Annotated in this window: 51 protein-coding genes and 2 pseudogenes (1 of these 53 cut by a window edge); 29 read left to right on the forward strand and 24 right to left on the reverse strand. The window is 59.5% G+C overall.

Translation table 11 applies throughout. From position 1 onward, the window contains the following. Positions 1–183: pseudogene (locus CFII64_RS30145) on the forward strand (hypothetical protein); the annotation flags it as partial. Between the two features lie 157 nt (positions 184–340). On the opposite strand, the gene CFII64_RS12230 reads toward CFII64_RS30145, so the two are convergent. Next, positions 341–946 (reverse strand): helix-turn-helix domain-containing protein, encoded by a 606-nt coding sequence (locus CFII64_RS12230; protein ID WP_020291089.1) that lies wholly within the window; start codon positions 944–946, stop codon positions 341–343. 292 nt (positions 947–1,238) lie between these two features. On the opposite strand from CFII64_RS12230, the gene glnT reads away from it, so the two are divergent. The 5 genes from glnT to CFII64_RS12255 all read left to right on the forward strand — a co-directional run bounded on the left by glnT (position 1,239) and on the right by CFII64_RS12255 (position 7,438). Further along, positions 1,239–2,573 carry a type III glutamate--ammonia ligase gene (gene glnT / locus CFII64_RS12235; protein ID WP_020291090.1) on the forward strand — a complete coding sequence of 445 codons (1,335 nt, stop codon included), beginning with the start codon at positions 1,239–1,241 and terminating at the stop codon, positions 2,571–2,573. 132 nt (positions 2,574–2,705) lie between these two features. After that, on the forward strand, positions 2,706–3,611 hold the full coding sequence (locus CFII64_RS12240; protein ID WP_020291091.1) for a glutamine amidotransferase family protein: 906 nt from the start codon (positions 2,706–2,708) through the stop codon (positions 3,609–3,611). Between the two features lie 11 nt (positions 3,612–3,622). Next, positions 3,623–4,306 (forward strand): glutamate synthase subunit alpha, encoded by a 684-nt coding sequence (locus tag CFII64_RS12245; RefSeq protein WP_020291092.1) that lies wholly within the window; start codon positions 3,623–3,625, stop codon positions 4,304–4,306. A 15-nt stretch (positions 4,307–4,321) separates the two neighbouring features. Continuing rightward, entirely contained in the window at positions 4,322–5,665 is a 1,344-nt protein-coding gene (locus tag CFII64_RS12250) for an FMN-binding glutamate synthase family protein (RefSeq protein WP_020291093.1), read from the forward strand. Between the two features lie 447 nt (positions 5,666–6,112). Next, positions 6,113–7,438: an ammonium transporter gene (locus CFII64_RS12255; protein ID WP_020291094.1), complete on the forward strand. Its 1,326-nt coding sequence runs from the start codon at positions 6,113–6,115 to the stop codon at positions 7,436–7,438. Between the two features lie 74 nt (positions 7,439–7,512). Here the strand turns inward: CFII64_RS12255 and CFII64_RS12260 are convergent, their stop codons facing one another. The 9 genes from CFII64_RS12260 to CFII64_RS12300 all read right to left on the reverse strand — a co-directional run bounded on the left by CFII64_RS12260 (position 7,513) and on the right by CFII64_RS12300 (position 18,577). Next, positions 7,513–8,424, reverse strand: coding sequence for a bifunctional 5,10-methylenetetrahydrofolate dehydrogenase/5,10-methenyltetrahydrofolate cyclohydrolase (locus CFII64_RS12260; protein ID WP_020291095.1), 912 nt, complete (start codon positions 8,422–8,424; stop codon positions 7,513–7,515). Positions 8,425–8,509: 85 nt separating this feature from the next. After that, positions 8,510–10,186, reverse strand: a complete 1,677-nt coding sequence (locus CFII64_RS12265) for an APC family permease (protein ID WP_020291096.1) — start codon at positions 10,184–10,186, stop codon at positions 8,510–8,512. Positions 10,187–10,259: 73 nt separating this feature from the next. Continuing rightward, positions 10,260–12,602 carry a DUF1989 domain-containing protein gene (locus CFII64_RS12270; RefSeq protein WP_020291097.1) on the reverse strand — a complete coding sequence of 781 codons (2,343 nt, stop codon included), beginning with the start codon at positions 12,600–12,602 and terminating at the stop codon, positions 10,260–10,262. Positions 12,603–12,616: 14 nt separating this feature from the next. Next, positions 12,617–13,984, reverse strand: a complete 1,368-nt coding sequence (locus tag CFII64_RS12275; protein ID WP_020291098.1) for an NAD(P)-binding domain-containing protein — start codon at positions 13,982–13,984, stop codon at positions 12,617–12,619. A 31-nt stretch (positions 13,985–14,015) separates the two neighbouring features. Then, positions 14,016–14,882, reverse strand: coding sequence for a formyltetrahydrofolate deformylase (gene purU / locus CFII64_RS12280; protein WP_020291099.1), 867 nt, complete (start codon positions 14,880–14,882; stop codon positions 14,016–14,018). A gap of 32 nt (positions 14,883–14,914) precedes the next feature. After that, entirely contained in the window at positions 14,915–16,045 is a 1,131-nt protein-coding gene (locus tag CFII64_RS12285) for an aminomethyltransferase family protein (RefSeq protein ID WP_020291100.1), read from the reverse strand. A gap of 36 nt (positions 16,046–16,081) precedes the next feature. Continuing rightward, positions 16,082–17,098: a DUF3445 domain-containing protein gene (locus tag CFII64_RS12290; RefSeq protein ID WP_020291101.1), complete on the reverse strand. Its 1,017-nt coding sequence runs from the start codon at positions 17,096–17,098 to the stop codon at positions 16,082–16,084. 28 nt (positions 17,099–17,126) lie between these two features. After that, positions 17,127–18,062, reverse strand: a complete 936-nt coding sequence (locus CFII64_RS12295; protein WP_020291102.1) for a PDR/VanB family oxidoreductase — start codon at positions 18,060–18,062, stop codon at positions 17,127–17,129. Next, positions 18,059–18,577: a dimethylamine monooxygenase subunit DmmA family protein gene (locus tag CFII64_RS12300; RefSeq protein ID WP_020291103.1), complete on the reverse strand. Its 519-nt coding sequence runs from the start codon at positions 18,575–18,577 to the stop codon at positions 18,059–18,061. The genes CFII64_RS12295 and CFII64_RS12300 overlap by 4 nt, the downstream gene beginning before the upstream one ends. 225 nt (positions 18,578–18,802) lie before the next feature. Between CFII64_RS12300 and CFII64_RS12305 the strand changes: the two genes are divergently transcribed. The 3 genes from CFII64_RS12305 to CFII64_RS12315 are packed head-to-tail and all read left to right on the forward strand — an operon-like array spanning position 18,803 to position 21,371. Next, on the forward strand, positions 18,803–19,948 hold the full coding sequence (locus CFII64_RS12305; RefSeq protein ID WP_020291104.1) for a sensor histidine kinase: 1,146 nt from the start codon (positions 18,803–18,805) through the stop codon (positions 19,946–19,948). Continuing rightward, positions 19,917–20,576 carry a response regulator gene (locus CFII64_RS12310; protein WP_020291105.1) on the forward strand — a complete coding sequence of 220 codons (660 nt, stop codon included), beginning with the start codon at positions 19,917–19,919 and terminating at the stop codon, positions 20,574–20,576. Before CFII64_RS12305 ends, CFII64_RS12310 begins: the two co-directional genes overlap by 32 nt. Then, positions 20,577–21,371 (forward strand): PAS domain-containing protein, encoded by a 795-nt coding sequence (locus CFII64_RS12315; RefSeq protein ID WP_020291106.1) that lies wholly within the window; start codon positions 20,577–20,579, stop codon positions 21,369–21,371. 968 nt (positions 21,372–22,339) lie between these two features. On the opposite strand, the gene CFII64_RS12325 is transcribed toward CFII64_RS12315, so the two are convergent. The 4 genes from CFII64_RS12325 to CFII64_RS12340 form a co-directional block, all read right to left on the reverse strand. Then, positions 22,340–22,735 carry a putative zinc-binding protein gene (locus tag CFII64_RS12325; RefSeq protein ID WP_020291107.1) on the reverse strand — a complete coding sequence of 132 codons (396 nt, stop codon included), beginning with the start codon at positions 22,733–22,735 and terminating at the stop codon, positions 22,340–22,342. 74 nt (positions 22,736–22,809) lie between these two features. Beyond that, on the reverse strand, positions 22,810–23,487 hold the full coding sequence (locus CFII64_RS12330; protein ID WP_020291108.1) for a Crp/Fnr family transcriptional regulator: 678 nt from the start codon (positions 23,485–23,487) through the stop codon (positions 22,810–22,812). Between the two features lie 86 nt (positions 23,488–23,573). Then, entirely contained in the window at positions 23,574–24,221 is a 648-nt protein-coding gene (gene narL, locus CFII64_RS12335; RefSeq protein ID WP_020291109.1) for a two-component system response regulator NarL, read from the reverse strand. Next, positions 24,218–26,020, reverse strand: coding sequence for a HAMP domain-containing protein (locus CFII64_RS12340; protein ID WP_020291110.1), 1,803 nt, complete (start codon positions 26,018–26,020; stop codon positions 24,218–24,220). The genes narL and CFII64_RS12340 overlap by 4 nt, the downstream gene beginning before the upstream one ends. A gap of 304 nt (positions 26,021–26,324) precedes the next feature. Between CFII64_RS12340 and CFII64_RS12345 the strand changes: the two genes are divergently transcribed. From CFII64_RS12345 to CFII64_RS30510, 13 genes and pseudogenes are all read left to right on the forward strand, one after another. Continuing rightward, complete coding sequence (locus CFII64_RS12345) at positions 26,325–27,629, forward strand: nitrate/nitrite transporter (RefSeq protein ID WP_020291111.1); 1,305 nt, start codon at positions 26,325–26,327, stop codon at positions 27,627–27,629. Next, complete coding sequence (locus tag CFII64_RS12350; RefSeq protein WP_020291112.1) at positions 27,607–29,004, forward strand: NarK family nitrate/nitrite MFS transporter; 1,398 nt, start codon at positions 27,607–27,609, stop codon at positions 29,002–29,004. The genes CFII64_RS12345 and CFII64_RS12350 overlap by 23 nt, the downstream gene beginning before the upstream one ends. Before the next feature lie 70 nt (positions 29,005–29,074). Continuing rightward, positions 29,075–32,848 carry a nitrate reductase subunit alpha gene (locus CFII64_RS12355; RefSeq protein WP_020291113.1) on the forward strand — a complete coding sequence of 1,258 codons (3,774 nt, stop codon included), beginning with the start codon at positions 29,075–29,077 and terminating at the stop codon, positions 32,846–32,848. Between the two features lies 1 nt (position 32,849). Beyond that, positions 32,850–34,388, forward strand: coding sequence for a nitrate reductase subunit beta (gene narH, locus CFII64_RS12360; RefSeq protein ID WP_020291114.1), 1,539 nt, complete (start codon positions 32,850–32,852; stop codon positions 34,386–34,388). Between the two features lie 2 nt (positions 34,389–34,390). Further along, complete coding sequence (narJ, locus tag CFII64_RS12365; protein WP_020291115.1) at positions 34,391–35,146, forward strand: nitrate reductase molybdenum cofactor assembly chaperone; 756 nt, start codon at positions 34,391–34,393, stop codon at positions 35,144–35,146. After that, on the forward strand, positions 35,139–35,819 hold the full coding sequence (gene narI / locus CFII64_RS12370) for a respiratory nitrate reductase subunit gamma (protein ID WP_020291116.1): 681 nt from the start codon (positions 35,139–35,141) through the stop codon (positions 35,817–35,819). The genes narJ and narI overlap by 8 nt, the downstream gene beginning before the upstream one ends. Positions 35,820–35,829: 10 nt before the next feature. Next, entirely contained in the window at positions 35,830–36,789 is a 960-nt protein-coding gene (locus tag CFII64_RS12375; protein ID WP_044901324.1) for a peptidylprolyl isomerase, read from the forward strand. Between the two features lie 25 nt (positions 36,790–36,814). After that, positions 36,815–37,807 (forward strand): GTP 3',8-cyclase MoaA, encoded by a 993-nt coding sequence (gene moaA, locus CFII64_RS12380; RefSeq protein ID WP_020291118.1) that lies wholly within the window; start codon positions 36,815–36,817, stop codon positions 37,805–37,807. Positions 37,808–38,232: 425 nt separating this feature from the next. Continuing rightward, positions 38,233–40,248 carry a ribonucleoside triphosphate reductase gene (locus tag CFII64_RS12385; RefSeq protein WP_020291119.1) on the forward strand — a complete coding sequence of 672 codons (2,016 nt, stop codon included), beginning with the start codon at positions 38,233–38,235 and terminating at the stop codon, positions 40,246–40,248. Positions 40,249–40,280: 32 nt separating this feature from the next. Next, positions 40,281–40,448, forward strand: coding sequence for an anaerobic ribonucleoside-triphosphate reductase (nrdD, locus tag CFII64_RS12390; protein ID WP_017338867.1), 168 nt, complete (start codon positions 40,281–40,283; stop codon positions 40,446–40,448). Then, on the forward strand, positions 40,445–41,140 hold the full coding sequence (locus CFII64_RS12395) for an anaerobic ribonucleoside-triphosphate reductase activating protein (protein WP_229635520.1): 696 nt from the start codon (positions 40,445–40,447) through the stop codon (positions 41,138–41,140). The genes nrdD and CFII64_RS12395 overlap by 4 nt, the downstream gene beginning before the upstream one ends. A 92-nt stretch (positions 41,141–41,232) precedes the next feature. Continuing rightward, positions 41,233–41,718: pseudogene (locus CFII64_RS30505) on the forward strand (MCP four helix bundle domain-containing protein); the annotation flags it as partial. 429 nt (positions 41,719–42,147) lie between these two features. Further along, on the forward strand, positions 42,148–42,852 hold the full coding sequence (locus CFII64_RS30510) for a methyl-accepting chemotaxis protein (protein WP_371106435.1): 705 nt from the start codon (positions 42,148–42,150) through the stop codon (positions 42,850–42,852). Between the two features lie 50 nt (positions 42,853–42,902). Here CFII64_RS30510 and CFII64_RS12405 read toward each other — a convergent pair whose 3' ends face one another. The 5 genes from CFII64_RS12405 to CFII64_RS12425 form a co-directional block, all read right to left on the reverse strand. Continuing rightward, positions 42,903–44,282 carry a 4Fe-4S binding protein gene (locus CFII64_RS12405; RefSeq protein WP_020291122.1) on the reverse strand — a complete coding sequence of 460 codons (1,380 nt, stop codon included), beginning with the start codon at positions 44,280–44,282 and terminating at the stop codon, positions 42,903–42,905. Continuing rightward, positions 44,270–45,124, reverse strand: a complete 855-nt coding sequence (locus CFII64_RS12410; RefSeq protein WP_020291123.1) for an FTR1 family protein — start codon at positions 45,122–45,124, stop codon at positions 44,270–44,272. The genes CFII64_RS12405 and CFII64_RS12410 overlap by 13 nt, the downstream gene beginning before the upstream one ends. A gap of 22 nt (positions 45,125–45,146) precedes the next feature. After that, the gene (locus CFII64_RS12415; RefSeq protein ID WP_020291124.1) at positions 45,147–45,479 is read right to left on the reverse strand and encodes a cupredoxin domain-containing protein; all 333 of its coding nucleotides are present in this window, start codon (positions 45,477–45,479) and stop codon (positions 45,147–45,149) included. Beyond that, entirely contained in the window at positions 45,480–46,004 is a 525-nt protein-coding gene (locus tag CFII64_RS12420) for an iron transporter (RefSeq protein ID WP_020291125.1), read from the reverse strand. An 87-nt stretch (positions 46,005–46,091) separates the two neighbouring features. Continuing rightward, the gene (locus CFII64_RS12425; RefSeq protein ID WP_020291126.1) at positions 46,092–46,451 is read right to left on the reverse strand and encodes a hypothetical protein; all 360 of its coding nucleotides are present in this window, start codon (positions 46,449–46,451) and stop codon (positions 46,092–46,094) included. A gap of 160 nt (positions 46,452–46,611) precedes the next feature. Here CFII64_RS12425 and CFII64_RS12430 point away from each other — a divergent pair, with 160 nt between their 5' ends. After that, positions 46,612–46,824, forward strand: coding sequence for a DUF3079 domain-containing protein (locus CFII64_RS12430; protein WP_020291127.1), 213 nt, complete (start codon positions 46,612–46,614; stop codon positions 46,822–46,824). A gap of 53 nt (positions 46,825–46,877) precedes the next feature. Here CFII64_RS12430 and CFII64_RS12435 read toward each other — a convergent pair whose 3' ends face one another. After that, a complete protein-coding gene (locus CFII64_RS12435; protein WP_020291128.1) occupies positions 46,878–48,713 on the reverse strand; it encodes a CocE/NonD family hydrolase in 1,836 nt (611 codons plus the stop codon). Positions 48,714–48,818: 105 nt separating this feature from the next. Then, positions 48,819–49,736 carry a LysR family transcriptional regulator gene (locus CFII64_RS12440; protein ID WP_020291129.1) on the reverse strand — a complete coding sequence of 306 codons (918 nt, stop codon included), beginning with the start codon at positions 49,734–49,736 and terminating at the stop codon, positions 48,819–48,821. Positions 49,737–50,113: 377 nt separating this feature from the next. Between CFII64_RS12440 and CFII64_RS12445 the strand changes: the two genes are divergently transcribed. The 5 genes from CFII64_RS12445 to CFII64_RS12465 are packed head-to-tail and all read left to right on the forward strand — an operon-like array spanning position 50,114 to position 54,451. Continuing rightward, entirely contained in the window at positions 50,114–50,974 is an 861-nt protein-coding gene (locus CFII64_RS12445) for an ABC transporter permease (RefSeq protein WP_020291130.1), read from the forward strand. Positions 50,975–50,978: 4 nt separating this feature from the next. Continuing rightward, positions 50,979–52,028 carry an ABC transporter ATP-binding protein gene (locus tag CFII64_RS12450; RefSeq protein WP_020291131.1) on the forward strand — a complete coding sequence of 350 codons (1,050 nt, stop codon included), beginning with the start codon at positions 50,979–50,981 and terminating at the stop codon, positions 52,026–52,028. Between the two features lie 10 nt (positions 52,029–52,038). Then, positions 52,039–52,902, forward strand: coding sequence for an ABC transporter permease (locus CFII64_RS12455; RefSeq protein WP_020291132.1), 864 nt, complete (start codon positions 52,039–52,041; stop codon positions 52,900–52,902). A 3-nt stretch (positions 52,903–52,905) separates the two neighbouring features. Then, entirely contained in the window at positions 52,906–53,376 is a 471-nt protein-coding gene (locus tag CFII64_RS12460; protein WP_020291133.1) for a GAF domain-containing protein, read from the forward strand. A gap of 37 nt (positions 53,377–53,413) precedes the next feature. Further along, on the forward strand, positions 53,414–54,451 hold the full coding sequence (locus CFII64_RS12465; protein WP_020291134.1) for a PotD/PotF family extracellular solute-binding protein: 1,038 nt from the start codon (positions 53,414–53,416) through the stop codon (positions 54,449–54,451). 70 nt (positions 54,452–54,521) lie between these two features. On the opposite strand, the gene CFII64_RS12470 is transcribed toward CFII64_RS12465, so the two are convergent. The 3 genes from CFII64_RS12470 to CFII64_RS12480 all read right to left on the reverse strand — a co-directional run bounded on the left by CFII64_RS12470 (position 54,522) and on the right by CFII64_RS12480 (position 56,944). Next, positions 54,522–54,731, reverse strand: a complete 210-nt coding sequence (locus CFII64_RS12470) for a hypothetical protein (RefSeq protein WP_020291135.1) — start codon at positions 54,729–54,731, stop codon at positions 54,522–54,524. A 251-nt stretch (positions 54,732–54,982) separates the two neighbouring features. Beyond that, positions 54,983–56,020, reverse strand: a complete 1,038-nt coding sequence (locus CFII64_RS12475; RefSeq protein WP_020291136.1) for an AraC family transcriptional regulator — start codon at positions 56,018–56,020, stop codon at positions 54,983–54,985. A 9-nt stretch (positions 56,021–56,029) separates the two neighbouring features. Beyond that, positions 56,030–56,944, reverse strand: a complete 915-nt coding sequence (locus tag CFII64_RS12480) for a GGDEF domain-containing protein (protein ID WP_020291137.1) — start codon at positions 56,942–56,944, stop codon at positions 56,030–56,032. A gap of 357 nt (positions 56,945–57,301) precedes the next feature. Here CFII64_RS12480 and CFII64_RS12485 point away from each other — a divergent pair, with 357 nt between their 5' ends. Then, a protein-coding gene (locus CFII64_RS12485) for a TonB-dependent receptor (protein WP_020291138.1) crosses the window boundary here: on the forward strand, positions 57,302–57,553 show its 5' portion. The gene runs 2,292 nt beyond the window's last position; 252 of the gene's 2,544 nt are visible here — the first part of the coding sequence; its start codon is at positions 57,302–57,304; the stop codon falls past the right edge of the window.

Consider the following 57,553-nt stretch of genomic DNA (forward strand, 5'->3'; position numbering starts at 1 on the left):
ATGTTGAGTTGCAGGGTAAACCGGCAGGACGTCGGTTTAGCCGCACTGGCCAGGGATGGCCCTTTGCGGCGGCCCTGCAAATCAATGTCGAATTACGGGTATGCCGAGCCCAAGCGAGGCACCAAGTGGTGGGGCATGAGCCTTTTGCTTACTTTTGGGCTGTTCAAAAGTGAGGCGCTGTAAAAGCGCAACCCTAAGTGGCCGTTACCGCGATAACGGATATGTACGCATCCCCCCTGTAGGACCGGATTTATCCGGGAAGAGGTCCACGCTAACGCCGTAAATCTGTGTCGCCACCACGAACGGCTCGCGAATAAATTCGCTACAGCGCGGACTGGCCTTACTCCCCCTGCGCCCCGTAATTCATGATCGACAACAAACGAATCGGTACTTTGACCAACTCTTCGGGACCATGGGGAATATCGCCGTCGAAGGTCAGGCTGTCGCCCGCCTGCATGCGGTACAGCTGATTACCATGCCGATACACCAGTTCGCCCTCCAGCAGGTGCAGGAACTCGGTGCCGGGATGGGAGAAGGTCGGGAACTCTTCGCTGGCGTCGTCCATGGTCACCATGTACGCCTCGAAACTCTTCTTCGGCCCACGCGTGTGGTTGAGCAAGTGATAGGTGTGACCCTTCTCGGTCCCGCGCCGGACCACTTCCAGTCCTTCATCGGCCTTGACCAGCAAGGCGCTGCTGCCTTTCTGATCGTACTGGGCGAACAGCTTCGACATGGGCATGCCCAGCACATCGCACAGACGGCTCAGGTTATCCAGGCTGGTGGACACCTGTGCGTTTTCGATCTTGCTCAGCATGCCCTGGCTGATGCCGGCGATCCGCGCCACATCGGCCAGTTTCAATTCCTGCGCCTGACGCTGGCGCTTGATCTGAATGCCCAGGTACTGCTCGAGTTTCAACTTGGGTTCGGGTTCGTTCGGCATGTTCATCAGGTCTGCACACTTTCCGTTCATTAATCTTTATTTCGCACCAGGAATGTGCGAGTTGCCCGGCTGGTCAATGCTCGAGCGTCTGGTTATTCCCACGGGGAAAACAAGTTTCCCATATATACAGCAGAAATTCCTGCACTCACTCCATTTGTCTCTTGGCGTACCAAAGTGGCAAGGGCTTTGCATTCCTCTAGGGAAACTAACTTTCCTTCTCGGAATATGCTGTCGAGAGAAGGCGGTTGGAAAGCGATCCTTATCTACAACGCTTGCCATTCGCGAGGAGTGAATTCGCATGTTGCCACCAGAAACACAGCGCTTGATCGAGGAACACGGGATCAAATACGTGCTGGCGCAATTCGTCGATATCCATGGTGCCGCGAAAACCAAGTCGGTGCCGATCTGCGGTCTTGAAGCCGTGGCGGAAGCCGGTGCGGGTTTCGCCGGTTTCGCCATTTGCGGCATGGGCATGGAGCCGCATGGTCCGGACTTCATGGCCAAGGGCGATCTGTCGACCCTGACGCCGGTGCCGTGGCAACCGGGCTATGGCCGGGTGGTGTGCATCGGTCATGTGGATGGCAAGCCGCATCCGTATGACAGCCGATATGTGTTGCAGCAGCAGGTTCAGCGCCTCAAAGACAAGGGCTGGACGCTGAATACTGGCCTGGAGCCTGAATTCAACCTGATGCGCCGGGATGAAGCCGGCAAGCTGCAACTGGTAGACGCCAGCGATAACCTCGACAAGCCGTGCTACGACTACAAAGGCCTGTCCCGGTCCCGTGCGTTTCTTGAGCGTCTGACCGAAGCCCTGCAACCGGTGGGTTTCGAGATCTATCAAATTGATCACGAAGACGCCAACGGCCAGTTCGAGATCAATTACACCTACAGCGATGCCATGGAGTCGGCGGACCGTTTCACCTTCTTCCGCATGGCGGCCGGTGAGATCGCCAATGACATGGGCATGATTTGCTCGTTCATGCCCAAGCCGGACCCGAAACGTGCAGGCAACGGCATGCACTTTCACCTGTCCATCGCCAGTGCCGAAAGCAAGAATCTGTTCTTCGATGCCAGCGACAAGAACGGCATGGGCCTGTCGAAAATGGCCTATCACTTTGCCGCCGGTCTGCTCGCCCATGGCCCGGCGCTGTGTGCCTTCGCTGCGCCGACCGTGAATTCCTACAAACGTCTGGTAGTCGGCAACTCGTTGTCCGGCGCGACCTGGGCGCCAGCGTTTATTGCCTTCGGCGCCAACAACCGTTCGGCCATGGTCCGCGTGCCGTACGGCCGCCTGGAATTTCGTTTGCCGGACGCCGGTTGCAATCCGTATCTGGTCAGCGCCGCGATCATCGCCGCCGGGCTGGACGGCATCGACCGTCAACTGGAACCCGACCAGATCTGCAATGAAAATCTCTACAGCCTGAGCCTGGAAGAAATCGCCGCACGCGGCATCGGCACCTTGCCGCAATCGCTGAAAGAAGCCTGCGATGCGCTGGAAGCCGACCCGCTGTTCGCCGAAGTCATGGGCCAGGAAATCGTCGGTGAATTCATCAAGCTCAAGCGCATGGAATGGGTGGAATACAGCCGCCATGTGAGTGATTGGGAGATCAAGCGTTATACCGAATTTTTCTAGCTACGAGCTTCAAGCCACAAGCCACAAGCTGCAAGCAGAAGCGGTCTGCGGCGAATACGAAAACTTATTTATAAACACGGTCGGCTTGCAGCTCAACGCTTGCAGCTAACCGCTCCCGAACAAGGTGAGGCTATGTGCGGAATCGTTGGCTTATATCTGAAAAACCCCAAGCTGGAATCCCAGCTCGGCAAGTTGTTTGAACCGATGCTCGAAGCCATGACTGATCGTGGCCCGGACAGCGCCGGTTTTGCCATTTATGGCGATGAAGTGGGTGATGGCTGGATCAAGTTGACCTTGCAGGCCACCACCGATGACTACGATTTCCAGGCACTGGTTGGCGAACTGGAAGGCCGTCTCGGCGCGTCTCTGGACTGGTTTCAGAACGCCAGCGCCATCGTGCTGAAGATCAAGGCTGAAGAAGCTGTGGTGCGCGCCGCATTGGCCGAGCTGGCGCCGAGCGTACGCATCATGAGCGCTGGCAAGAGCATTGAAATCCTCAAGGGCATGGGTTTGCCTCGGGAAATCTCCGAGCGGTTCGGCCTGGGGAACATGAAGGGCAGCCACATCATCGGCCATACCCGCATGGCCACCGAAAGCGCCGTGACCATGGAAGGCAGTCACCCGTTTTCCACCGGTTCCGATCTGTGCCTGGTGCATAACGGTTCGCTGTCCAATCACTTCCGTCTGCGTCAGGAACTGCGTCGCGAAGGTATCAATTTCGATACCGAAAATGACACCGAAGTCGCCGCCGGTTACCTGGCCTGGCGCCTGCAACAGGGCGACTCGCTGAAGACCGCGCTGGACAGCTCGCTGGAAGCGCTGGACGGCTTCTTCACCTTCGCCATCGGCACGCGCAATGGCTTCGCGGTGATTCGCGATCCGATTGCCTGTAAACCGGCCATCCTCGCCGAAACCGACGATTACGTGGCCATGGCCTCGGAATATCAGGCGCTGTCGAGCCTGCCGGGCATCGAAAACGCCAAAGTCTGGGAACCGGCTCCGGCCACCATGTACATCTGGGAACGCGAGTCGGCTTAAGGAGCGCACACATGAAAACTATCGATCTTTCCACGTCCACCGTGCGTGAGCTGAATCAGGCGCTGCACGATCAAGTCAACAATGTTCAGGATCGCGAATGGGTCGTCACCCATTCCAACGGCGCGCACAACCTCGCGGTTGGCGTCAACGAAGCGGTGTCCATCGATATCCAGGGCCACGCCGGTTACTACTGCGCGGGCATGAATCAGAAGGCGTCGATCACTGTGCACGGCAACGTCGGCGTCGGTTGCGCCGAAAATATGATGTCCGGATACGTACGCGTTAAAGGCAGCGCTTCCCAGGCTGCCGGTGCCACGGCCCACGGCGGCTTGCTGGTTATCGAAGGTGACGCCGGGGCGCGCTGCGGCATTTCCATGAAAGGTATCGACATTGTGGTCGGCGGCAGCATCGGTCACATGAGCTGCTTCATGGGCCAGGCCGGGCGACTGGTGGTCTGCGGCGACGCCGGCGATGCGCTGGGCGACTCGCTGTACGAAACCCACATCTACGTGAAGGGCGCAGTGGAATCCCTGGGCTCGGACTGCATCGAGAAAGAAATGCGTGCCGAGCATCTGGAAGAGCTGCAAGCGCTGCTCAACCGCGCGGGTTTCGAGCATCAGGCGGCTGATTTCAAGCGCTACGGTTCGGCCCGCCAGTTGTACAACTTCAAAGTCGATAACGCCTCCGCGTACTGATCCAGGAGAACCACCATGTCCGAGCCTACAACTCCAAAAGCAGCACCTCCGGTTCTACGCGAGTCGGCCACGTTCGACCGCCTGACCATTCAGGAAATCCAGCGTGCCGCCGAAACCGGCATCTACGACATTCGCGGCGGCGGTACCAAGCGCAAGCTGCCGCATTTCGATGACTTATTGCTGCTCGGCGCCAGCGTTTCCCGCTATCCGCTGGAAGGCTACCGCGAGAAGTGCGGCACCGATGTGATCCTCGGCAACCGTTTCGCCAAGAAGCCGCTGCACTTGAAGATCCCGGTGACCATCGCCGGCATGAGCTTCGGCGCGCTGTCGGCCAACGCCAAGGAAGCTTTGGGCCGTGGCGCGACCATCGCCGGCACCAGCACCACCACCGGCGACGGCGGCATGACCCCGGAAGAGCGCGGCCAGTCGCAGCATCTGGTCTACCAATACCTGCCGTCGCGCTACGGCATGAACCCGGACGACTTGCGCAAGGCCGATGCCATTGAAATTGTCCTGGGGCAGGGCGCCAAGCCGGGCGGCGGCGGTATGTTGCTGGGCATGAAAGTCACCGAGCGTGTGGCCGGTATGCGAACGTTGCCGATTGGTGTCGATCAGCGTTCGGCCTGCCGCCACCCGGACTGGACCGGCCCGGACGATCTGGCAATCAAGATTGCCGAGATCCGCGAAATCACTGATTGGGAAAAGCCTATCTACGTGAAAATCGGCGCCAGCCGCCCGTATTACGACGTCAAGCTCGCGGTCAAAGCCGGTGCTGACGTGATCGTGCTCGATGGCATGCAAGGCGGCACGGCAGCGACTCAGGAAGTCTTCATCGAACACGTCGGCCTGCCAATTCTGTGCTCCATCCCGCAAGCGGTTCAGGCGTTGCAAGAGATGGGCATGCACCGCAAGGTTCAGCTGATCGTTTCCGGCGGCATTCGTAACGGTGCTGACGTGGCCAAGGCCATGGCGCTGGGTGCCGATGCGGTTGCAATTGGCACGGCGGCCTTGATCGCGCTGGGCGACAACCATCCACGCCTGGATGAAGAACTGAAAAAAATCGGCTCGGCCGCGGGTTTCTATGACGACTGGCAAAACGGCCGCGACCCGGCGGGCATCACCACCCAGGACCCGGAACTGTCCAAACGCCTTGATCCGGTAGAAGGCGGACGTCGTCTGGCCAATTACCTGCGGGTATTGGTGCTGGAAGCGCAAACCATGGCCCGCGCCTGCGGCAAGTCGCACCTGCACAACCTCGATCCGGAGGATCTGGTAGCGCTGACGGTCGAATCGGCAGCCATGGCGCGAGTGCCACTGGCCGGTACATCTTGGATTCCGGGGGCGGTTACCGGTTACTGATCGCTCAAGAACCGTAGATACCGTCTTGATTCTCATCACACACCCCGTAGGACCGGCTTTAGCCGGGAGGAGTCCGGTACATTCGCAGCGGTTGCGTCGTCAGACATTCCGCCCTCCCGGCTAAAACCGGTCCTACGCAGACTGTGTGAAAACGTCACGAGCGAAGGCAAGACAAGGCAAAAACAGGCGGAAAAGCGGAGTCTAGGTGTTCTAAATGAGCATTTTCCGCCTGTTTTTAACGCAGTATTGCCGAGCGCAGTAGTTTTCACACAGTCTGTACGGATCCTGCGTGCCGGCCGACACCGTGCAATCCACTGTTGGTCTCGCGTCGGATTTGGATCCGTAGGAGCGAGTTTGCGTTGAATTAAAAGAGGCCGAAAAGGCCGACGCCGCACTTCACTTTGCTCACTGCCAGACACTTTCCATTCATTTGCAGGAGCTTCGAAAATGGTTAACCGTCTACCTGGCAAATCCCTTCTCGCTTTACTGGCTGTGAGTCTCATCAGTCCGTTGGCCCATGCGGCCGACGCACCAACCCTCAATACCGGCAGCACCGCCTGGATGATCACCGCCGCTGTGCTGGTGTTGTTCATGTGTCTGCCGGGCCTTGCGCTGTTTTATGGCGGTCTGGTGCGAGCCAAGAACATGCTGTCATTGTTCACTCAGTGTTTCGGCGTGGCCGGTCTGGTGGGCGTGTTGTGGGTGATCTATGGCTACAGCATGGTCGTGGACACCACCAACATGGTGGAAGGTGAAGTGAGCTTCAACAGTTTTGTCGGCGGGCTGAGCCGGGCGTTCTTGTCCGGGATGACTGCCGAGAGTCTGGTGGGCGATATTCCGGAAGGTGTGTTCGTGACCTTCCAGATGACCTTCGCGATCATTACTCCGGCGCTGATTGCCGGTGCCTTCGCCGAGCGCATGAAATTCTCCGCCGCGCTGCTGTTCATGGCCTTGTGGTTCACCCTGGTCTACGCACCGGTTGCGCACATGGTCTGGGGAGGCGCGGGCGCCTTGATGCACAACTGGGGCGTACTGGATTTCGCCGGCGGCACGGCGGTACATATCAACGCAGGCGTTGCGGCATTGGCCGCCTGTTTGATCCTCGGCAAACGCAAAGGCTATCAAAACACGCCGATGCCAGCGCACAACCTGAGCCTGACCATGGTTGGCGCAGCGATGCTCTGGGTCGGCTGGTTCGGTTTCAATATCGGCTCGGGCGGCGGTCTGAGTGGCTTGTCAGGAATTGTCATGCTCAACACGCAACTGGGCGCCTGTGCCGGGATTCTGGGCTGGATGTTCACCGAGTGGTTCAAGGTCGGCAAGCCGAGTGCATTGGGCCTGGCCAGTGGCGCGTTGGCCGGATTGGTGGGGATTACGCCAGCATGCGCTTACGTCGGAGTCGGCGGCGCACTGGCGATTGGTCTGCTCTGCGGGGTGTTCTGCTACCTGAGCGTGACCGTCCTCAAACAGCGTTTCGGTTATGACGACAGCCTCGACGTGTTCGGCCTGCACGGCATCGGCGGCATGATCGGCGCGGTGCTGACCGGCGTGTTCTGTGTACCGGCGTTGGGTGGGCTGGTCGAAGGCGTGACCATGGGCAGCCAGGTCGTGGCGCAAATCAAAGGCGTGCTGATGACGACGGTGTATTGCTTCGTGGTCAGCTGGATCATCCTGAAAGTGGTCAACGTGATCGTCGGCCTGCGCGCCCATGAGTCGGTGGAGGAGATGGGGCTGGATCTGGCCGAGCATAACGAGCGGGCTTATAACCACTAAGGTCGGCTGCCTAGCGCGCGGGTTCATGATTGAACCCGCGTTGTCGTGTCTATCTGACAGAAGCTTATGCTGCGTTACGCAAACTGCAGGTCTGGCGCGCTGGTTGTGGAGGCTTCCAGCTGCAACCGGGTCGCGACGACGGTGTTCTTCAGCAAGTAGGCGATGGTCATCGGTCCGACACCGCCGGGCACCGGCGTAATCGCGCTGGCCACGGTGCGCGCGCTGGCATAGTCCACATCCCCTACCAGACGGCTGCCCGTCTGCGTCTCGATACGATTGATCCCCACATCAATGACCACCGCGCCAGCCTTGAGCCAACTGGCATCGATCATTTGCGGACGGCCGACGGCCACCACCACGATGTCGGCCATCCGGCACAAGGCCGCTGCGTCGACGCTACGTGAGTGCACCACGCTGACCGAGCAATTGGCCTGCAGCAGCAGGGTTGCCATGGGTTTGCCGACAATGTTGGAGCGACCGATCACCACGGCATGCAGGCCGCTCAAGTCGCCGTATGTGTCGTACAACAGGCGCATGCAACCGCTGGGCGTGCAGGGCGTCAGCACCGTCGCCCCCTGCACCAGCCCGCCGACGTTTTGCCGATGAAAGCCGTCCACATCCTTGATGGGGTCTATGGCCTGGATCACGATGTGTTCCTGAATCTGCGAAGGCAACGGCAGTTGCACCAGAATACCGTTGACCGCTGGATCGGCGTTCAATTGCGCGATCAGTGCCAGCACCTGTGCTTGCGTGGTGCTGGCTGGCAGGCGGTATTCCAGTGAACGGATACCCACTTCTTCAGCCCTGAGCAGTTTATTGCGCACGTAAACCTGGCTGGCGGCGTCGTCGCCGATCAGCAGCACCGCCAGCGCGGGATGGATCTGCTGTCGGGCCAATGCGCCGACTTCATCTTTGACTTCGCTGAGGACCTGGGCCGCGATGGCTTTGCCGTCGATGTCCCGGGCGAATGCAGGGGAAACGCTCATGGGGTGAGTCACCTTGGTATTGATGGCGGGGGAAGCGATGGACACCGGGCCGCAGTGTTCCATCGCGAGGAGTTGCAAGGGGGCGTCAGGCTACCAGTCGGTGGCAGAAGAACACCACCAGTGCACCTGCAATCAGCGTGACATAAGGCAGTACGCCTGCGCGTTTGACGCCTGCGTCGGCCTGCAGATGCAGGTCGGTCAGCATCGCTTGGGGAAACGTCCCTTTATCCTGCAGATAGTGGCGGAAACAGAAGACGGGAATGATCAGCACCGCGAGGATCAGCCCGGTCACCAGTGTACCGGCGCCCCAGATGTCGGCGCCCAGGCCCATGCAGGCCAGATTGACGAAACTCAGCACGCCACCGGCCGCCAGTAGCAGCGTCGGTGCCTTGTAGGGGCGAACCCAGTCCGGGCGGTCCAGGCGATGAATCCAGCCGGCGTTGAGGTTCAAAAAGTTGAAGATGATGTAACTGACGTTGGAGGCGGCCAACACGAACACGTAGTCAGACATCAGCAGCAACAGCAGGTTGAACGACAAGTCAGTCCACATGGCGGCCGTGGGTGCGCCGTGCTCATTGGTGCGGCCCAGGTATTTGGGCAGCCAGCCGTCCACTGAAGCCTGATACAGGGTGCGCGATGAACCGGACATCGACGTCATGATCGCCAGCAGCGTGGCGAGAATCAGCATGATCAGCACGATATTGGCCACGACTTTGCCGCCGCCGATGCTGTCCGCCATCGCCTGGCCGACACCCATGCCGCTGTAGATGCCGGGGGAGAGCAGGCCGCTGTAGACCGCCGGGGTCACGATTGCACCGGTGGCGTCGAGCACTGCGGGTGTGACCAGCTCACCCAGACCGAGACTGCCCTGGAAGGCCAGCGGGACGAGGGTAAACACGACAATGCAGAGCAGACCGGAATAAAAAATCGCCTTGAACGTGTCACGCTTGGGGTCTTTGAATTCCCGGGTGTAGCACACCGCGGTTTCGAAGCCGTAAGTCGACCACGCGGCAATGAACAGGCCTCCGGCCATCAACGACCAGCCGGAGATATCCCAGGTGCCGTCGATGACTTGTCCGGCCGCGTCGCGAGCCAGGGGATAAAGTGGCAGGAAGTTGGCCTGGGTGGCATCCCCGGTCAGCAGCGGCACCACACCGACCAATAACAGCGGGATCAGTGAGGTGATGCCCAGCACCAGAGTCAGCCGCGCCGAGCGCAGAATGCCGCCGTGCTGGACCGCGAACACGCCCAGCAGGATCAGCAGGCCAATGGCGAAGGTTGCGTTGATTCGCAGTGACAGCCCGCTCTTGATCCAGCCCAGATCCAGCAGCGTCAATTGCCAGGTGTTGATCAATGCGTCGGCGGGGAACAGTGCGGTGAGGATATAACCGGCTGCCAGTCCGGAGCCAATGGATAACACCGGGGACCAGGCCAGCCAGTTGCACCACACCGAAACCGGAGCGATCAACTTGCTGTAACGCACCCACGCGATGGCGCCATACACCGATGCACCTCCGGATTTGTGTGGAAACAGACCGGCGATCTCGGCGTAAGTGAAGGCCTGTATAAAACCGAACAGGATTGAAACGATCCAGACGATCCACGCGGGTTTGCCGACCGTGGCGGCAATCGCACCGATGGAAAACAGCACCAGTGCAGGCACGCCACTGGCCACCCAGAAAGCCCCACGCCAATCGATCTTGCGGTGCAGGCCGACCGAAGGCGCGGCCTGCGGTACGGTCTCGAACGTAGTCGCTTGCATCTTTGTATTCCCATGTCTGAGTAGAGTTATCGTGGGGCAGTCAAAGTGTTTGGCGCACTTGCTCGTTTGCCGATCAGCTCCGTACCCGGCCCTTGTCCGGGTCGTAGAAAATCGGTGCCGTGACCCTGGCGCTGATGCGCTTCTGCAGGCCATCGATTTTGCCAACTTCAAGTTCTGTGCCGATCTCGGCGCAGGCCACGTCGATGCGACACAGCGCGATATTGCTGGCCAGCAAGGGCGAGCGGCAGGCACTGGTCACGACACCGACCCGGGCTCGACCGCTGTACACCGTGTCACCATGCTGAGCCCCTTCGTTTCCGCTCAATTGCAGCCCCACCAGCTTGTGAGCCGGATGGGTGCTGCGCCGGATCAGCGCGTCGCGGCCAATGAAGTCGTCAGTCTTGCTCTTGAGGGGCACGCTGAAACCGATGCCCGCCTCGAATGGATCGGTCTGGTCGGTGAACTCATAGCCCGCGAAGATCAGTCCGGCTTCGATTCGCAGCATATCCAGCGCTTCCAGACCCAACGGGACGATGCCCAGGGGCTGGCCCAGTTGCCAGATGCGATCCCAGACCTGTCCGGCATCCTGTGGCTGGCACCAGACTTCATAACCCAGCTCGCCGGTGTAGCCCGTGCGGGAGATCATCAGCGGGCAGCCGTCGTAACCGTCCAGGCGACCCACCAGAAAGCGAAACCAGCCCAGTGTGTCCACGCCGGGTTGAGTGGACGGCGTCCAGATCATCTGGCTGAGCAGTTCGCGGCTGAGTGGGCCTTGTACCGACAGGTTGTGAATCTGATCGCTGGCCGACTTGATCCACACTTTCATGCCCAGCTTTTGTGCCTGTTCGCGCAACCAGACACCGGCGTAATCCTCACCGCAGATCCAGCGGAAGTTATCCGGCCCCAGACGCAGCAGGGTGCCGTCATCAAGCATGCCGCCATGCTCATGGCACATGGCCGAATACACCACTTGACCGATTGCCAGACGCCGGATATCCCGCGTCAGGCAATACTGCAACAGGGCTTCGGCGTCCGGACCCAGGATTTCGAATTTGCGCAGGGCAGTCAGGTCCATGACCGCCACCCGTTCCCGGCAACCGATGTATTCGTCGATGGCGCCGAATCCGTCATAGCGCAACGGTAACCACCAGTTGCGGTAATCGACGAAGCTGCCCGTCAGGGCCTTGGTGCGCGAGTGAAATCCCGATTCCCGAGTGAGAACCGGATCGGCGTCGGCAGTGGTTCGAGTGCTCATGGCGATGGAAAAGTGCTCCTTTTCGCTGTAGATGCGGATATGGATATCGGTCGGGTTCCAGCCATTGGCCGGATCAATGTCATCCGGGCAGGAAGAACTGCCGCAGACCAGATCGTTCATGGCGCGCAGCAACACATAGTCGCCGGGGCGCGACCACGGCTCGTCCAGGGTCATGTGCTGGTGCGCGTCAATGCCGGTATTGAAGAAAAAATTGATGGCTGGCCAGCCAGTGCGTGGCTGTATGCCAAAAGGCGTCAGGGTCCGGCTCAGGTTGTCACTGCAGTTGGCGTGCCCGAAGTAGCCATGGGTTTCGTAGTAGCGCGCGGCGCAGGCCAGCGCGAAGGAATCATGTCGGCCAACGGTATCGCGCACCACTTCCAGCATCGGCTGCATCCGACGGTCGAAGAATTTTCCGAACAGGCCCGGTGCCGGATAAGCGCTGCCATTCAGGGTGCGGGTTACGGTCTGGTCCAGATCCAGCTCCAGGCCCCGGTCCAGTGCACGTCGATCAAAAGCAACAAAGTCCGAGCACTGGCGACCGGCAACGTCCAGCACCTGGATATATTGGCCTTTGGCAACGCTGTAGCCCTTGGCTGTTCCGGCCTCAATAGTGAACTCGTCGATCAGCTCGCCCAGCGGTTCCGGCAAGGCCGGCAGCAGAATAGGTGATGCAGCGGCGCGTTCAACCAGCAGACGCAGTTCGCTGGGGCGGTATTGCTGATCCACGGGGGTCGGCCCGTCTTGTGCGCCTACGATGATCAGCAGAGGCTCATCGGCGACAAAGTCACGATGGTGCCCGGCGGGCGCTTCATCGCCCCACAACAAGGTCGCGCCCGGCAACTGGCGCCAGTCCAGGCCGCGCTTGTGCAAGGCCTGGTCGATGCGCCGCGCTTGCAATGTTCCGCTCGCCAGACGTTCATTGATAAAGCGGCAGGCCGGTGACTGGCTCAAACCCCAGGCGCCCAGCGCGTTGCGTCCGCTGGCCTGAATGACCAGCATCTGGCAGGTTTGCCGCCCTTCGATATCGATCACCTGCAGGCGGTCGCCAGGGTAAAGCTCGATCAGTGTCAGCCCGCCCACAGCGACGCGATAACGTTCGGTTCGCGGCGCGCGGGCAAACAGACCGGGTTCCCGGGGGCGGGAAACGCGAGGAGCATTCATGTTCACGCTCCGCGTCAACCGACCGACTTGATAGAGGAAGCCGGCTCACCCAGATACGCCGCCATGGAGTCGTCCAAGGCTTGCAGCCAGGGCGTGTGATGGGGCGGTGACTGAGTGCCGGTCATCAATGAACGGTAGGACTTGTCGCGGTAGCCCATGATGTCTGCGGCCTTGTCATGCTTCCAGTGCAGAAAGGTCTCGTTGACGGCCGGGATATCGAAGTCGGGGTAGTCCGTGGCATTGACCAGCTGCTGGATGTACGCGCCCTGGTATTCAAACATCTGCTGGTTGGTTTCCAGCAGCTGTTCCTGCTCATACCATTGCTGGCTGTCCGCCAACATGTCGGCGTGGGAAGGCAGTGCAATACGCCCCAGGATCACATCACGGGCATACCAGGCCTGGGCGTCGAACATATTGAACGAGTACCACTGGTCCTGCATGCCGAGGTAGATCAGGCGCGGGTTCGCTTCCCAGAACACGCCCTTGTACAGATTCCGTGGCCAAAGACGGTTATCGGTCTTGAGGTTCAATTCGTCAGGCAGGAACGGGAAGTGATGCTTGTAGCCGGTGCACAGGATAACGGCATCAATGTGCTTGCTGGTGCCGTCGATAAACCAGGCACGGTTGTTTTCCAGGCGGTGCAGCAGCGGTTTTTCTTCCCAGTTGCTCGGCCATTGGTAGCCCATGGGCGCACTGCGGTAGCAACTGGTGATACTGCGCGCACCATATTTGTAGCACTGGGAGCCGATGTCCTCGGCCGAATAGCTGCTACCGACAATCAACAGGTCCTTGTCCTTGAACTCCAGCGCCTCTCGAAAATCATGGGCGTGGAGAATCCGTCCGGCGAATTGCTCGAAGCCCTGAAAGTGAGGGACTTTCGGCGTCGAGAAATGCCCACAGGCATTGATGACGAAATCGAACTCCTCACTGCTGGTGATATCACGGGTGTAGTCATGGGCGCTGACGGTGAAACGTTGTGTGTCTTCGTCGAAGCTGACCTGACGCACGACGTGATTGAAGCGGATGTAGTCGCGTACACCGGCTTTCTCCACGCGCCCCTTGATGTAATCCCACAGCACTTCCCGAGGTGGGTAAGAGCCGATGGGCCGGCCGAAGTGCTCTTCAAAGGTGTAGTCGGCGAACTCCAGGCACTCTTTCGGGCCGTTGGACCACAGGTAGCGGTACATGCTGCCGTGCACCGGCTCGCCGTTTTCATCCAGGCCGGTGCGCCAGGTGTAATTCCACATGCCGCCCCAGTCCTGCTGCTTTTCGTAGCAGACCAGTTCCGGGATCACCACGCCCTTGTCACGGGCTGATTGAAACGCTCGAAGTTGTGCCATGCCGCAAGGGCCGGCGCCGATGATTGCCACGCGTAGGGTCATGGTCGTGCCTCGTAATGTTCGAAGGGAGCGCTTAGCGGAAGATCACTGTCTTGTCCCGGTTGATGAAAACCCGGTGTTCCAGGTGATATTTCAGCGCCTTGGAAAGCGCCACGGTTTCGGTGTCCCGGCCGATGGCCACCAGCGAATCCGGCAGATGGGTATGGTCGACTCGCTGGATTTCCTGCTCGATGATCGGACCTTCGTCCAGGTCGCTGGTGACGTAGTGGGCGGTGGCACCGATCAGCTTCACGCCGCGGTCATAGGCCTGGTGATAGGGCTTGGCGCCTTTGAAGCCGGGAAGGAACGAGTGATGGATATTGATGGCACGCCCTGACAGCTGTTTGCACAGATCGTCGGACAGAATCTGCATGTAGCGCGCCAGCACCACCAGATCGGTCTGGGTGTCCTGAACGATGCGCATCAGTTCCGCTTCCTGGCTGGTCTTGGTGTCTTTGGTCACTGGCAGATAAATGAAGCGGATGCCCTCACGCTCGGCCATGGCTCGCAAATCAAGGTGGTTGGAGACCACCGCCGTAATCTGCATATCCATTTCGCCTTTGCGGTGGCGATACAGCAGGTCGGTGAGGCAATGGTCGAACTTGCTGACCATCAACAGCACGCGAGTGGGCTGGCGGGTGCAGAACAACTTCCATTGCATATCGAAGCCGCCGGCCAGGCTGCTTAATTGCCGTTTCAGCGCGTCGATGTCGGCGACCGCCTGCTTGTTGAACCGAAACACCGCACGCATGAAAAACTGCCCGGTGAATTCATCGTCGAACTGCGCCAGCTCGCTGATGTAGCACTCCTGGTCGGCCAGGCACGAGGTGATCGCCGCGACGATCCCGGAGGCGGCCGGACAATTGATCTTGAGGATGTAATGTTCGTCTGGGGTACTCATGGAGCTGCTCCTGTGCAAATCGGCGGACCTGATCAGCCTTTGGCCGTGCGTTTGGTTTTCTGCGGGTCGTCAAAGGGCAGGGCGTGGGTCAGCGCACCGGTCTGCTGGCTGCCGCGCAGTTCCAGGGCGACGCCGGGGACGGAACAGGCAACGCTCATCCGGGCAATCGCCATGGAGCGTTTGGTCAAGCGCGAGTACATGCCGCAGGTCACCACGCCGACCTGTTTGCCCTCATGCCAGAGGGTGTCGCCCGCTTCGGCGGCCCGCACGCCGTCGAGCAATACGCCGGCGATCCTGAATCGCTCCTTGCCACGCAGTCGCCGGTGTTCTTCGGCGCCGCGAAATTCGAGCTTTTCTGGGGAGACGGTGAAGTCCAGGCCCATTTCCCACAGCGTGTCGCCCGCTTTCTGGTCGGCAAAGGGGTACATCTGGGAGTTGTCGTAAGGGAAGAACATCAGCGAGCTTTCAACGCGCAGCCAGTCAAGGGCCGTGAACGCGCAAGCAATGATGCCCATGCCTGTCCCTTCTTGAAGAATCCGGTCCCAGATGGCCGGAGCATCGGCGGCCTTGCAGAAAATTTCGTAACCGCGTTCGCCGGTGTAGCCGGTTCGGGAGATCATCACTGGCCGGTCAAAGAGCCGGGTCTGCATGTGGTGGAAATAGGGCAGCTGGCGAATGCCGGGTACGTGCTCGGCCAGAAAGTCCACGGCCAGCGGACCTTGCAGTGACAAGTCGTGCAGGTCATCGTCGAACAGGATCGCTACCTGACGGCCCTGGGCCGAGCGCACCAGCATCTCGTGCCCGGTGCCTGCGCCGTGAACCACCATGAAGGCATTGGGGCCAGTGCGATAAACGATGCAGTCATCGACGAACTTGCCTTCCTCGTCGAGCATCGAGGCATATACGGATTTGCCGGGGTACAGCTTGCTGATGTCCCGGGTGGTCGCCCATTGCAACAGGCTTTCGGCGTGGGGGCCGACGTAGTGGACTTTTTTGAGGCCCGAAACATCCATCAGCCCGGCGCGGGTGCGAATCGCTTCATGGTGGTCGGCCAGGTCAGAGTCGTACGTCCAGGCGGTGCCCATGCCGTTCCAGTCTTCAAGGTTGGAGCCCAGTGCGCGATGCCGGTCAGCGAGTGCAGAAATGCGCCATGAATTGGCCATAAATATGTCCTTGTCGAGAAAACAGGGGTTGTTAAATCAGGCTTGGGGATCAAAGCGGCTCAGCCACTGGACCAGCGTCTGTCGGTAACGGGTCATGCCTTTGTAGTCCGCGATGGGATCGGGCAGATCACGCAGGACGCGATGCAGTCGGCAACCCCAGCCCGGTTGCGTGACCAGTTCGTCCATGCTGATCAAATAGGTACGAATGCTGAACATCAGGCCGTTGCTGCGCGGCAGGCGCGCCATGAACTGCAATTCGACCCGCAGATGCACCCGCTGCCCGACGTTATCCGGCGTCACGGTGCCGCGATCAGAGCCCCATTCGTGAAAGGTTTCCGGGGATGAATCCAGGCGTGGATTGATGGTCAGTGTCCAGTTCAGTCGCCGCACAGGCTGGCCTGTCTGCATGGCGAGCAAATACTTCAAGGCTCGGTCGAAGACGCCCATCTGATTGGCCATGGGCACGGGCGTGTGCCATTGCTTGAAACTCATGCCCGCATCGAACGCCAGGGACCAGTCGGCGGGGCTGGTCACCATGCCGGCATCCATGAACAAGTCGTTATCGCGCTGATCCAGCAGGGCGAAATCCCCCTGGACCTGCCGGGTGATGAACTCCAGCGGCTCGCAAGGCAACGTCGAGGCATCGCCGAAAATGAAGCGTTGATCGATGTTCAACGCCTTGTTGCGCCAATGCCAGTGTTGACCGTTCTGATCCAGCTCGAACCACTGGGGGTAATCCCGGGAAAGGTTCTCCATCAGCATTTGCAGGGCGTCCCACGCGGCGGGCTGCATGTGCGGCATGACCAGATATCGGCCCGGGTCCTTGTCCAGCACCAACGCTCGTTCGGCCATTTCCGAGAGGTAATGTTCGTCGATGTCGAACCAGTGTTCGTAAATGGAGCCGGGGTCTTTCGAGTTGGCCGGCTCGATATTCACGGAATACAGGTAGCTGTCTTCGTTGAACGGGAAAGGGAAGCGCTGGATAGCCTTGGGACTGTTGCGAAAGCTGAAGTTTTCGCGGTAGGTCTCTTTAGGGCTGAACTGAATGGACATGATGTTGACTCCTGAAAGATCCGGAAAACTAAAGATCCAGCGCAACGCAAGGCCCGTAGCCTCGGGAAACACAAGGCATGAGGAATTCGGCCTGTTCGGCGGCATTGAGAAAATTGTCCCGATGTTCGATTTCGCCGCCTAGATGGCGGGTTACGCAGTGGCCGCAGACACCGCCGCGACACAGGTTCGGCACCGGCACACCAGCGTCTTCAAGGGCTTCGAGCAGGCTTTGATCGGCACCGACCTGGAGGCGCCTGCCGCTGCGAGTCAGTTCCAGTTCCAGTGGCTGGCCGGGTTGTGGAGCGCTGAAGGCTTCGCAATGCAGGCGACTGGCCGGCCAGCCCTGCGCCCTGGCCTGCTCCTGGACAGCGTTGAGCAGCGATTGCGGGCCACAGGTGTAGACATGGCTGCCCAGGGAACGATTGCTGAAAATCGCCTTCGGATCGAAATCCTTGCTGGTTTCGTAGCCGTGCAACCGTGAGCCAAGACGGGTTCGCAGTTGATCGAGATAAGCGTCGGTCAGGCCTGGGCGATACAGGTAATGCAGCTCGAAGTTCGCCTGACGTTGCTCCAGAGTCTGGATGTACGCCATGAACGGCGTAATACCGATGCCCCCGGCAATCAGAATGTGCAACTGGCCGGTGGAGTGCAGGGCGAACAGGTTGGCGGGCGCAGAAATGGTCAGGGTGTCGCCCACTTTTACCCTGTCGTGCAGATAACGGGAACCGCCTCGGGAGCGCTCCTGCAAGCGCACGGCGATCCGATAGTGATCGTTGTTGGCCGGATCGCTCGTCAGCGAATAGGCATTGCGCAGGTTTCGCTCGCCGATGGGCAAATGCACCTGCACGTGGCTGCCGGGCGAGAATCCGGGCAGGTTTCCCCCGCAGGGAGCCAGGGTGAATTCGCGCACGATGGGCGTGAGCATCCGTGCTGCACTGACCTGCACTTGCAGACCGACGCTCATGACCGCGACTTCCCGTAGGGGGCATCGGCATCCATGCAGACACCCAGATAAGCGCCCAGGCGTCGTGAAAAATGCTCACGTATTTCCAGCAGAACATCGCAGCCCCGACATTGCAGCGAAGCGGCGGCATCACCAGGCTGAGTCAGCCCGCAATGCACGCAGTAGACGGAGCGAGCGCCAGACACCGAGCACAGCGTCATTTCGATCTCGTCGTCTTGCAGCCCGGCATCCCGCGCCTGACTGTGGACATGCCAGATAAATGCTTCGTCGCCCATGATGTACAGATGACTGCCGACCCTGGCGGCGGCGAGCCACTGGCGCAGATCCTCCGGGAAACCGTCGCCCTGAGCATAAAGAATGCGCCACTGCCCCAACCGGCTGACAAAGGGCGCGCAAGCTTCGGCCGATTGAGTGACCGCCAGACAATATGTCACCGCTGCCAATGGCTGCGGTTCGCCGTAGCGGGGAAGGCTGTTATGAAGCCGGTGGTCGTCGATGCACTGTCTGTCGAGCATGGGTTTTCATCCTTGCTGAGCGTATGGCGGCGGGCAGGCATGAATGACTGAGCCTGGCGGTCCGCAATGTTTTCTGACAGGCAAGATAGTTTCCCAGAAGGAATGTCCAATCAATCTGGAAAAAGGGCTATCTCTTTGGGGGTAGTCCTATGAAACCGGGCAGTTGGGGCATGAAACTTGCTGTTTCGAAACAGATGCCCGGCCAATAAAAAAAGGATCTCTGGTTTGCAAAACCGACTGCACGGGTTGGCACGCTGGTTTCAGTGGGTCGAGCCACAGCAAGTGAGCCATGCACGCAAGCTGCTGGCTGAGCTGCCGTTGGGCGTGGTGCACGCTGACGGTGCCCTGCCGCTGTTTCTGGACCGTTTCGACGCGTTGCTGCCCGGCTGCAAACTGAATTTGATTCTCGGTGACATGGACTTCGGGCCGACACGCAAAATCCTGATCAGCGAGTGCCACACTGACGCCGCCTGTCCCTGGCGGGCTGTCAAGGCGGGACCAATGCCTCTGGCCTGCACCACATGCCGCAAGCGTGGCGTGAAGCGGCTGGTCTGTGTCCTGCCGGACGAAGGCGACCAAGGCAAAGGGTTTGTGCTGCTCGATACAACCGGGGTGGCTGGCAGGTATTTGCGCTTGCTGCTGCAAGACGCAGCGCATTCGCTGGGTGTCGCGGTGCAGTTGCTGCGGCACCAACGTGAGTCGCAACGTAAACAGGCCACGTTTCAACATGGCGCACTGGCCCGTGAACTTCACGATTCGGTGGCCCAGCAGTTGGGGTATCTGTCGTTTCAGGCGCGCTTGATCCAGAGCCAAATGTCGGAACCTGAAGTGGCTGCCGCCTCACTTGCAGAGCTCAGTACAGGCCTGAGCCAATTGCAGCGGCAGGTGCGCGAATTGATTACCAGCGCAAGGCTGACCATGGACGGACGGTCGCTGCGCCAGGCCCTGGCGGATTCGGTCGCCGAATTTTCCCGGCGCTGCATCATCGTCTTCGAATTGGACAACCGCCTGGCCGACGATGCCTTGAGTCCTGCAACCGAGCTGCAAGTCCTGCAGATCATTCGCGAGGCCTTGACCAACGCGGTGCGCCACTCCCATGCCCGGCACGTGCGCATCGAATTACGCCAGGACCAGGAGGGTGATGCATCGATTTCGGTCGAAGATGACGGCATCGGCCTGAGTCCTGCCTCAGAAGCAGAAAATCACTTTGGCCTGGCGATCATCCGCGAGCGCGCTTCAGCGATTGGCGCGCGGCTGTCCATTGAGCCAATCCGGCCCCACGGCGTTCGCGTGCACCTGGGGCTATCTGCTTTTCACGCCGACACATCAGGGAGTTTCGATGTCAGCCACGACCTTGTTACTGATCGATGACCACCCGCTGTTTCGCAAAGGCCTGGCGCAATTGTTTGCTGCCTGCGACGACTTTGAAGTGGTCGGGCAGGCGGCCAGCGGCAGAGAAGGGATCAACCTGGCAGTCAGTCTGGCACCGCAACAGGTGTTGCTGGATTTGCATATGCCTGGCCTGAGTGGTCTGCAGGTTCTGGATGAACTCCGTCAACTGAGCCTGGGGTGTCAAATCGTGGTGCTGACCGCCTCCATGGATCGTGGTGAATTGCTGACGGCGTTGCGTCTTGGGGCCAACGGTTATGTGCTCAAGGAAACCGAGCCCGATGCGCTCCTGGCCTACATGCGCAACTGCAACAAAGGCGCCATTGTTCTGGACGATTGCCTGGTGTCATTACTTGCTGGACAGCTTGAGCCCGAGCGAAGTCCTGCGATGGCCGATACCTGTGGCCTGACCGAGCGCGAGGGGCAAACCCTGACCCTGATCGCTGCCGGCATGAGCAACAAACAGATCGCTCGGGAGCTGGGCATCAGCGATGGCACGGTGAAGATCTACGTCAGGAATCTGTTGCAGAAGCTGAACCTGCATTCACGCCTGGAGTTGGCATCCTGGGTGCACAACGCTGCTTCAGCCAGAAAACAGGAGCGCCACTGAATGACCCTGCAAAGTGTCGCAGCGGACTTGTTACGCGATGAGCAGTCGCTGGCGGTGCTGGATCGTTTTCCAGTTGCGTTGCTGGAGTTGCGTGAAGATGGCCGGATCGCGCGTTGTAATCGGGCCTGGATTGAACTGATGGAAAAGCCCGACGCGCAATGCGACATCATGGATTACGTCCACCAGGAAGATCGCTCGCTCTGGCTTCAGGCATTACGGGAACTGCGACGGCATCCGGATACTTCCTTCAAACAACGGCTTCGGTTCGTGCACCCGTCGGGGGAGCTGCGCTGGTTCGAGGTCAGCCTGAAAGCCGCAGGCGCGGGTTACAGCCTGGTCGTTGGCGATATAACTGCACATAAACGTCGGGAGATTGCCCTTCAGGCCAGTCAACGCAGTGCGGTCAGCCTGCTCGACAGCATGCCGGGGCTTATTTACCGGGGTCGCAACAACCGGGACTGGACCATGGAGTTCGTCAGTGCAGGTTGCCTGCAACTGACGGGCTATCCGCCGGAACGGCTGGTGGACAATCACGATTTTACCTACAACAGCCTGATTCTTCCCGAAGACGCCGACTACGTCTGGCGCGAAGTTCAATATGCCTTGTCCCGCCAGGAACCGTTCAAGCTCAGTTACCGGATTCGTTGCGCAGACAATTCAATCAAACAGGTCTATGAAACCGGCGTCGGCATCTATTCGGATAATCGGGAGGTGTTGGGTATCGAAGGGGCAATTTTCGAACGGGGAGCGACCGATGCCCGGGCCCGCAGTTTCAACACAAAAAAAACGGTATAAGGCGCTCGCTCGGCCCCCCTGGGGGCAGATCGAAAGTCAAAGCCGCTGGAACCTGTGGGAGCGAGCTTGCTCGCGAAAAACGTGTGGACACCGGGTTTATCCAGACAGCACGCGTTATCGTTGAAGTCCTTCGCGAGAAAGCTCGCTCCCACAACGGGAATGCGTACATATCCGTCGCTGCGGTAACGGCCGCTTAGGGTTCCGCCCTGACGGCGGGTTACTTGGAGAAGCGCCAAGTAACCAATCGCTCTCGCCCCTGACGTCCGGTGCCTCGCCTGGGCTCGACATACCCTCGCTCCGGTTCTGCTCCGTGGGCCCGCCGCCATCGGCCATCCCTGGCCAAGGGCGGCTAACCCGGCATCCATGCCGGGTTGCCCACTGCGCAAAACCTGCGCTCGGCCTTCTGACGGGGCAGGTCAAAATCAAAAGCCAGAGCCAGAGCCAAAGCCGCTTGAACCTGTGGGAGCGAGCGTGCTCGCGAAACGTGTGGACACCGGGTTTATCCAGACAGCACGCGTTATCGTTGACGTCCTTCGCGAGCAAGCTGGCTCCCACGAACGCCTCGCGAATAAATTCGCTCCTACAGTTCAGATACGGGCCACACCGATTCAAAGCCGCTCTGGCTCTGGCTCTGGCTCTGGCTCTGTTTTTGATCTTGATCTTAAGCGCCCCGTCTAACCACGCTGGCCGAAATTCGATGTTGATTTGGAGGGTAAACCGGCAGGACGCCGGTTTAGCCGCACTGGGCCAGGGATGGCCCTTTGCGGCGGCCCACGATAGCGTTCGACCCACTTATAGCCAGTCTTTCGGCGCAATAGCCTTTTGCTTACTTTTGGGCTTCAAAAGTGAGGCGCCGTAAGGGTGCAACCCTAAGTGGCCGTTACCGCAGCAATGGATATGTACTCAATCACCAAACCCTATGCCGCCTTCGCGAGCAAGCTCGCTCCCGCACTCGACCTGCATTGCTTTCAAGCCACACTTTCAGAGGCTTCATGCTGCCGAGCATCACTGGCAATCAACCGCTTGATCCCCTCAAACAACTCATCCCCTTGCGCCTGCGTACAGTCTTCACCATAACGTTTGCGCAATCCGGAATGACTGAGAATCAGATGCACATCCGCATGCAGTCCATGCTGTTTCAAACAGTTCTCGACGCATTGCAACGGGCAGCCATCCAGCGCGAAGATCCGTCGCCCCGAGCGCGCTTTGTTGACCAGCGCCGGCACATGGCCGCCAACACCTGCGATGCAGGACATTTCCGCAAGGCCGCTGCGATCCAGGCGCACGGCCAGGTTATTGGCCAATTGAGCAACGTTGGAGCAGCCGGAGCAGGAGTAAACCAAAGGCAGGGTTGAAGGGGGCATTGACGCTCTCCGTTGTTGGGCTCTGCCAGTGTGCAAGGCCAGTGACATTGCGCATTGATTGCCGTCAATTCCGGTTACTGAAACGCCGCCAGCTCCTGTTCCTCGGCAAGGATGCTGATATTGCGGCGTTCCATCGCGATCAGGCCGCACTCCACCAGGCGGTGCAAGATCCGCGAAAAGGTTTCCGGTTGAATGCCCAGCTTCGACGCCACCAGGCGTTTGGAGACCTGCAAGACAATCTGGCCGGTGACCGGGTGACGCTCCTGAAGCAGGTAATTGATGACCCGCCGGCTCGCACTGGTCATGGTCAGCGTGTCGATATCCCGCAGGCGTAAGTGCAGGTGAACGCTCATGCTCGCCAGGATGGCCAGGCAGACTTTCGGCTGATCCTCCAGAGCGTTGCGATAGTGGTGACCATCGATGCTGACCAGCACGCTGTCCTTCAACGCCGTGGCGCTGACCGGGTAAAGCCGGGCCTGGCTGAACAGCAAGGCTTCGGCAAAGGTCTGGCCGGGCTGGATGATTTCCACCAGGTTCTCCTGACCTTCGCCAGTGAGCCGATACAGCTTGATCTGACCGCTGACCAGCAGGAAGAAACGCTTGGCCGGATCGCCCTGGCGCATGAGTGTGCTGTGACAACTCAGACGCTTGAGCATCGCCAGGCTGCAGACTTCCTCGAAGACCTTGTCCGGCAATTGGCTGAACAAGTGGTGACGGCGCAACGTTGAAACGATGGAAGGGTGGGTCAGCATGGGATACCTCCGCTGACAGTCATAGTAGAGGCCGCAGGCGGGTTGACCTATGCCTCTGCAGGCCTACCTCCAAGGAGGGATGTGCGTCAGCTGGCGCTGCGCAGATGCTCCATGGCCCACACCGCCGCCTCGACCCGCGAGCGCAAGCCGAGTTTGTGCAGCAGGTTCTTGACGTGAACCTTGACCGTCCCTTCGGTGATGCCCAGCTTGTGCCCGATGACCTTGTTGCTGAAACCGCTGGCGATGGTTTTCAACACCTGCCGCTCACGTTCGGTCAGTTCCACCACGGCCTGGCGTGGCGGCGAACGCAGCGCCTGGGCCATGACCTGGGTCAGGCCCGGGCTGATGACCAGTGCGCCGTTCAGGGCATCGCGGATGTACGGGATCAGCAGTTCCGGTTCCATGTCCTTGAGCAGATAGCCGTCGGCATCCAGGCGCAGGGCGTCGCGAATATCGTCTTCGGCGTCCGACACCGTGAACAGCAACACCTTGCCGGTGTAGGGCATGGCCCGTAACCGGCGCAGGGTTTCGATGCCATTCATCTGCGGCATGTTGTTGTCGAGCAGGACCAGATCCGGTTGCAGCGGCTCGATCAGGCTGAGCGCCTCTTCACCGTTGCCGGCCTCACCGACAATCTTGAAATCATCTTCGAGTTCGAGCATCTGGCGGATGCCGTGACGCATCATCGGATGATCGTCCACCAGCAGGATGGTGTGTTGCCGGGATGTGGTCATGTGACGCTACCTTCTGTGTGCTGTCCGAGAAACTCCGGGTGGAATTCCAGCTGGACGCAGGTGCCTTGCGGCGTCCTGGAAAATATCTGCAGTTGGCCGCGCAGGCTGCGCGCCCGTTCATCCATGATGTTCAGGCCGTGATGTTCGCGCTGGTCAACGTTGCCGCTGAAGCCTCGCCCGTCGTCTTCGATGCAGAGCCGGACGGTTTCGCCGACCTGGCGCAGTTGCAGCCAGGCGCTTTGTGCATGGGCGTGGCGCAGGCAGTTTGAAAGCGCCTCGCGGGTGATCTGCAAGATGTGGATCTGTTCGCTGGCCGAGAGCTGGAAGGCCAGTGCATCGACGTGCAGATGCACCTGAAACTCCCCGCGCCGGGAGAACTCTTCGGCGGTGTCCTTGAGTTCTTGCACCAGCCCGGCATCGTTGATCTGCAAGCGGAAGGTGGTCAGCAGTTCGCGTAGCTGACGGTAGGCATTGTTCAGGCCCTCGCGCAATTCGGCAGTGACGGTTGCCAGGGTTTCGACTGGTTCGCCACGGCGTATCAAGGTCTGCATGCGGCTGACTTGCAGCTTCATGTAGGACAGCGCCTGGGCCAGTGAATCGTGCAGCTCGCGGGCAATGATTGTGCGTTCGTCGAGCAACAGCAGACGATGATCCTGTTCCCGTTGGCGTTTGAGCGAGAGCGAGGTGCCGATGAGATTGGCCAGGGCCTGGATCAGTTGGGTTTCCCAGGCCTGCGTCGGATGCCCGTCGACAAAGTGGGCCTTGAGCTCCCCCAGTTCACTGCCCTGATTGCTGATGCTGAAGGTTTGCGGCTTCGCTTCGTGGTGTTTCTGGCAGGTGGCGCAATCGGTGCTGGCGCAGACTTCGCGGATATTCGCGCCGTGCAGGGCGAGCAGTTGCTTGGCAGGTGCCTGCGACTGGCCTTGCAGGCACAACGACAGGCGCAAGCCGGGCAGCCGTTGCTGGAAGCGGCGGATCAGATCATCCAGTCCTTCGGCGTTGGCCAGGCGGGTGGCCAGGTTGCGGCTGCTTTGATACAGCAGCTCCAGGGCGGCATTGGCCTGTTGCAGGTTCACGGTCTTTTGCTGGACCTGGCTCTCCAGAGTGCGATGGGATTCTTCGATGGTCTCGGCCATGGCATTGAAACTCATGGCCAACTGGCCCAGCTCGTCCTGGGACTGATGGTTGACCCGCACCTGAAAATCCCCGCGACGAAAGCGCTGGGTGGCATCCACCAGTTCTTTAAGCGGGGTGACTACGCCGTACTGCAACTCATATAGCCCGAGCAGCAGGACAATCATGGTGGTGAATAGAGCCAGACCCTGGATGACCTGTTGCCAGCTTTGCTTTTCTTCGCTTTGCCGTTGCAACAGGCTGACAAACTGGTTCAGTTGTTCCACGAACGGCGGGGCGATCGCTTGAAAGACGCTTGCGTCGCCACGTTCAAGGGCCGGGCGCAGTTCGTCGTTCCAGCGTTGCTGGATTTGCCCGTAGCTGATTTGCAGATCGCTGCTCGGGCCATCTTCCAGCACCGCCTTGAGGGACTGGCTGTTGAGGCGGGTTTGCAGGCTGTCGGTGATGGCAGCGATTTCCGCAGGGGTTACACCCTTGGCCAGTTTCCAGCTCAGGTGATAAGTCTCCATGCGCACCGAGCCTGCGGTGTTGATCGCCGCCGCATCGCCCTGACTGAACCAGGCGATCAGGCCAGCGCTCAACGAACTGGCGAGGGCCAGCACGGCGATCAGGATCACCGCCAGGCCGGCGCGAGCGGGCAGGGAACTGCGCAACCAGCGCATCATCAGTGCTGATCCGGTAAACAATCAGGAAAACAGAGCATGTGCAGCACCAGAGTGGGGTTTTGCCGCCGATCCCGGGCGCGCTACCTCTAAAGAGTTGTCGACTGATCCTTGTCTGCAAAAACCGTGGAAGAACCCCCTGAAACGCTGATAAACCACCGTTTTCAGGGTTCTTCTGATCTACCTCCTTAGAGGTAGACCGCGCAAGCATAGGCCCAAGCCGCCTATGGCTTCGTTGACATGGATCAAGTTTTTGCGGGGTTGCTCTCTCTAGTCTGCCGCCATGGCTAACTGACTGGAGAGCATTGTGAACCAACCGCGTGTAAGACAAGGCTTGGTGCTGGGCATGAGCACACTGGCCTTCACTGTGTGTTTCATGGTCTGGATGATGTTCGCCGTGCTCGGGGTGCCGATCAAGGATCTTCTCCAGCTCAACGAAACCCAATTCGGCCTGCTGGCCGCGACCCCGGTGCTGACCGGCTCCCTGGTGCGTCTGCCACTGGGTCTGCTGACCGACCGCTTTGGCGGGCGCAGCGTGTTCTTCCTGCTGATGCTGTCCTGCGTCGCGCCGTTGTACCTGATCAGCTACGCCACCGCCTACTGGCAGTTCCTGGTGCTGGGCTTGTTCGTCGGCCTGGCCGGTGGGTCGTTTTCGGTGGGCATTGCCTACGTCGCCAAATGGTTCGACAAAGAGAATCAGGGGTTCGCCATGGGAATCTTCGGTGCAGGCAACGCCGGCGCTGCGGTGACCAAGTTTCTCGCCCCGGCGCTGATTGCCGCCGGCAGCTGGCAACTGGTGCCGAAAGTCTTCAGCGCGATCCTGTTCATTACCGCGCTGCTGTTCTGGTTTCTCAGCGCGGAAAACAAGGACCACCGCAGTGCCTCCGGCGCCAGCTTGCGCGAGCAGTTGAGTTCGCTGAAAGATCCGGCGGTGTGGCGCTACTGCCAGTACTACTCGATCGTCTTCGGCGGCTACGTGGCCCTCGCGTTGTGGATGACCAAGTATTACGTGCAGGAATACGGTTTCAGCCTGCAAAGCGCCGCGCTGCTGGCGGCCTGTTTCTCCCTGCCCGGTGGTGTGTTGCGCGCCGTTGGCGGTTGGATGTCGGATCGCTGGGGCGCGCAAAGCGTGACCTGGTGGGTGTTGTGGGTCAGCTGGATCTGCCTGTTCCTGCTGTCGTATCCGCAGACCCAATTGCAAGTGCAGACCCTCAACGGCCCGATGGATTTCCACATCGGCCTCACTCCGGCGCTGTTTACCGTGCTGCTGTTTGTCATGGGCATCGCCTTCGCGTTCGGCAAGGCCTCGGTCTTCAAATACATCGCCAACGACTACCCGAAAAACATGGGCGCCGTGTCCGGCATCGTCGGTCTCGCGGGCGGTCTGGGCGGCTTCGTCCTGCCGATCCTGTTCGGCGCCCTGGTGGACCTCACCGGCGTGCGCTCTTCCTGCTTCATGTTGATGTACGGCGTGGTCTGGGTCTCCCTCACCTGGATGTACTTCAGCGAAATACGCAAGCGTCCGCTGCTGGGCAAACAGCCGCCAGCGACCTCGTCCCCGTTTTCCAGCATTGCCCAAGGAGAAGAACATGTCCGTTCTGCAAAAGCCTGACAAAGGCCCGGTCATTCATGACTGGCGCCCCGAGGACCCTGCGTTCTGGGGAAGTAGCGGCAAACAGACTGCTACCCGCAACCTGTGGATTTCCATTCCTGCGCTGTTGCTGGCGTTTGCGGTGTGGATGGTCTGGAGCACGGTGATCGTGCGCTTGAACGCCATCGGCTTCAGCTTCACCACCGATCAACTGTTCTGGCTCGCGGCGTTGCCGGGCTTGTCCGGCGCGACCTTGCGCGTCTTCTATTCGTTCATGGTGCCGATCTTCGGTGGTCGGCGCTGGACGGCCGTGAGCACTGCGTCGCTGCTGTTGCCGTCGATCTGGATGGGCTTCGCGGTGCAGGACCCGGGCACCCCGTACAGCGTGTTCGTCCTGATTGCCTTGCTCTGCGGTTTTGGCGGCGGCAATTTCGCTTCGAGCATGTCCAACATCAGCTTCTTCTATCCCAAGTCCCAACAGGGCACCGCACTTGGCCTCAACGCCGGGCTGGGCAACCTGGGTGTCTCGGTGATGCAGTTCTGTGTACCGCTGGTGATTACCTTCGGCGTGTTCGGCTTCATGGGCGGCAATGCGCAAGTGCTGCCGGACGGCAGCCAGTTGTGGCTGCAGAACGCCGGATTCATCTGGGTGCCGTTCATTGTTCTGGTGACCGTGCTGGCCTGGTTCGGCATGAATGACCTGTCCAGTGCCCGCGCTTCGTTCAGCGAGCAGGCGGTGATCTTCAAGCGCAAGCACAACTGGCTGATGTGCTGGCTGTACCTGGCGACCTTCGGCTCGTTCATCGGCTTTTCCGCAGCGTTTCCATTGCTGATCAAGACCTCGTTCCCGGATGTCATTGCCTTGAAATTCGCCTTCCTCGGGCCACTGGTAGGCGCGCTGGTGCGTCCATTGGGCGGCTGGCTGGCGGACAAGCTCGGCGGCGCGAAAGTGACCTTGTGGAACTTCGTCGCGATGATCGTGATGGTCTTCGCCGTCATGCACTTCCTGCCGCAGAACGGTTCGGGCGGCAGCTTCTACGGCTTCCTCGGCATGTTCATGCTGCTGTTCATCACCACCGGCATCGGCAACGGCTCCACCTTCCGCATGATCCCGGTGATCTTCCGCACCCAGCATGAAAAAGCCGCTGCCGGAAAATCCCCCGCCGTGCGCGAACAGGCGCTCAAGGATGCCGGCAAAGAGTCAGCTGCGGTCCTGGGCTTCAGTTCGGCCATGGGCGCCTTCGGTGCGTTCTTCATCCCCAAATCCTTTGGCACCTCCATGGCCCAGACCGGCGGCCCGGAGATGGCCTTCTACATGTTTGTCGGCTTCTACCTGAGCTGCATCGTCGTGACCTGGTGGTGGTACGCCCGCAAAGGCGCGGCGACACCCTGCTGAGACGACCCGAAATCCAACCATTGCGTGGGCGGGGCACAGAACCCCGCAGCAAGCCTGAGAGGACTACACCGTGAGTCATTTACTGGATCAACTGCGGTTTTTCAATCGCAAGCAAAACGAATTTTCCGACGGTCACGGAGAGACCCGCAAAGAGTCTCGTGACTGGGAGAACGTCTACCGTTCCCGCTGGCAGTACGACAAGATCGTGCGTTCCACCCACGGGGTGAACTGCACCGGCTCCTGCTCGTGGAAAATCTACGTCAAGAACGGCCTGATCACCTGGGAAACCCAGCAGACCGACTACCCGCGCACCCGCAACGATCTGCCCAACCATGAACCCCGTGGCTGCCCGCGTGGCGCCAGTTACAGCTGGTACATCTATAGCGCCAACCGCCTCAAGTACCCGAAAATCCGCAAGCCGTTGCTCAAACTGTGGCGCGACGCTCGCCAGACCATGGCGCCGGTGGAAGCCTGGGCCAGCATCGTCGAGGACAAGGTCAAGGCCGACTCCTATAAAAGCAAGCGCGGCATGGGTGGTTTCATTCGCTCCAACTGGGATGAAGTCAACGAGATCATTGCCGCCGCCAACGTCTACACCATCAAGCAATACGGCCCGGACCGGATCGTCGGTTTCTCGCCGATCCCGGCCATGTCGATGGTCAGCTACGCGGCGGGTTCGCGTTACCTGTCGCTGATCGGCGGCGCCTGCCTGAGCTTCTATGACTGGTACTGCGACTTGCCACCGGCCTCGCCGATGGTCTGGGGCGAGCAGACCGACGTGCCGGAATCGGCCGACTGGTACAACTCCAACTACATCATCGCCTGGGGCTCCAACGTCCCGCAGACCCGTACCCCGGATGCGCACTTCTTTACCGAAGTCCGCTACAAGGGCACCAAGACTGTGGCGATCACACCGGACTATTCGGAAGTCGCCAAGCTCACCGACCTGTGGCTGAACCCTAAGCAAGGCACCGATGCGGCGCTGGCCCAGGCGTTCAACCATGTGATCTTCAAAGAATTTCACCTGGACAAACCGAGCGCCTATTTCACTGACTACGCCAAGCGCTTCACCGATTTGCCAGTGCTGGTGCTGCTCAAGCAGATGGTTGACAAGGCGCCGGGCGCCGGTTATCAGCCGGACCGCTTCCTGCGCGCCAGTGACCTGACCGACAACCTTGGCCAGGAAAACAACCCGGAATGGAAAACCATCGCCCTGGATGTCAGCGGTGAACTGGTTTCTCCTCAAGGTTCCATCGGTTATCGCTGGGGCGAGAAGGGCAAGTGGAACATTCTCCCTCGTGAAGGCGGCGAAGGTCGTGAAATTGATCTGAAGCTGAGCCTGATCGGCGATGACGTTGCCGAAGTGGCATTCCCGTACTTCGCCGGCGAGTCCCACGAGCATTTCCAGCACGTGGCTGGCGATGCCGTGCAATACCGCCGCGTGCCGGTGCACAACGTAGTGCTGGCCGGTGGCAGCGTGGCCAAGGTCGCCACGGTGTTTGACTTGTCAGCCGCCAACCTGGCGATTGATCGTGGCCTGGGCGGCGACAACGTTGCCAAGGACTACAACGACGCCTCGGTGCCTGGCACCCCGGCGTGGCAGGAACAGATCACTGGCGTGAGCCGTGAGAAAGCCATCCAGATTGCCCGTGAGTTCGCCGACAACGCCGACAAGACCAAGGGTCGCTCGATGATCATCGTCGGCGCGGCGATGAATCACTGGTACCACATGGACATGAACTACCGCGGGCTGATCAACATGCTCATGCTCTGCGGGTGTGTCGGTCAGACCGGTGGCGGTTGGGCGCACTACGTCGGTCAGGAAAAACTCCGTCCGCAGTGCGGCTGGCTGCCTTTGGCCTTCGGCCTGGACTGGAACCGTCCGCCGCGCCAGATGAACGGCACCAGCTTCTTCTACGCCCACAGTTCGCAATGGCGCCACGAGAAGATGAGCATGCACGACGTGCTCTCGCCGCTGGCCGATAAATCCCAGTTCCCTGAACATGCCCTGGACTACAACATCCGCGCCGAACGCGCCGGCTGGTTGCCCAGCGCGCCGCAGCTCAACACCAACCCACTGAACATCTGCCGCGATGCCGCCGCAGCTGGCATGGACCCGAAAGACTACGTGGTCAAGTCGCTGCAGGATGGTTCGCTGCGCTTCGCCTGCGAACAGCCGGACAGCCCGGTGAACTTCCCGCGCAACATGTTCATCTGGCGTTCCAACCTGCTGGGCTCCTCGGGCAAGGGCCACGAGTACATGCTCAAGTACCTGCTCGGCACCAAGAACGGGGTAATGAACGAAGACATCGGCCAGGTCGGCGATTGCAAGCCCGAAGAAGCGGAATGGGTGGACGAGGGCGCCATCGGCAAGCTTGATCTGGTCACCACGCTGGACTTCCGCATGTCCTCGACCTGCGTCTATTCCGACATCGTGTTGCCGACCGCGACCTGGTACGAAAAAGACGACATGAACACCTCGGACATGCACCCGTTCATTCACCCGTTGTCGGCCGCCATCGACCCGGCATGGGAATCGCGTTCCGACTGGGAAATCTACAAAGGCATCGCCAAGGCGTTTTCCAGCATGTCCGAAGGGCATCTGGGCGTTGAAAAGGACCTGGTGACCATTCCGTTGATGCACGACAGCGTCGGCGAACTGGCCCAACCCTTTGGCGGCACCGATTGGAAAAGTGCCGGTGTGGCACCGGAGCCGGGCAAGAACGCGCCGAACCTGCACGTGGTCGAGCGTGATTATCCAAACATTTACAAACAGTTCACCTCCCTGGGCCCGATGCTGGAAAAACACGGCAACGGCGGCAAGGGCATCAACTGGAACACCGAGGATGAAGTGAAATTCCTCGGTGAGCTCAATCACCACGAAGGCGATGCCGGGATCAGCCACGGTCGGCCGAAAATCGACACGGCCATCGATGCGGCGGAAGTGATTCTGTCCCTGGCCCCGGAAACCAACGGCCAGGTTGCCGTCAAGGCCTGGGCTGCGCTCTCGGAATTCACCGGTATCGACCACAGCCACCTGGCGCTGTCCAAGGCCCACGAGGCAATTCGTTTCCGCGATATTCAGGCTCAGCCGCGCAAGATCATCTCCAGCCCGACCTGGTCGGGGCTCGAAGACGATCACGTCAGCTACAACGCCGGTTACACCAACGTTCACGAAGGAATCCCGTGGCGCACCATCACCGGTCGCCAGCAGTTCTACCAGGATCACCCGTGGATGCAGGCGTTTGGCGAGCAATTGATGAGTTATCGCCCGCCCGTCAACACCCGCACCATCGAAGGGGTGAAAGGCAAGCGCAGCAACGGCCACAAGGAAATCGTCCTGAACTGGATCACTCCGCACCAGAAGTGGGGCATCCACAGCACCTACAGCGACAACCTGCTGATGCTGACCCTCAGCCGTGGCGGGCCGATTGTCTGGCTCTCGGAGAATGACGCGAAAAGCGCCGGCATCGAGGACAACGACTGGATCGAGTGCTTCAACATCAACGGTGCACTGACCGCCCGGGCGGTGGTCAGCCAGCGGGTCAAGGACGGCATGGTGATGATGTATCACGCCCAGGAACGGATCGTGAACGTGCCCGGCTCGGAAACCACCAAGACCCGTGGCGGCCACCACAACTCGGTTACCCGAGTGGTGCTCAAGCCGACGCACATGATCGGCGGCTACGCCCAGCAAGCCTACGGTTTCAACTATTACGGCACGGTCGGTTGCAACCGCGATGAATTCGTCGTGGTGCGCAAGATGGCCAAAGTCGACTGGCTCGATGGTTCAAGTGGCGATGACTTGCCACGTCCCCTGCCGACCGATATCGAGGAGAACTGAGATGAAAATTCGCTCACAGATCGGCATGGTTCTGAACCTGGACAAATGCATCGGTTGCCACACCTGTTCAATCACCTGCAAAAACGTCTGGACCAGCCGTGAAGGCATGGAATACGCCTGGTTCAACAACGTCGAATCGAAACCGGGCATCGGCTACCCGAAAGAATGGGAAAACCAGGACAAGTGGAAGGGCGGCTGGATCCGCAACGCCAACGGCACGATCAACCCGCGCATCGGCGGCAAATTCCGGGTGTTGGCGAACATTTTTGCCAACCCTGACCTGCCGAGCCTGGACGATTACTACGAGCCGTTCGACTTCGATTATCAGCACCTGCACACCGCGCCGCTGGGCGAGCACCAGCCAACGGCCCGTCCACGTTCGCTGATCTCCGGCAAGCGCATGGAGAAAATCGAGTGGGGCCCGAACTGGGAAGAAATCCTCGGTACCGAATTCGCCAAGCGTCGCAAGGACAAGAACTTCGACAAGATCCAGGCGGACATTTACGGAGAGTACGAAAACACCTTCATGATGTATCTGCCGCGCCTGTGCGAGCACTGCCTCAACCCGACGTGCGCCGCGTCGTGCCCGAGCGGCGCGATCTACAAGCGAGAAGAAGACGGCATTGTCCTGATTGACCAGGAAAAATGCCGTGGCTGGCGCATGTGCATCAGCGGCTGCCCGTACAAGAAGATCTATTTCAACTGGAAAAGCGGCAAGTCCGAGAAATGCATCTTCTGCTACCCGCGTATCGAAGCCGGGATGCCGACGGTCTGCGCCGAAACCTGTGTCGGCCGGATCCGTTACCTCGGTGTGCTGCTGTATGACGCCGATCGCATCAGCGAAGTGGCGAGCACCGCCAATGAGCAGGATCTGTACGAGAAACAACTGGAAATCTTCCTCGACCCGAACGACCCGGCGGTGATCCGTCAGGCCCTGGCCGACGGCGTGCCGCAGTCGGTGATCGACTCGGCGCAACGCTCGCCGGTCTACAAAATGGCCGTGGACTGGAAGCTCGCACTGCCGCTGCACCCGGAATACCGCACCTTGCCGATGGTCTGGTATGTGCCACCGCTGTCGCCGATTCAAAATGCGGCCACTGCCGGCACTGTGGGCATGAACGGGGTGATTCCGGATGTCGACAGCCTGCGTATTCCTCTCAAATACCTGGCCAACCTGCTGACGGCGGGCGATGAAAAACCGGTCAAACGTGCGCTTAAACGCTTGCTGGCGATGCGCGCCTACAAACGTTCCCAGCAAGTGGACGGCGTGCAGGACCTGCAAGTGCTGGCGGATGTGGGCCTGAGCGTGGAACAGGTCGAGGAAATGTACCGCTACCTGGCGATTGCCAACTATGAAGATCGCTTTGTGGTCCCGAGCGCGCACCGTGAAGACGCCATGAGTGACGCCTTTGCCGAGCGTTCCGGTTGCGGCTTCAGTTTCGGCAGCGGCTGCAGCGGCAGTTCCGACACCAACATGTTCGGCGCCAAGAAGGCCAACCGTCGCGACATCCTGAAAACCGTCCAGTTGTGGGAGGAATGAGCATGCAAATTCTCAAAGTGATTTCGCTGTTGCTCGACTATCCGACCGAGACGCTGATAGGCGGTCGCGATGAACTGGAACAGGCGATTATCCAGTCCCGGGAAATCAGCCCCAAGCAGCGCGGCGCATTGTTCGACTTGCTGGAGCTGATTTGTGGCAATGACCTTATGGACGGCCAGGAGCATTACGGTGCGCTGTTCGGTCGGGGCCGTTCGCTGTCGCTGCTGTTGTTCGAACACGTGCACGGCGAATCCCGCGACCGTGGCCAGGCCATGGTCGACATGATGGCGCAATACGAAGCCGCCGGTTTTGCCATCGGCGTCAAAGAGCTTCCCGACTATATCCCGCTGTATCTGGAGTTTCTCTCCACCCGCGAAGACATCGAGGCCCGTGAGGGCCTGGCGGATGTCTCGCACTTGCTGGCCTTGCTCGCGGCGCGTCTGGAAGAGCGTGAAAGCGCTTACGCCAGCTGCTTCCGGGCGTTGCTGCAAATTGCCGGCGCCGAGCCTCATCAAGCGGTGGCCGACCTGCGCGCGCAAGTAGCGGCGGAGCCGCGCGACGACTCCCTCGAAGCCCTCGACAAGATCTGGGAAGAGGAGGCCGTGGACTTTCTCCAGGCCGAACAGCAGGACCGTTGCAGTTCGCTGCCAAGCGCTCCGGGCAAGGCCCGCGAAGAAAGCGCGGTGCCGCTGCACTGGGTGGATTTTCAGCATGATGGGCTGGCCGCCGCGCCAGCCAAGGAGGTGGGCAATGTCTAAATGGGATCTGTTGTTGTTCGGGGTTTACCCCTATGTGGCCCTCGCGATTTGCCTGATTGGCAGCTGGGCACGCTTCGACCTGTCGCAGTACACCTGGCGAGCGGGCTCCAGCCAGATGCTCAACCAGAGTGGCATGCGCGTGGCGAGCAACCTGTTCCACGTGGGTGTGTTGTTTGTGCTGGCCGGACACTTCGTCGGCCTGCTGACCCCGGCGTCGGTTTATCACCATCTGATCAGCACAGAGAACAAGCAGTTGCTGGCGATGGTGTCCGGCGGGTTCTTCGGCCTGCTGTGCCTGATCGGTCTGCTGATGCTGGTCAAACGCCGCTTGAGCGATCCTCGAGTGCGCGCTACTTCCAGCCCTTCGGACATCCTGATTCTGCTGGTGCTGCTGGCGCAATTGGTTCTCGGCCTGCTGACGATCGTCGCCTCCACGGCGCATATGGACGGTTCGGTCATGGTGATGCTCGCCGATTGGGCGCAGAACACCGTGCTGTTGCGGCCGATGGAAGCGGCGACATCCATTGCGCCGGTGGGGCTTACCTACAAGCTGCATGTGTTTCTCGGTTTGACCTTGTTCGTGCTGTTCCCCTTCACCCGTCTCGTACACATGATCAGTGCACCGATCTGGTACCTGGGACGTCGTTATCAAATCGTTCGGCAGAAGATCTGAGGAGACAATCATGTCAGGTGGATGTGGATGTGGCGGCGGTAATGGGGGCAGCGGTGGCTGCGGTTCTTCCAGACAAGCGCAACCCGAAGTGGCCGAGCTGGCGCCAGCCGTAGCGGAGCAGTTTGCAGCCCTGCCGCTTGAGCCGGCGGCCGACGACGCCCCGGCGCAGTTGATCGCCAGCAGTGAGCAGGAGTGGCCGATCATCAGCGTCAACGAGGTGCCGATCACTCCGGAAGCGATGGCCCAGGAGCTGCAATATCACCCGGCGGAAAGCCGCGAGGAGGCGGTTTATCACGCCGCCAGGGCTTTGGTGATTCGTGAGCTGTTGCAGCAACGCATTGCCGAGCTCGGCGTGTCGATGGAGATCGGCGCGGGTGAGAACGAAGAAGAGGCGGCCACGCGCTTGTTGCTTGAGCGTGAGGTGCATGTGCCGCAGTGTGACGAGGAGACCAGTCTTCGCTATTACGAAAACAATCGCGGGCGGTTTCACAGCGCGCCGTTGCTGGCGGTGCGGCACATCCTGCTTGAGTGCGCGCCGGACGATGCCGAGGCCCGCGCCCTGGCCCATGATCAAGCCGAAGCGCTGCTGCAGCGGCTGGACGAGTTTCCCGGCAGTTTCGCCGAGCTGGCCATGAGCTATTCGGCTTGCCCGTCCAAAGCTCAAGGCGGTTCGTTGGGGCAGATCAGCAAAGGCCAGACTGTGCCGGAGCTGGAGCGGCAGTTGTTCACCCTGGCGCCGGGGCTGGCGAGTAAACCACTGGAAAGCCGCTACGGCTGGCATGTGATCAGTATCGACCAGCGAATCGAAGGCATGCCATTGCCTTACGAAGTGGTGTCGACGGCGATTCGCACCCAGTTGCAGCAAGGCGTCTGGCAAAAAGCCCTGGTGCAATACCTGCAAACCCTGATTGGCGCGGCGGATATTCGTGGCATCCATTTGCAGGGTGCCGATTCACCGCTGGTGCAGTGAGCATCGAGGCAAACCGGGAGATGTGATGAACGCTGTCATGCAGGATGGTTTTGGACGCCAGATCGACTATCTGCGAATGTCGGTGACGGACCGTTGTGATTTTCGCTGTGTGTATTGCATGGCGAAAAACATGACCTTCCTGCCACGTCAGCAGGTGCTGACGCTGGAAGAGTTGCAGCGCCTCGCCACGCTGTTCGTCGGCCTTGGGGTACGCAAAATCCGCCTCACGGGCGGCGAACCGCTGATTCGTCCCGGCATTGTCGACCTGTGTCGCAACATCGCGGCCTTGCCCGGTTTGCGCGAACTGGTGATGACCAGCAACGGCTCGCAACTGGGCCGTCTGGCGCGACCGCTGGTGGAGGCTGGGGTCAAGCGCATGAACATCAGCCTCGATAGCCTGGACGGGCAGAAGTTTCGTGCGATCACCCGTAATGGCGATCTCGATCAGGTGCTCAGCGGCATCGAAGCGGCGCGCAGCGCGGGGTTCGAACGAATCAAACTCAACTGCGTGGTGATGAAAGGGCGCAACTTCGATGAAGTCCTGGGCTTGGTGCAATACGCCATCGATCAACACATCGACATCAGTTTCATCGAAGAAATGCCCTTGGGCGACGTGGGTCGTTCCCGGGGCGAGTCGTTCTGTTCCAGCGATGAAGTACGGGCGCTGATCGGCAGCCGGCATCGCTTGCTCGACAGCACCGAAAACAGCGGCGGCCCGGCGCGCTACGTGCGTCTGGAGCGCCATCGCGATACCCGGATCGGTTTCATATCGCCCAACAGCCACAACTTTTGTGGCAGCTGCAACCGGGTGCGGATGACCGTTGAGGGCAAACTGTTGCTGTGTCTGGGCCAGGACGATGCCCTGGACTTGCGCGGCCTGCTGCGGCGTTATCCGCTGGATGATCAACCGCTGATCGACGCGGTACACAAAGCCCTGCGTGGCAAGCCGTTGCGTCACGATTTCAGCCCCGAAGGGGAGGTGCAGATTGTGCGGTTCATGAATATGAGCGGGGGGTGAACGGTCGCTAAAGTCTTTTGTGGGAGAGGACTTGTCCTCGAAGCCAGCCCGGACGACCCTAATCCGCCTGACCCACATGCAGTGCTGCAATGACAGCCATCGAGGACAAGTCCTCTCCCACTTCTAAATGGCTTGACCATGGATTGTGCCGTCACATTGATCATTGGGCGACTTCAAGTTCAGCCATACAAGCGAGCTTGCTCGCGATAGCGGTCTATCAGCCAACTTTGCTGTTGAATGTGATGGCCTCTTCGCGCGCAAGCTCGCTCCCACAATGAATCATTTTCTCAGGCCGCCTTCGGGTGGTTTTTTTTGCCGGAAAATCTTGATATCGATCAATGGCAGAAGCGCAGTTTGTCCGTAGTCTCCACTGCATATTGTGTTTTAAAGTTTATAAATATCTATATGTTGTGTTTGGAGGACGAATGCAGAGCACGCTGATCTCACTGGGATCCAACCGTTTGCACAAGCGCGATGGCAATCTGGTCGCCTTCGATGCAGACAAAATCCGTCAGGCGTTGATCGCCGCTGGCAAGGCAACCGGGGAGTTTGCCGAGCTTGAAGCCGAAGGCTTGCTCCATGCTGTATTGGCCCGGCTGGAAGGCTTGCCCAGGCTGCATGTGGAACAAATCCAGGATCGCGTGGAAAGGGTCTTGATGGACGCCGGGTTTTTCCTCGCCATGCGGGCCTACATCGTCTATCGCGAACAGCACGGACGACTGCGGCGTGATCGCCGGACCCTGGTCGAAGTCGCGACCTCCATGAACGAATACCTGGATCGCGAAGACTGGCGGGTCCAGGCCAACGCCAATCAGGGCTACTCCCTGGGCGGGCTGGTGCTGAACGTGTCAGGCAAGGTCACCGCCAATTACTGGCTCGACGAGGTGTACAGCGAGGCCATTGGCCAGGCGCACCGCGAGGCGGATCTGCATGTGCACGATCTGGACATGCTCGCCGGTTATTGCGCGGGCTGGTCACTGCGAACCCTGCTGCATGAAGGGCTCAACGGTGTACCGGGACGGGTCGAAGCCTGTCCGCCGAAGCACTTGAGCAGCGCCCTGGGGCAGATGGTGAATTTCCTCGGCACATTGCAAAACGAATGGGCTGGCGCTCAGGCTTTCAGCTCGTTCGACACCTATCTGGCGCCCTATGTACGCAAGGATCAGCTGAGTTATCCAGAGGTGCGTCAGGCGATCCAGGAGTTCATCTACAACCTGAACGTGCCATCGCGCTGGGGCACGCAGACGCCTTTCACCAACCTGACGTTCGACTGGGTTTGCCCGCAGGATCTGCGCGAACAGATCCCCATCATCGGCGGTGAGGAAATGCCGTTTGCCTATGGCGACCTGCAAATCGAGATGGATGTGCTTAACCGCGCCTATATCGAGGTGATGCAGGCCGGTGATGCGAAAGGGCGAGTGTTCACCTTTCCGATCCCGACCTACAACATCACCCATGACTTCCCCTGGGACAGCGAAAACGCTGACCGCCTGTTCGAGATGACGGCGCGTTACGGCTTGCCGTATTTCCAGAACTTCCTCAATTCTGATCTGCAACCTAATCAGGTGCGCTCGATGTGCTGCCGGTTGCAGCTGGATGTGCGCGAGCTGCTCAAGCGCGGCGGCGGTTTGTTCGGCTCGGCGGAACAGACCGGCTCGCTCGGCGTGGTGACCATCAACTGTGCGCGTCTGGGCTACGTGTTCAAAGGCGATACCAGCGGGTTGCTCAAACGTCTGGACACGCTGATGGAGCTGGCGATGGAGAGCCTGGAGGTCAAGCGCAAGGTAATCCAGCACCACATGGACGCCGGTTTGTATCCGTACACGAAGCGGTATCTGGGTACCTTGCGCAACCATTTTTCCACCATCGGGCTCAATGGCCTGCATGAAATGCTGCGCAATTTCACCGGCGACGAGGAGGGCATGCACACCGAGCATGGCCGCAAATTCGCCCTGAATCTGCTGGACCATGTGCGCGCCACGTTGCTGCGCTTCCAGGAAGAAACCGGCCACATGTACAACCTGGAAGCCACGCCCGCCGAGGGCACGACCTACCGTTTCGCCAAGGAAGACCTCAAGCGCTACCCCGACATTCTTCAGGCCGGGAGCCTCGCGGCGCCGTATTACACCAACTCCTCGCAACTGCCGGTGGGTTACACCGACGACCCCTTCGAAGCCCTGGAGCTTCAGGACGAACTGCAATGCAAATACACCGGCGGCACAGTCCTGCATCTGTATATGGCCGAGCGGATTTCCTCGACCCAGGCCTGTAAGCAACTGGTGCGCAAAGCCCTTGGGCGCTTCCGTCTGCCTTACCTGACCGTGACCCCGACATTCTCGATCTGCCCGGTGCACGGCTACCTCGATGGCGAGCATGAGTTCTGCCCTAAATGCGACGAAGTCCTACTGCTCAAAGAACAGCAAGCCGGCCTCGTTCACTGATTTCGATCCACTCAACCGCAAGGAGCTTCACCATGACTGCATCGCAAACCCTGCCCCAGGCTCAACGTCAACGCTGCGAAGTCTGGACTCGGGTGATGGGCTATCACCGCCCGGTTTCGGCGTTCAATCCAGGCAAACAATCCGAGCACCGCGAGCGGGTGCACTTCACCGAAAGCGCGGCGCTGGCCGGGCGCCAATGAGTCGAATGCTGCGGGTCGGGGGCATGGTGCCCCTGACCACTATCGACTATCCGGGACAACTCGCCTGCGTATTGTTTTGCCAGGGTTGCGCCTGGCGTTGTCGTTACTGCCATAACCCGCAGTTGATCCCGCCGCGCGGCGCGGACGAAGTGCCGTGGTCTGAGGTAATAGGCTTTCTGCAGCGCCGTCAGGGCCTGCTGGATGCCGTGGTTTTCAGCGGCGGTGAACCGACCCTGCAAGACAGCTTGCCCGACGCCATGGCCGACGTGCGGGCGATGGGTTTTCGCATTGGTCTGCACAGCGCCGGAATCAAGCCGGCGGCGTTCGCCAAGGCGCTGACCGGTGCCGATTGGGTCGGCTTCGATGTCAAGGCGCTGCCTGAGGATTGCCAGGCCATCACCCGGGTCGCGGGGAGTGGCACGGCCAATTGGCGCAGCCTCGAACATCTGCTGGCCAGTGGCGTCGACTACGAATGCCGCACCACCGTGCATTGGCATCTGTTCAAGCCCGAGCGCCTATTGATCCTCGCGCAGCGCTTGAACGCACTCGGCGTCAAACACTTTGCCGTGCAACTGGTGCGTACCGAGCGGATGTTCGACCCTCTATTGCCGAACGTTTCGGCACAAGCCTTGCTACCCGATCTTTGGGCAAGCCTGCGCGAGCTGTTTCCAGCCTTCGTGTTACGGGGATAGTCGAGGCTGCGGATCAGTTTTCACCAGTGACACCCACCATGATTTTCAAATGCGCTGCCTATGGGGCAGTTGTCAAACAGGGAGCATTTGATATGGCTAAATTATCTACGGCACAACGCATCATCATCGGTTTTGCAATTGCGCCGCTGGCCCTGATGGGCATGGCGTTTTACGCGTTGCACGATCTGGCAACGCTCAAGGAACAGGCAGTGGTCATCGTCAAACAGGACTGGCCGAAAATCGAGCCGATCCTGGTCATTGCCACCGGCGTGCGCGATAACGCCAGGAACACCCGGGATTTGCTGATCGATAAAGACAACCAGCAAGCGCAGCAGTCCATCGACACCACCAAAAAACGCATCACGCAGGCCCTCGAAACCCTTGAGCCGCTGTTCTATCTGCCCGAGGGCAAAGTCACGTATGCCACGCTGAAAAAGAACCGCGAGGCCTATGTCGCGGCGTTTACCCAGGTGCAGGTATTGATTCGGCAAGGGGCGTTCGACGATGCCATGACCCAGCTCAAACAAAAGGTCGTGCCAGCGGAACTGCAGGTCTACAAGAGCCTGGATGAGCTGATGGCGCTGCAAGGAAGGATATTCGCCGATCGTGAACAGGCGGCGCAGGAACTCTACAGCGATGCCCGGCGCAACATGCTCGGCCTGTTTCTGTTCTGCCTGGCGCTGGTTGTCGCCGCCGCCGTTGCTGTCACGCGCAGTGTGACCCGGCCGCTGGGCGGCGAGCCTGACGCTGCGGCGCGGGTCTTGAGCCAGATCGCCCAAGGCGACCTGACGACTCCGGTGCCGGTGAGTTCAAGTGTCGATGGCAGCGTGATGATGAACATGCACCAGATGCAGCAGAGCTTGAATGCCATGGTCAAGCACATCGCGACCTCGGTTGATCAGGTAGCCAGCTCCTCGGAAGAACTGAGTGCGGTCAGCAGCCAGACCAGCAGCAACCTGCAATTGCAAGGGCTGGAGATTGAGCAAGCGGCGGCAGCGGTAAACCAGATGACGGCGGCGGTGGATGAGGTGGCGCGCAATGCGGTCAGCACCTCCGAGGCTTCGCGGCAGTCCGAGCAAACCGCGCAACGCGGCCGTGAGCAGGTTCAGGAGACTGTGGTTTCAATGGGCGAGTTGGCCAATGGCGTGGCTGACACATCAGAGCGCATCGAGCAGCTGGCTGGTCGGGTGCAGGACATCAGCAAAGTATTGGATGTGATTCGCAGCATTGCCGATCAAACCAATTTGCTGGCGCTCAATGCGGCGATTGAAGCCGCGCGGGCTGGTGATGCGGGACGCGGTTTTGCCGTAGTCGCCGATGAAGTGCGTGCCCTGGCCCATCGCACTCAGGTGTCCACACAGGAAATCGAGCAGATGATTGGCAACATTCGTCAGGACACTGGCCATGCCGTGACCGCCATGCACAGCAACAGGACGCTGGTGCGCGCGGCTCTTGAAGTGGCGCAACGCTCGGGCGACGCGCTGGACGAAATCACTCGGTCGATCTCGCAGATCAATGAGCGCAACATGATGATTGCCAGCGCCACGGAGGAGCAGGCATTGGTCGCGCGTGAGGTGGATCGCAACCTGATGGGGATTCGCAACTTGTCTGAACAGGTCTTGCTGGGGGCGCAACATACGCAAACCGCCGGCCTCGATCTGGCGCAGATGGCCGGGGCGTTGCACCAGACAGTGGCGCGCTTCAAGGTCTAGTTCCACTTGAACAGGGCAGGGTGGGTGGTTGGATCAGGGCGCGGGGATAATCAGACCCAACCCCAGAATTGCAACCACCAGCCCAATCCGATCAGGCCGTTGGCGAGCAGCAGACAAATGCCGCCGGACAGACGTCGCGCCAGGCCAGGACCTTCGGGGTTCAGGCGCTTGCAGCCCAATAGCAGGCTCCAACCCATCGCGGCGATCAACAGGCAGGCTCGGGCGGGTTGCACCCACTCCAGCAGCAGACCTTCATAGCGCAGCAATTTCACGGTGGTGGCCGACAACCCAAGAAATAGGCCTGCACCGCCAAGGGGCGTGAGCGTCAAGGCCAAGGGCCAATACAGTGCAGGATCCTTCGCCAGTCGCGCCGTCACCTGCAGCAGTATCAGCAACGTTGTGCCGAGCAGCAGCGAACTAAGGCTCAGATAAACCACAATGCTGAAACCGTCCAGCCAGCTGAAGCTGTCGTTGAGCAGCGGGTAATGGGTGAGCAGCCACCACGGCGCGTCATCCTGCAACGCCCAGAGCTGATCGTGTTCGACCAGCCATTGGGCGAGGGTTTGTTTGAGGGCGATGAACCAGGGGCTGACGGTCCACTGAAACGCACCCATGGCCAGGCCGATCACGCCAAACAGCAGTAACCGCGCATCCCAATGGGACAGCGTCTGCGCCGTGGCGTGAAGAATCTCCTGGTTACTGGAGCGGGCGATCAACTGGACTGCGCCGCGTTGCCCGCTGCAGCGTCCACAGGCATGGCAATCACTGGCGCCCCGCAGGCGGCGAATATCCAGCAGCGGCGCGCAGTTGGGCGGCGGCAGGCGTGGCGCGGCATTTTCCATCCAGCGTTGCTCATCGACCTGAAAATGCACGGGCGCCAGGCGGGCGAGCAGGGCGAACACCCCGCTGACCGGGCACAGATAACGGCACCAGACCCGTTTGCCCCGGGCAAACAGCAGGCCGACGCCAACCGCCGCGACGGTCGACCCGCCCAGTATCAACAACGCTGCCTGGGCGTAGTCGTAAACGCTGATCAACTGGCCATAGAGTGTCGTCAAGCAGAACGCCAGGGTTGGCCAGCCGCCCCAGCGCAACCAACGCGGCACGCCCAGGCCTTTACCGTAGTGGCTGGCCCATTCGCTGAGGGATCCTTCCGGGCATAAAACGCCGCACCACAGCCGCCCGAACACCACAATCGACAGCAGCACGAACGGCCACCAGAGCCCCCAGAACAAAAACTGCGCGAACAGGGTCAGGTTGTCGAGCATCCGCGCCTGGCTGTCCGGCAGCGGCAACAATGCCGGGATCACCAGCAGCAGCGCATAGAACAGTACGACGACCCATTGCACGGCGCGAATGAGGCGCGCGTGGCGACGCATGCCGTCACCCGCGCGCTGCAACCATCGATTGCCCCAGCTCAGGTCGGGCATGGCAGGTTTTCCGCAGTGCGTTGCCGTAACCAACTGCCGACCACCAGCCAATAGCCGACCCACACCAGCAAGGTCATGCTACTGGGAGTTGCCCGATAACCGGCAAAACCGGCCAGAAAACTGCCCAGCCCATGGCTGTCGCTCAACAGCGCGCTGCTGTCCCAAAGTGCCTCGCCGACGAGACCATAGACCCATTCCGGCACATCAAGGGCCAGCAGTTGGCCGTTGATCCGCTCGCTGGCGCTGACCAGCAGTGCCGCGCCAAGCATGAGCAGGATGACTTCGCTGATCGCAAAGAAGCGCTGCCAGGACATGAAGCGGCGACTGCCGTGCAACAGGCCGATGGTGAGCGCCGACAGCACCAGGCCGAATGCACCACCGACTGCGAATAAACCGAGCTCCGGGCCGCGTAAACGCGCGCCGGCCCCGTAGAGGAATACCACGGTCTCGCTGCCTTCGCGGCTGACGGCGAGCATCGCCAACACCAACAAGCCAAAGCCGCCGCGCCGGGCCAGATGGCTGTCGGCGTGGCGTCGCAAGTCATGCTTGAGCGTGCGCCCGTGGCGATGCATCCAGCCCACCATTTGCACCATCAGCAGACTGGCAATCAGCGCCAATGCGGCCTGGAACCATTCACTGGCTGAGCCGCTCATGGCCTCACCGGCAAACAGAATCAGCACCGCGAGCAGGCCTGAGAGCAGCAGCCCGAGCATCACGCCGCCCCACAGGAATTTGACCAGCCGATTGCCTTGGTCTTGCTGGCTGGCCCAGGCCTGGAGAATGCCGATCACCAGCAGCGCCTCGACGCTTTCGCGCCAGACGATGAACATTGATTGATTCATGGAAACTCCGTGCGTGGACGGGTTATTTGGCGAGGATGCCGCCCTCGGGCAGTTGCGGATTGAACTCGTCGAAAAAGGGATAGTGGCCGGGCCTGAGCGGGTGAATGACGACGAAGGTGGTAACGCCCGGAGACAGCACTTTTTCAACCCGCAACGGTGTGCTCTCGAACTCGGCCGGCCCCTGACCCTCGTTTTTCAGGACGATCTTGAACCGCTGCCCGGCCGGCACCTCCAGCAGGGCGGGGGTGAAGTGGCCATCGCGCAGGATCAGTGGGTAGGTCAGTAGCTCGGCATGCACGGTCAGCGGCGCAACGGCTGCGGCAAGCATCAGCCAGGCGAGAGGCAGGCGTTTCATTCAATAGCCGCCTTTTTTTCCAATCCCGGCGTAGACGAATTCGTAGTGCAGTTCGCAGCGTTCGAACCAGGGCGCGACACCGGTTTCCTTGTCGGTATGACGTCCGAGGGAACCGTGACCGGCGGGTGGCAGGACAGTGAAGGTCAGTTGATATTTGCCTGGGCCCAGCAGCTTCACATTGTCGCCGTAGTGCGGGCCGTCATTGGCGACCATGGCATGGAAGTCGCCCTTGAGTTCGTCCGGGTTGCCAGCTTTTTTCAAGTTGAACGAGACATTGAGATAAGGCACGAAACTGCCTTCCTGAAAGCCCTGCCGATTGTCAGCGGTGGCCCGAATGTCGGCCTCCAGATGCACATCGGAATCGGCCGTGGCGCGCATCATGCCAGTCGGCGCCATCTCGATCGGTTGCAGATACACCGCCCCGACTTCCAGCCCCTGACACAGCTGCGGTTCCCCGATCGGGTATTCCTTTGCGTGAGCCAAGGGTGCAAGCAGGAGCAGGGCGAGTGAAAGGTGGGTACGCATAATGACTTCCTGAGCACTGACGAGTAGGAAGCCGAGTCTAGGAAGCTTTGCTGCGAATAATAATGATTGTTATCAAGTTTCGTGCAATTAAACCGCTGGTTCGTCACGCTGGCGAAAGCGCTGGGCGCGTTCGACGCTGTGAGCCATCTGCGCGGCAGCGTGGACGGTCAACGGATGCTGGGTAAAACCGGGTCTGGGAGAAATGTAGGCGGCCATTTCCCGGGCGACGGCGAGCTGGCGTTCGGAACCTTCGGCCAGCAGCGCGATGACCAGGTTTTCCAGGGCTATGACCCGGACACGCAAATGCACCAGTTCGGCATTGGTCAATTCCGGTGGAGCGGTGAACGCATCGCCCGCGACGGACTGTGCGGCGTTTTGATCATCCCATGTCGACAGGGGCGGATGGTCGGGTGCCTCAGCGTTCGGGAAGGGATTTTTATTGAGCATGAGCGACGTCTCCAAGTCTGATCAGCACTTGCAAGCTTAGCCCCAGGATCGCAATGGGGCGAGGCGAGTCGCTTGATGTCGAGATCTTGATATCCATCAAGGCTGACATTGCTTGCGGGCTGTAGGTTGGAAGGACGCCTCTCAATCAACGGAGAACGGCATGGCCAAAAACTTCCCCTCCAACCCCTCGCACCCCGAACGGATCTGTTGGGGCTGCGACCAGTATTGTCCGGCCAAGTCGCTGGCTTGCGGCAATGGTTCCGACCGTACGATGCATCCGGCCGAGCTGTTCGGCGAAGATTGGGACGTACCCGGCGACTGGGGTCTGGACAAGGTCATCGTCAGCGATAAAGTTCCGGATAAAGGTGTGTAGCTGGCCGACTGTTTAGGTCTGCTTTTCCCGCACAGTCTGGCCATGGGTTGAGATTAAAGAAGCGCCGGAAGTACAACCCTGGATGGCGTTGACGATCCACTCAGGATGTTGAAAACCGGCGGTTTACCGTGGGGGATCTGTCCACAGTGATCGCTGTCTGCGCCAGCAAAAGAGACTCTGACTCTGCTGCCTGCCTTGAATGCCCAGGCGGTGGGCAACAACGCCAGGCGAATCTGTTCGGCCTTGCCAGGTTGCATGGGCTCTGCGTCCTTGCGTGCAAGGCTGCGATAGGGCCAGGTGGTTTGGTAGGTCGAGGGTGGCGGCGATTCTTTACGCAGCAATGCCCTGAGTAACCCTTCCGTGACGTAGCGCTCGCTGCCGTCGGCTTCAATCTCGCTGAGATAGACGAAAATCGCTGCGTCAGGCTGATCGCATTCCAGCCAGAATTCGGCGATGACGTGGCCACTCAGTTGCAGCCCTTGCGGCAACACTTCGGATGTGTAGCTCAGCAGTGCGTCGGTCCGACCTTGCCAGTCAGGGTAGTAGGTTCGGCTATCCACACCGGCGATACGCTCGAAGCGGGTTCCCTCACCGGTGCCGTGGCGGAAATCGACCTTGAATTGATCGCGATGCGGGTTTTGCTCCGGTTCTGCGGCCAGTACGTTTGCCTGGCCAAGATACAGTGTCGCGACATTCCGGGTGGGTGGCCATTGCTCGGCTGCGCACCAGGTTTCATCGTGCATGCTGAAATAGTGCACAGGCGATTCCTGGTCCAGCCCGGTGTCCCTTTCATCAAGATAATGGTCAAAAAAGCGCAGCAGTTCCGGCATCAGACCGAACTGTGCGGTTTCTTCGACGCGCCAAGGGGACACATTGATGCGTGCGCCGTGGTCCCATGGTCCCAGCAGCAAATGATGGGGATTGTCTTTGAGGGTGAGAAAGCGCGAAATCGCACCGTTCATGTAGCCAGCGCCATCCATCCATCCTGAAACCGAGTAGATAGCGACATCGCTGCGCGTGCCTGCGCTGTAGGAGTGAGGGCTGAACGTGGCCGGGGTGAAGGTGGCATCGTAGGGCAGGCTGTCATCGCTGAAGCGGAACTCAGCCATGAAGTCGGTTTGCCGGAAGTTTGCCAGGTGCTGCTGAAGGGCTTCTGCGCACTGTTCGCCGCTCACGTCCTCGTCGACTGGCTGAGGGCCCTGAAAGTCAGGATGGTTGAAATAGGAGAACTGCTGCAGTACATCGCGCCGGTCGTGATCGAGGCCGATCATGATGTCGTCGTACAGTCGAGTCAGCGACTTGACCAGAATCCCGCCTGGATAGTAGTTGTCAGCGTAGGTGTCCCATACCGAGAAAAGCGGGGCGATAGCCTTTACTGCCGGGTGGCCTGTGCTTGCCAGAAAGTCCGCTGCGGCTCCCAGGTAAGACACGCCCGTAGCCCCGACACGACCATTGGACCACGGCTGGTTGATGATCCAGTCCACCACTTCAACAGAGTCGGCACGTTCTGCTGGGGAGCGGAAGCTGTCCCGGCTGCCGTAGCTGGCACCGGTGCCTCGCACGTCTACCACCACCACGGCGTAGCCATACGGCACGAATTGATCACGATAACGATAGGTGTTCGGGCTGTTTTCCTGAGTGGAGCCTGCAGCCAGTTTGAACCGCCTGTAATAGGGTGTGAACACCACGATAGTCGGGAATGTTGCGCTTGCTTCGGTTCCCGACTTCGGCTGCGGCAGGAAAATATCCAGAGCGATTTTGCAGCCGTCGCGCATGGCGATGTAGTGCGAAACTGGTTTGCCAGGCTTCTCGAAATCCTGGTTGCGCTCAGCCAGGTATTGGCTGGGAGCCAGCTTCCAGGCAACGCTGCCGCTATCTGCATCAGACATTCAGACACTCCACTACGGGTCATGAGTTATGACGCCGAGAGTGCGAGTTTTTGTTTGATGCGTAAAGTTCGTAATTTTAATAGTTATATGCGTTCTGCGCATGTTCTAGCGAGCGGGATACCCAGACTCAATCGTGGCGATGCGCTGATGTGCGTGCTCGCGAATGAGCGCGGCAAGCTCAATGACTGTTTTGCTGCGTTCCTGCCAGATCGGAAAGATAAACCCGTAATCAAGGGTTATTGCCGGCTCGAATGGACGCAGCACCAGTGGCACTTCGCTTGAAGTGGCGATAAAGGGGTCGGAGATGGCAACGCCCAGTCCACGAGCGGCCAGCTGGCAAGCGAGAATGCCGTTGGTGGTTTCAAAGCGAATCAGCGGTGGTGTTTCAAGATCGGCAATCAGGCGGGTCAAGGATTGGCGCACCACCGAACGCGGATGCAACGCGATCAATGATGCCCCTGACAAATCGTCGGCGGTGATGACCGATTTACTGGCCAGCGGATTTTCGGCGTTCATTGCCGCGACAACATTGACGCTGATGAACGGCTCCACTTCAAGCAGCGGATTGTCCAGAGGCAATACCGTAATGCCCAGGTCGAAGTTCTCCTGACCGACCCAGGTTTCAATGTCCAGGCGAACCCTGGAGTCGACACTGGCCGAAAATTGCTCTGAGCGCTGGGCCATGATCGCCAGGGCATCGTTGACGATCGAGTTCGACAGATGCGGAGCGGTCAATACCCTGACGTGATGATTCTGTCTTGATTTCAGCCGTCCAGCCAGTTTCTGCAAGGACTCCTGGCTGGCCAGGTGGCGGTCGACCTGACGGTAAAAACTCCATCCATCGGGAGTAAGGCTCAGGCGTTTCTTGCTGCGATGGAACAACGTGAAACCCACCTCCTCCTCCAGGTTCGCCAGCAGACGGCCGACTTGGGGTTGGGTGCGATTGAGGCGCACAGACGCCTGGGTGACCGACCCGGTTTCGACGAAAGCGCGTAGCGCTTCAAGCCCTTTTGTGTTCAGCATCGCTATCCCCGAGTATGCGTTTTTCGCATGTATAGCAAGAAATTACGCACTTTACACAGGTTTTTCTAAGGGCCATGCTCGTCCCATAACTATTAGGGACATGATCCCAAGGCCCGTTTTATCGGGCCAATATCTTCCAGAGCGAAGATCGCTTGCTTACACGCTGCCGCCAATCATAAAGCTAAAGGCTTCCGTGAAGGAGTATCGCCATGCGTTCCTGTTTACCCGTCCTGCTGCGTTCAATCCGCCCATTCTGTTTTCGGATTTCGGGCCGTGAGTCTGGAACTCACGCACTTCGAACTCATTCCTGATCTTGCGGCCAACGGTTGCCGCAAAACTGACTTGCCTACGTTTTAGTCATAGTGAGGGACATCGTTATGTCCAGTGTCGCCACCCCATCCACCGCCGCCCAAGCCGTGCCCGAGGTGCGTCGCAAGGTGCGATGGTCCTTTGTGTTGCACCGCGCTTTTGTGGTGCTGATGTACTTTTTCATGCTCAGTCCGCTGATTTTTGTCGTTTGGATGAGCTTCTTCGTCGATTCGATTCCGCACTTTCCGCCTTCGGGCTACACACTGAAATGGTATGAGAGCGCCTGGCAAAACGCCTCGTTCATGAATGGCTTGATCCTGAGTCTTCAGGTAGCCGTCGTTGCAGCCGTATCCGGCGTACTGCTCGGCCTGGCGGCAGCATTGGGGATCGTCAAGTACCGGTTCCTGGGCAGCAAGCTCGCCAACACGTTATTGCTTTCGCCATTGCTCATCCCCGGAATTGTCGCGGGGATTGCCATCTATCTGTTCTACATGCGGGCCGAAAACGCGCTGGATACCGACATCGTGGGTACGTTCGGTGGATTGGTCGCCGCTCACATCTGCCTGACCATTCCGTGGACTGTACGGCTGGTTTCAACCGGCATGTCCGGCCTGGATCCTTCCATAGAAGAAGCCGCACGCAATCTGGGAGCTTCGGGCTGGACGGCATTTCGACGTATCACCTTGCCGATGCTGCGGCCTTCCATCGTGGCTGCTTCGCTGTTCTCGTTCATCGTCTCATTCGAAAACCTGGAGCTTTCCCTGGCATTGGTCGGCCCCGGCAAAACGACCTTGCCGATCGCAATCATGCAGTACCTCGAATTCAATCTGGACCCGACGATTGCTGCGGTGTCGGCGGTTCAGATCTTGTTGCTGGGCGTCATCATGCTGGTGACCGACCGTTTCGTAAAACTCAGTCAAGTGGTGTAGCACGATGTCCAACGTCTCTATCAATCAGTTGAAGAAGCAGTTCGGCGACGCAGTCGCCCTTGAGGATTTTTCTCTGGAAATCGCGGACGGCGAACTGGTCGCGTTTTTGGGCCCGAGCGGTTGCGGTAAAACCACCACACTCAGAATGATCGCCGGTTTTATCGAACCTACGGCGGGCAGCATTCATATCGGCGAAACCGATGTCACCCACCTTCCGGTACACAAACGCAATACGGGCATGGTGTTCCAGCGCTATGCGCTGTTCCCGCACATGACTGTGGCGCAGAACGTGTCTTTCGGCCTTGAGATGCACGATGTTTCAGGCAAAGAGCGCGACAGTCGTATTGCCACGGCGCTGGATATGGTGCGCATGTCGTCGTTTCGGGATCGCTATCCACGGCAGCTGTCGGGCGGCCAGCAACAGCGAGTTGCCATTGCCCGGGCGCTGGCGATTCAACCCAAGGTTTTTCTGCTGGATGAGCCGCTGTCCAACCTCGATGCAAAGCTGCGGATTGAGGTCCGTGAAGAGATCCGCACCCTGCAACAGGATCTGGGGCTGACAACGGTCTTCGTTACTCATGATCAGGAAGAGGCGTTGGCCATTTCTGATCGTATGGCAATCATGTACAACGGGCGCGTCCAGCAAGTGGGGACTCCCAAGGAACTGTACGACGCGCCGGGCAACCATTTCGTCGCTGACTTTCTGGGCCGCATGAGTTTCTTCAAGGGCAGACTGGTTGCCGAGGGTCAGTTCGTCAGCGATGCCGGAACCAGCATTCAGGTGCAAAGCACACAACCGGTTGGTCGGGTCGGCATACGTCCGGAACGCATCACGGTTGGCTCCAGCCCGGAGAGCGAAAACGTTCTTGGCGGTGTTGTCGAATCTGCCGCGTATCTGGGCTCGCTGATCGATATCCGCCTGCGCCTGCCCGGAGGTGATGCGCTGAATTTCCACCTCGCCAATAACGCATTGTCGACGACCACGACGATATCGCCAGGCACTTCACTTGTGGCGTCGTTTCGCGCAAGTGACTGCGTTCTGTTCGCGGACTAAGGGCGAAATCATGAGTAACTCTGAGCAATTGACCGGTGCCAGTATCGCGTTTCCAGCGTCCATCGTGGTGCTGGGAATCATCGTCGTGCCGCTGTTTTTGATGCTGGGATACAGCTTCAATCATTTTGATCCCGTTGAACTGATGCAGGAAACCTTCACGCTGGAGAACTACGTGAAGTTTTTCGGCGATGCTTACTATCGCAAAGTCTTCATGACCACCTTGGGGGTGGCCGCCATATGCACAGTCATGGCTTTGGTCCTGGGGTTTCCGGTGGCGTATTTCCTTGCCAAGACGCAAAGCCGCTTCAAAAGTCTGTTTATTGTGTTGCTGGTGTTTCCGCTGATGGTCGGCAATGTGGTGCGGGCCGCTGGCTGGATGGTGATTCTTGGCAACGTGGGGGTCGTGAATGCGACGTTGATGTGGCTGGGCGTAACGGATGAGCCCATCAAGTTTATGTACACGCCGTTCGCCGTCATCATCGGTACCACGGCAGTCGTGATGCCCTACATGATTTTGACCTTGCAAAGCGTGTTGGAAGGCATCGACTTTTCGGTTGAGGAAGCTGCGCAAAATCTGGGTGCGACCTTCGCCACCACATTTCGCCGCATCGTCCTGCCCATTGCTGCACCCGGAGTTGCCGCCGGGACCATGCTGGTTTTCATCCTGTGCATGAATGCCTATGCCACGCCGGTACTGCTGGGCGGCACCGGGTTGACGATGATGGCTCCATCGCTTTATGACCAGATTTCCAAGGCGTCCAACTGGCCTTTTGGTGCTGCGATGGCATTGGTATTGATCGTTACCACGCTAATCCTGGCCTCTCTGTCGAACTGGCTCATTCATCGCAACTACGTCAAGACGATGGGGGCATAAGCCATGAACCCTGCGCTCTTCGACTCTTTCATCAACCTGCTACCCCGGCTTGAGCAGCAGCTCTCACAAGGCGTGGGCCATCGCTATATGACCGTGCTTGTCTACGACGACCTTGCAGAGGCCGAGCGAGTATTCAGCAGCAACCCGGCGGTCTACCCAGCGACCGGCCGCAAGTCCTTCAAGCAAGCACCGATCATGGCGCGGGTGCGTGACACAGGTCGTCCGTATGTGGCGATGGATCGTCCAGCGTTGATTCGGGATTTCCCGGACCATGAAACGATTTTTGCCATGGACTGCGGATCCCTGGTGAACCTTCCGATCCGCATCGCCGGTGAAATCGTCGGCCAAATCAATCTGCTGCATGAGCAGCATTTCTACACCGAACACAAGGTCGAGTCAGCCCTGAGGATTGTGTCCATGACAGTCGCTGAGTGGGTATCGATCAATCCGACATCGCACTCAGCCGCCAAATGAATCAGGTCACTGCACGTTAATCAATCTGGAGCCCGCTATGTTTGATATTTCCCGACGTACTCTATTGGGCGGTGCCGTGGGCGCCGCCGCCATGCTCGCATTGCCACGCTTTGCCCTCAGTGCCTCGGGTGCCCCCGTGGTGGTGGGAACCTGGGGGGGTGACTACGGCGATTTGCTGCGCCAGGGCGTTGACGTCCTGTTGCAATCCAAGGGCATCGAGGTCATCCAGAGTATTGGATCTCCCACCGAGCGGCGAACCAAATTGTTGGCCGAGCGTCAGTCGCGGCGCGGCTCCATGGACGTGTGCTGCCTTGCAGATTTTGATATGCAGGCGGTTGCCCAGCGCGACGCTCTGGAAAGAATCGATGCAGGGGCTGTACCCAATCTCGCCAATGTCCTTCCGTTCCTCAAACAGGACTTCTCGGTTCCGCACATCTACTCTGCCCATGTCATTGTCTACAACACTGAAAAGGTCCCGGTGCCTCCTCAGTCGTTTGCCGATCTTTGGGACCCGAAATATCGGGGTAAAGTCGGCCTTTCTGACTTCCTGTTCAATACCAATACGGCTATTGCGGCGGTTGTCGGCGGCGGCTCCATGTCTGATTTCGGACCTGCCAAAGGCAAGCTGGAAGAGTTGCGCTCGCTGGATGTGAAAATCCTGCCTTCTACAGAAGCGGTTGCCGCAGCGCTGAAATCCGAAGATATCTGGATAACGTTGATCTCCCTGGCGCGTGGCTACATGTGGCGTAAAGCGGGTATGCCGCTGGCGCATGTCGTTCCGAAAGAAGGTGGTTTCCCTAATATCTATGGGATTGGGGTGCCGAAGAACTCGCGCAACAAGGACAACGCACTCCAGTACCTGAATGCAGTATTGGACCCTCGCGCTCAGTTGGCCTTCGCCGAACGGATGGGCTATGTGCCCACGGTCAGCAATGCAGTACTCCCTGACGAGCTAAACAAACAGATCAACTTCACCGAAGCAGAGCGCGATCGCATGCTCAAGCCTGATTATGCTTACATCATCGAACACCAGTCCTCGATGCTTGAGGTGTGGAACAAGACATTCAAGGGCTGAGTTGATTGAGGCTAGTTGCTACGCAACTAAACCGGGAGGCGCCCACGGCCTGTGGGCGTGTGACGGGTATTTAAACCCCAAGCCCAAACCTGAAGTTGCCGAATTTCCAGTCCGGCGAACTCTTCTGGTAGCAGCCTGGCTGGTTGGCCGGTGTTGCGTCGCAGGATATCTTCCCTACTTTGCTGGAACCCTGGCCTTCACCGGTGCCGCGTTCGCTGTACACGGCGCAGCCACCGAGCGTCGGCAACAGGAATGCCAGGGCAAGTATCAGATGCTTCATATGTCCTTCCTTAAACATAAATGGTTGGGTATTAGAGCATATCCATACGATGCATCCTCGTTTGCCGCGTAAGTCTGTCTAGTCCCGAAATAGGTCTACGCGTTGCTTTAGTGGGAGAGGACTTGTCCTCGAAGGGATTGGCAGGCAATGAAGCACTGTCAGGCAGATTGAGGTTGGCCAGGCTGACTCATCGAGGACAAGTCCTCTCCCACAATGACGGGACAGTCTAAAGAGAAAAACTCCCCGGTATTTCACCTCGCATCAAACAACTGCCGGATAAGCCTGGGTGTGCTGCCGGTCCAGCGCTTGAATGAGCGGCGAAAGTTTGCCGCGTCGTTGAAACTCAGGTATTCGGCCACTTCTTCATTGCTGAGTCCTTTGATCTGATAGAGGTAGAGCGCCATATGCTTGCGCACCAGATCGACCTGGTGCTGAAAGCCGGTGTCGTGTTTTTGCAATTTGCGTTTGAGGGTGGCCGGGCTCATGGCGAAATGCTGGGCGGCCTGCTCCAGACTTGGGGCTTCACGTACGTGGGTTTGCAGGTAGCGGTAGATACAATCCAGAAAGCTGGAGGAGAAACCCAGTTGGTTTATGTGGCCCTGCGCTTCCTGTCGGGCGACCTGTCCTGCGGTGGCCGACGCGCCAGGCCAGGGAAGTGTGAGAAAGTCACGGGAAATGCGCATCATATCCATGGGCCGTTTGAATTCGGTCTGCTCGCCCAGGTGCACCCAGTACTGCTCGACATAGCGTGGCTCAGCATGGCTGAAACTGCACGCCCAAGGCAGACGCTGCCCGCTCAGCCACTGACTCATGGAGACCAGGGAAGTCATGCTGGCCTCCAGCAGGAAACGCCACTGGTCACCCGCGCCGCAGCTGTCCAGCCAGTAAAAATAAGCGTGTTTTTCATCCACCAGTAGCCGCGGTGTCGCCAGCGGGCTGAGCAGCGCTTGCTGTTGCACCAGTGTGTCCAGTGCGTGATGCAAGTTTTGCGCGTGGCGCAGCGCATGGCTGGCTGCACCGTAATGGCCGGGCAGCAGACGTTGACCGAACAGGAAGCTGCTGTCATCGGCATCCAGCAGACGCCGGCTATTGCCGATCAACGCCAGAAATTGCTGCGGGCTCAGGCGGGTCTGACCCGCCAGGATGTCTTCATGGAACAGCCCGGTACCGCGCAACAGGCGATGGCTGTCAATGTCACGGGACAAGGCCAGGTCAATCAGCGTCGCTGGCTGATAATGTCCGGGGATGAAGCGGCTGTCGGTTTCGTACCAACCGGTTTTAAGCGTCATGACCAAGCCTCAGGCAATCTTCGACAGCGTCTGCTTGCTTCGCGCAAGTGCCATGTTGAGGCGCTTGAGTAGAACCTCCGTGGACTCGTTCATGGCCATGACCACAGCCGTGCTTGCTGACAACTGCACGCGCTCGCCGTGTTGCCGGGTTTTATGGGCCAGGCCGTGGACCGCCTGTTGCAGTTCCTGTGCGACCAACCGCGCCTGGTTCTCACCGGTGTTGGGCAGCAGCACCACAAAGCGGTCGCCTGCCAGGCGGCAGAGCAGGTCCTGACGGCGCAGATTGAGCAGCAGCAAATGACTGATAGCTTGCAGCACTGCGTCGCCTTCGGCATGCCCGAAGGCTTGATTGATCGACGCAAAACTGTCCAGATCCAGTGCCAGCAAAGACAGCGGTTGCTGTTGGCTCTGGCTTTCCACGAGACTGGCGTCAAGTTCGCGTTTGAGATGATCGGCGCTGCCCAATGGGGTGAGCTTGTCGAACAGCCGGTGCTCGCGAAACAGCCGCTCGCGTTTTTCCATCTGCGAACTGATCGCCAGTTGTTCGCGATGCCAGTGATAGATGCCTATGGTCAGCAGGATCATGCCGACCGGCATTGGTCCGGATTCCAGCCAGTGATCCCAGGTGAGGGTGTCGGGCAGGTGGATGAATTCGTCGAGGCTGTCGATCCACCAGGAGAAAAAAATACAGCTCAGGCCCAGCATCAGATAGTTGGTGACCCTGCCTGCGGGCCGACTTTTCATCACCAGGGCCAACCAGACCAGTGCCAGCAGTGCTGAGCCTCCTTCGCCGACGATGTCCAGCCATACCCATTCGCTGACCGGTTTGATGTCGCCGAAGGCTAGATATACGAGCAATCCCAGATTGGCCGCAAGCAGTAGAACACCGAGTTTCCAACGATGAGGTTTGAGCACGGTGAACATGGTCGCGATCCTTTTGGCGTAGAGGCAATGCGCGCCAGCACAGCAGATGTTTGTGACAGTTGGGCGACTTCACGAAAACCAATGGAAAGGTCGAATCAGCTCATCGAGGTGTGCGTTTTTTTGTCCGTGAGTCGGCGCAGGCCTCGCCAATAGCCGGTGCTGGCTCGCCGCGAGTGAGGAAAACCCCTGACAGCCAGGTCATTTCAGCTCACTTTGCCTTGTTCGCGGCCTGCAAAGAGCCGAAACCCGCCGATTACGACGCTTGCCCCCAGGCACTGTCACAGAATTGTCATTGCCCCACCCTAGCTTGCCCTCCCAGTTGCCGGGCCGCTTGCCTGGCGTTTGGGGGGGAGCACTATGTACCAGCGCAGCAATCACCAGCGCCGCAGTACCGCCGGGATCGTCAGATTTACGCTGACCGCTTTGGCCATGGCAATTGCCAGCGAGCGACTCAGTGCCGCCGAAAGCACGGAGAACACCGAACACGTCCAGGTCGTCGGCCAGGCCGCCAGCCTCGATCAGGCGCTCAAAGAGCAGCGCAGCTCTGACAGTATCAAGAGCGTGGTGCATGCTGATGCTGTCGGGCAACTGCCGGATGAAAACGTAGCC

Source organism: Pseudomonas sp. CFII64 (assembly GCF_000416235.1).
Taxonomy (GTDB): Bacteria; Pseudomonadota; Gammaproteobacteria; order Pseudomonadales; family Pseudomonadaceae; genus Aquipseudomonas.

Coding starts and splice junctions, on each gene's coding strand:
- CFII64_RS12230 (WP_020291089.1), bottom strand. CDS start 946: ATGAACATGCCGAACGAACCCGAACCCAAGTTGAAACTCGAGCAGTAC.
- glnT (WP_020291090.1), top strand. CDS start 1,239: ATGTTGCCACCAGAAACACAGCGCTTGATCGAGGAACACGGGATCAAA.
- CFII64_RS12240 (WP_020291091.1), top strand. CDS start 2,706: ATGTGCGGAATCGTTGGCTTATATCTGAAAAACCCCAAGCTGGAATCC.
- CFII64_RS12245 (WP_020291092.1), top strand. CDS start 3,623: ATGAAAACTATCGATCTTTCCACGTCCACCGTGCGTGAGCTGAATCAG.
- CFII64_RS12250 (WP_020291093.1), top strand. CDS start 4,322: ATGTCCGAGCCTACAACTCCAAAAGCAGCACCTCCGGTTCTACGCGAG.
- CFII64_RS12255 (WP_020291094.1), top strand. CDS start 6,113: ATGGTTAACCGTCTACCTGGCAAATCCCTTCTCGCTTTACTGGCTGTG.
- CFII64_RS12260 (WP_020291095.1), bottom strand. CDS start 8,424: ATGAGCGTTTCCCCTGCATTCGCCCGGGACATCGACGGCAAAGCCATC.
- CFII64_RS12265 (WP_020291096.1), bottom strand. CDS start 10,186: ATGCAAGCGACTACGTTCGAGACCGTACCGCAGGCCGCGCCTTCGGTC.
- CFII64_RS12270 (WP_020291097.1), bottom strand. CDS start 12,602: ATGAATGCTCCTCGCGTTTCCCGCCCCCGGGAACCCGGTCTGTTTGCC.
- CFII64_RS12275 (WP_020291098.1), bottom strand. CDS start 13,984: ATGACCCTACGCGTGGCAATCATCGGCGCCGGCCCTTGCGGCATGGCA.
- purU (WP_020291099.1), bottom strand. CDS start 14,882: ATGAGTACCCCAGACGAACATTACATCCTCAAGATCAATTGTCCGGCC.
- CFII64_RS12285 (WP_020291100.1), bottom strand. CDS start 16,045: ATGGCCAATTCATGGCGCATTTCTGCACTCGCTGACCGGCATCGCGCA.
- CFII64_RS12290 (WP_020291101.1), bottom strand. CDS start 17,098: ATGTCCATTCAGTTCAGCCCTAAAGAGACCTACCGCGAAAACTTCAGC.
- CFII64_RS12295 (WP_020291102.1), bottom strand. CDS start 18,062: ATGAGCGTCGGTCTGCAAGTGCAGGTCAGTGCAGCACGGATGCTCACG.
- CFII64_RS12300 (WP_020291103.1), bottom strand. CDS start 18,577: ATGCTCGACAGACAGTGCATCGACGACCACCGGCTTCATAACAGCCTT.
- CFII64_RS12310 (WP_020291105.1), top strand. CDS start 19,917: ATGTCAGCCACGACCTTGTTACTGATCGATGACCACCCGCTGTTTCGC.
- CFII64_RS12315 (WP_020291106.1), top strand. CDS start 20,577: ATGACCCTGCAAAGTGTCGCAGCGGACTTGTTACGCGATGAGCAGTCG.
- CFII64_RS12325 (WP_020291107.1), bottom strand. CDS start 22,735: ATGCCCCCTTCAACCCTGCCTTTGGTTTACTCCTGCTCCGGCTGCTCC.
- CFII64_RS12330 (WP_020291108.1), bottom strand. CDS start 23,487: ATGCTGACCCACCCTTCCATCGTTTCAACGTTGCGCCGTCACCACTTG.
- narL (WP_020291109.1), bottom strand. CDS start 24,221: ATGACCACATCCCGGCAACACACCATCCTGCTGGTGGACGATCATCCG.
- CFII64_RS12340 (WP_020291110.1), bottom strand. CDS start 26,020: ATGATGCGCTGGTTGCGCAGTTCCCTGCCCGCTCGCGCCGGCCTGGCG.
- CFII64_RS12350 (WP_020291112.1), top strand. CDS start 27,607: ATGTCCGTTCTGCAAAAGCCTGACAAAGGCCCGGTCATTCATGACTGG.
- narH (WP_020291114.1), top strand. CDS start 32,850: ATGAAAATTCGCTCACAGATCGGCATGGTTCTGAACCTGGACAAATGC.
- narJ (WP_020291115.1), top strand. CDS start 34,391: ATGCAAATTCTCAAAGTGATTTCGCTGTTGCTCGACTATCCGACCGAG.
- narI (WP_020291116.1), top strand. CDS start 35,139: ATGTCTAAATGGGATCTGTTGTTGTTCGGGGTTTACCCCTATGTGGCC.
- CFII64_RS12375 (WP_044901324.1), top strand. CDS start 35,830: ATGTCAGGTGGATGTGGATGTGGCGGCGGTAATGGGGGCAGCGGTGGC.
- moaA (WP_020291118.1), top strand. CDS start 36,815: ATGAACGCTGTCATGCAGGATGGTTTTGGACGCCAGATCGACTATCTG.
- CFII64_RS12385 (WP_020291119.1), top strand. CDS start 38,233: ATGCAGAGCACGCTGATCTCACTGGGATCCAACCGTTTGCACAAGCGC.
- nrdD (WP_017338867.1), top strand. CDS start 40,281: ATGACTGCATCGCAAACCCTGCCCCAGGCTCAACGTCAACGCTGCGAA.
- CFII64_RS12395 (WP_229635520.1), top strand. CDS start 40,445: ATGAGTCGAATGCTGCGGGTCGGGGGCATGGTGCCCCTGACCACTATC.
- CFII64_RS30510 (WP_371106435.1), top strand. CDS start 42,148: ATGACGGCGGCGGTGGATGAGGTGGCGCGCAATGCGGTCAGCACCTCC.
- CFII64_RS12405 (WP_020291122.1), bottom strand. CDS start 44,282: ATGCCCGACCTGAGCTGGGGCAATCGATGGTTGCAGCGCGCGGGTGAC.
- CFII64_RS12410 (WP_020291123.1), bottom strand. CDS start 45,124: ATGAATCAATCAATGTTCATCGTCTGGCGCGAAAGCGTCGAGGCGCTG.
- CFII64_RS12415 (WP_020291124.1), bottom strand. CDS start 45,479: ATGAAACGCCTGCCTCTCGCCTGGCTGATGCTTGCCGCAGCCGTTGCG.
- CFII64_RS12420 (WP_020291125.1), bottom strand. CDS start 46,004: ATGCGTACCCACCTTTCACTCGCCCTGCTCCTGCTTGCACCCTTGGCT.
- CFII64_RS12425 (WP_020291126.1), bottom strand. CDS start 46,451: ATGCTCAATAAAAATCCCTTCCCGAACGCTGAGGCACCCGACCATCCG.
- CFII64_RS12430 (WP_020291127.1), top strand. CDS start 46,612: ATGGCCAAAAACTTCCCCTCCAACCCCTCGCACCCCGAACGGATCTGT.
- CFII64_RS12435 (WP_020291128.1), bottom strand. CDS start 48,713: ATGTCTGATGCAGATAGCGGCAGCGTTGCCTGGAAGCTGGCTCCCAGC.
- CFII64_RS12440 (WP_020291129.1), bottom strand. CDS start 49,736: ATGCTGAACACAAAAGGGCTTGAAGCGCTACGCGCTTTCGTCGAAACC.
- CFII64_RS12445 (WP_020291130.1), top strand. CDS start 50,114: ATGTCCAGTGTCGCCACCCCATCCACCGCCGCCCAAGCCGTGCCCGAG.
- CFII64_RS12450 (WP_020291131.1), top strand. CDS start 50,979: ATGTCCAACGTCTCTATCAATCAGTTGAAGAAGCAGTTCGGCGACGCA.
- CFII64_RS12455 (WP_020291132.1), top strand. CDS start 52,039: ATGAGTAACTCTGAGCAATTGACCGGTGCCAGTATCGCGTTTCCAGCG.
- CFII64_RS12460 (WP_020291133.1), top strand. CDS start 52,906: ATGAACCCTGCGCTCTTCGACTCTTTCATCAACCTGCTACCCCGGCTT.
- CFII64_RS12465 (WP_020291134.1), top strand. CDS start 53,414: ATGTTTGATATTTCCCGACGTACTCTATTGGGCGGTGCCGTGGGCGCC.
- CFII64_RS12470 (WP_020291135.1), bottom strand. CDS start 54,731: ATGAAGCATCTGATACTTGCCCTGGCATTCCTGTTGCCGACGCTCGGT.
- CFII64_RS12475 (WP_020291136.1), bottom strand. CDS start 56,020: ATGACGCTTAAAACCGGTTGGTACGAAACCGACAGCCGCTTCATCCCC.
- CFII64_RS12480 (WP_020291137.1), bottom strand. CDS start 56,944: ATGTTCACCGTGCTCAAACCTCATCGTTGGAAACTCGGTGTTCTACTG.